Origin of the sequence: Zoogloea sp., from assembly GCF_044344315.1 — a bacterium.
Lineage (GTDB): Bacteria > Pseudomonadota > Gammaproteobacteria > Burkholderiales > Rhodocyclaceae > Zoogloea.
In genome coordinates, this window is record NZ_JBIJDC010000020.1 from 1 (window position 1) to 55,741 (window position 55,741).

Below are 55,741 nucleotides of genomic sequence, written 5' to 3' on the forward strand. Positions count from 1 at the left end.
AAAAAAGCGGAACCGAGGACGGGGACACAGTGAGTATCTATCTGCGAGATAGCGAAACCCCGATCTCGACGTACCCCCCCTATCTTGAGGAGCTTTGCGACTTCTTCGCTGCTTTGGAAAGTGCCCCCCAAAGCCAAAGATTCCCCGCATTTCATGACGAGGACGGAGAGTTGCTTCAGATAAATGCACGCGAGATCGTGTGGGCAACGGCCCCAACTCACTTGATCGACGAGGGCGTCATTAGCCCAATCGAGGGAGACATGGAACCCTTAGGTGGAAACCAATCGTGAAGCCAAAGCGTCTCCAGCCTCAGGGCTGCACATGACTACCACCGCGGATCGTTCGCCGCCACACCATCCAGCTTCGCGCACGCCCAGCGCCTGATCTGCAACAGCGCCTCCGCCCAGCTCCCGGGCGTGAGCAGCCGCCAAGCCGCCTCAGGATGAGGCCAGATCCGCCGCACACGAAACATCAGGATGTCGGGCTGCGACAGGTCCGCCGGGTTGGCCTCGTGGCCCACCTGGTACAGAACCACGTAGGCCGGCAGCCCGGAGCGCTGGGCGAGCCGTGCCGTCACCGTGCAGGCCTTGGTTTTCTGCCCCACGTCCCGGGCCGTCTCAATGAGCGCCAAGGGCTCTCGGTCCCGGTCGTCGTACTCGACGTACAGGGCACCGTCCAGATCGATCATGGAGAGCCTGGCGGCCTCCTCAATGCCGACATAGCGGCGGGTACTCTGTGCCCGATGCCAGGCGGAATACGCCTGATCCCGGGTTCCGTAGCGTTCGGTCTGCATGGCACCTCCAACGCGGCAAAAGGGGCAGCGAGCGTCGGCTGTGCGTCAGCCGACCTCTCGTGGTGGCGTGGATTACTCCACCGTTTGGGGAGCAGGCATGGTGAGGGCTCCAGGGTTCCGGAATAGATGGCTAGCCCACACCCGGCCTCTTGATGCTTATGAGTGAGCTCTACCGGTCAGCCATCAGGCCTTTCATGAAGTCCTGAAAGCCAAGATCCAGCTTGGCTGCACGGATGCCCCACACTCGAACATTGCAACGTCCATCCGCATTGCGGCCGACGCGGACTTCAGCGTGATTCCGGCACGAGCCTCGACGAGGGCCGGGAAACTCGCCCAACTTAACGGCTCCGCTGCCGATGAGCTCCTCCTCGGTGCCAATCATACGGATCTCGACTCCACGTAGAGTAGTCTTGTACGCGTCCGTAATCGGCAACGCAGCCCTAATAACGTGCTTCATCTTCAGTGTCTTCATAGCTCACCTCCTTCGCTCTCGGTGACGCTGGAGCCCAGGACGATGAGCAGGGACCGCGGCACACGCTCATGACCAAGACACAGCGGCGCCGGCTTGTCGTCCCAGGTGATGCAGGCCGAGCCATCGGGATAGACCTTCATCACGGTGCCGGTGCGGCCGGCATGGAGGGAACGCACGCGGTCACCAATGTCGAGCTGCTCGCGGAAAATCAGAGCCAGATGCCGGGCCGCAGGCAGCCCCACCCTGACGGGTGTCGAGATACGCTGAATCGTCATGATCAGCCCTCCAGCGCAGCGATTGCGATCTGAAAGGCGGAGGCCCTACCGTCGTGATAAGTCCGCATCTTGGCCGTGCGCGCCTGGCTGGCTTGCTTCTGGCTGTCGGCCAGAGCCTCGCGCAGGAAGGAAAGCGGGCTCTCTTCGGCCTTCGATTGAGCCGGGCTCAAGCCGCACTCAGCGGCATTGACCAGCCCCTGCGCCAGCTCGATCAGGTAGGCCGCGCCATGGGCTACATTGTCCTGGTGTTCATCCGCCACGCTCAGCACGGACGCACGGGCCGTGTCCAAGAGGCACGACGCATGAATGAGCGTGGCGGACAAATCAGCACCCTGGCGGACCTGGAGCAGGTTGCCGTCGATGGAGTGGAAAAAGTCGTGGGAAGCAGTGCCCCGCTTGGGTGCGGGCGAAACAAGGGCAAGGTGGGACATGGTGAGACTCCTAGATTGCGGTCAGTTTTTCCGCACTCCAGCCGCCAAGCTGGGGGGCGAAACCGTGCAGGTTGGCGGACCGGAATCTAGGAACCGGCAGGGTTTCCCCTCCCGCACGGCCCGCCCATAGGCGCTACCATGCTGCGGACGTAAAAAAACCGCTCAGGGCGGTTGTCCGCCTAGATTTTGTCCGGGCCGCCAAGCCCGGCCGCTGTTGTTTGCAGCGACGGGATCAGGATGCTCCGGGAGATACCCGGGTGTCAAGGGGAGCCATAAAATCTCCACATTGATGCGTCCAAATTACGCTTGATAGAGTCGGTACAGCACCCGCGACACAAGCATTTCACTATCGACCAAGACAGTAATCCGCCGCCTCTGCCGCGCGCCGCCTAGCATCATCGGCGCTGAGTCGGCGCGCAGGGTGCGCTTGTAGGGTCGTTGTCGGCCATCAGTTGATCCCTTGTGCGCGCCGGTACAGCGCGACAATGTTTTCTTCGGTGACGGGGCGCCCGGCACGGCTCAGGGCGGCGGTGATCTTCGCGCGCTCGCCGGCCGGGACCTTCACCTTGTCGCCAGCCTCCAGCATCACAGCGGGCTTCTCGCTGTCCCATAGCAGGCCGGACACGCCAACCTTCGTGAAGAGCTGGGCAGCCGTTTTCTGGACTTCCTCGGGCGTGAGCTTGCCTCCCTTGGCCTGCTCGCGCTCTCTCACTCTGGCCTCAAAAGCAGCCCAGATGCGCCCGACCTTCTCGGCGCCCGTCTTGTCGGTGTCCTTCGGCGTCGGGTCGATCCCGGCCTCGCGCATGTACTGGCTCAGCACGTCGCGCGTCGTGCGAACCTGGGTCAGATCCTTGCCGCTGCGCAGGTCTTCTTGCTGCCCGACGAGAGCCTTAAACTCCGTGTCCCCCAGCTTGTCGCGGAAGGCCATTAAGTTTGTCTTGGCGAGCAGATCCGGCTTTGTCTTCAGGTCGTAGTACAGAGCCCAATTGGTTTCAATCGGAGCCCCCTTTGAGATCCGGCCGGCAAAGCCCATCACCTCATCCACTTTTCCCGGCGGGATGGCGTTGCGAACGCTGGCAGGCAGGCCGGCATAGTTGCCGCCGTTGGCGACAAGCTGCCGCTGGGCCTCGGCCAGTGCGCCTTCGTCGCGCTGCTTGATCGCGTCCTCCTGCATCTTGAACTGCCGCGCCACTTCCTCGCGGGCCAGCTTGAGGCGGGCCGGGCTTCCGGCGATGGCCGGATTACTCTGCAGCTCCGTGTCGATGTCGGCCAGCGTTGGGCGCGGCGGCACTCCGCCGCCAGCGTTGAACGCAGCCATGTTCTTGGCGACGTACTGCTGGGTTTCCTTCGGCATCAGTGACAGCCAGGTCATCTGCCGAGGGGCGTTGGGGTCGGTGTTGGCATCGACCATCACCGGCTTGCCCGCGTTCTTCAGCGCGGCACCGACGCGGCCGGGCCCGGCGTTGTAGGCCGCATATGCGAGCGACAGATCACCGAATACCTGGAGCTGTTTGTTGAAGTACGCACGCCCCAGCGCCTTGTTGTACTCGGCGTCGGTGCGGTAACGATTTTCGTCCCACGGCAGGCCCGCGAGCTTGGCGGCCTCGGGCGCGGTGGCCGGCATCACCTGGGCAATGCCGATGGCGCCTTTGCGGCTGGTGAGTGGCCGCCCATTGTCGTCAAACTGCTTGCCGCCGCTCTCTGTGCCCAGCAGGATATTGAAAGCCCGATCCATGTCGGTCGGCGCCAGGCGAGGGGCTGCGTTCTTGATGGCCTGAGTTGCTGCGGTGGTAGCCTCCTTTGCATCCATCTGCTTAGTGATCAACCCTTGCGCTGCCAGGATGTGATCCGGTGTCATCTGGGCACGGTACTTGTTGAAATACCCTTCTGCATACTGGAGCTTGCCTGCCTGCACCGCAGCGGCAAACGCATCGTGGTGCGCCGCAGAAAGCTGGGTGATCGCCTCCTGCTCGGCCAGCTCTTGCGGAACCCCAAGCTGATGAGCCTTGGCGAAGACCGCCGCGCGGATCTCCTCCGTTGCGTCATCGATGCGGCTGCGCTTGGTCACTGGGTCGATCATGTCCTGGCCGTTGCCGCCCATCAGAGCGATGGCCCGCTGCTGGGATTTGATCGCGCCGTCGTAGGTACCCACTTGGTAAGTGGCCATCTCCTTCAAGAGATGGCGCTGCGCAGTTTCGTTAAGCTGTAGATGCATGTCCGCTGCGTCGCGCTTGAACAGCTCGCGCTGCCGATCATTTCCCAGCGTCGCCGTGATTTCATCCACAGTGCCCTTGAACCGTTCGGCGTACTCGTCCGGCAGCGCCTTCTTCGACGAGCGTTCGAGCGCGGCGATGCCCTTCTGCGCCAGCACGCCCTCGGACGAGTCATAGATCAGGGTGTTCAACTTCTCGCGCGCCCGATTGCGGGCATCGATGCGGCGCAGCTGGTTTGCTTCATCGACCATATCGGCGTGAATGCGGGCCGCCTCGGCGCCAGCCGTCTCTATCGCCTGCCCCATCTGCGCACCCTGCCGCGCGGCGAAGTTCTGAGCTTGCGGGGCGTCAAGGCGGATGGAGGGGCCGGGCGTGGCGCCGACCAGGGGGGCATCAACTCGGGGGACTGTCGGCATGAAATCCTCCTATCAGACGACCGTGAAGCCGCTCGCGCGCGCCAGGTTGCGCTGCACGCCAATGGTCACGCATGCGTCGAACTTGCCAGCGGTCAGCGGTGCTACGCCCACCCGATAAACCACCTGGGTGAAACGCCGCAGCCGCGTGGGGAACGGGATCTGCAGGAGCGCCGTGCCGGCAACAACGCCAGCCACCGGGAACACGGCGCCGCCGATCACGTCGGAGAAATTCACCCCATCCTCTGAATCTTGCAGAACAGCCCGCAAGGTCGCCGAACCGCTGGAGGTCGCGGCAGTGTTGCAGACGACGCACAGGAACACGTCATCAACCGCAAGGCCAATGTCCGAGGCCAAGGCGCTGCCGGTGTCGTAGATGTTGGTCGATGCAGTGTCGCCGGGGAGGAGGACTGCTTGGGCCCGGCTGTAGATCAGGTTTGCGTCACGAAATGCCATGTCAGCTCCACCGATTTTGAATAGAGTCGGGCCAGGGGGCCGCGTCCGGGGTTTCATCGAATGAGGTTTCTTGGCCGAAGGCCCGGCGGCACGCGATCAGCGTGTCACCCTCGCGGAGTGCGTCCTCAAGCGCCATTCCTTGGCTCTCAAGATGCAAAGCAAGGCGCGCCCTTGACTGCGCCTCACCCTGGGTAAGGGGCGGGACCCATTGTTCTTCGGTCATTTCAGCTTTCCTTGAATGCGTGCCTGCCGGGCCAGGCGGGCCACCATGAGCACAGTGTCGGGGTGATCGCCCAAGCCCTTGGCGTCGAGGAGCTTGGCGCGGCGGGGGTCTTGCGCGATGAAGGCGCGGGCGTCCCGGAATGCCTGGGCGGCGCTGTTGCCGTAGGTCTCATTCAGGCGGGTGACCGCCTGCTCACGCCAGGCGATGCGGTCGGCGTCGCTCGGCGCCTCGGGGATCTGCCGGGCGATGGACTGCAGGGCGCGCACGTCGTCGTGCGACATCGCCACATCGGCGGCCATCTCGCGCAGCTCGGCAAGGGCCGCACGCTGCACCGGCTCGGGGATGGCCTTGGCGGTCTCGTCGCCGGCCCACAGATCATCGGGCAGTACCGATGCGTAGCTCCCCTGCGGCGAATACAGCGCGCGGAGGCCGTCAGCCTCCCGCATGGCCTTGATGTTCTCGGGCACCTCGACGGCCGGCACCTCTTCCGGCTTGCCATAGAACGCCTCCTGGGCACGCTCATCCGACGTCCGTTCCACTTGGGGCTGTGGTGCCGGCGCGCTGGGAGGAGCGGCCTGGGTTTGCTGCGCGGGCCCCGTGGGGGCGTCATAGAGCGTTGAGAGCGGCGCAGAGCCTTGGGGAGCGGCCTGAGCCTCACTGGCCCTGGCCGCTACGGACGACGGAGCGTCGTAGAGCGTGTTCAAGTTGGTCATTGCAGCAGGCCCTCCTTCTTGGCGACCTCGCGCATGCGGGTCAGCAACACATTGCCCATGCACTGCGCCGCGTCCGTCGCCCGTTCTGGCTGGCCGGCGTGGTGACGCATGTAGCTGAACTGCAACGCGTGGTGGTCGTTCATGCCGTGCGTCGCGGTATCCAGCTCAGCGGCCATCGCGGCGCTGATCTCGCTTGCCGTCACGCTCAGGGAATAGTCGTGACCCCCTCGGCCATACACTGTGGTCTTGAAGAACGCGTGCGACTCGGTCCGCATCTCTGTGCAGAGGCTCTTCCAGTCGGCACAGGCAGCCTTCAGCGTGTCCAGGATCTCGTCGATCTTTGCGGCGGCCTGGATGCGCTCCACCTGCAGGCGCTCCGCGGCCTCTAGGTGGCCGACTGCCTTTGCACGGGCGGCGTCCTTCGCGTCGGCGTCGTCGGCGGCCTGGGCGGCAACGCGCGCCTTGCGGAGCATGTCGAGATCGGCCTCGGCTGCCGCGAGCTTCTGGGCCGCATCGCGAGCACCTTGCAGGGCGGCGGCGCTGGCCGGCGTCCGGGCCAGTTCGACGCCCGCAGCATGGTTGGCCTTGGCGGCTTCAGCCGCCGCGCGCTCGGCAAGCGCTATTTCCTGTTCAAGTTGGTCAAGCTTTGTGGTCATGGTGGGATTCACTCCGGGCGGGGGTTTTACGGAAGGCTCGCAGCCAGTCGTCAAGATCGGCCGCATCAACACGAAGCTGGCCGGTGGGGAAGGCGTACAGCACGCAAAACTCGCCCCGCTTCACGTAGCGGTCAATCGTTCGGCGGGATAGCTTCAGGCGCTCTGCGGCTTCGTCGAGGCTGATCAGGTCGGGCATGGTTGGCGGCATCGGTTGTCGTGCGATGACTTTATTTGTCGTCAAACGCGGCACGCGCACCCCCATTGAACAAAGTGAAAAACCCGGCACTGGGCCGGGTTTTCTACCGTTCAACCATCGAGTATCTGGCAGGCGTCTGACATCGCCGAGCCCCGCGGCAAATGTGGGCGACGGTGCTTTTCGGTATGCCGCAGGCCTGGGCGATTTGCGAATAGGTCAGCCCCTGGTCGCGCAGGGAGAGCAACAAAGAAACCTCCCCGTTGGAGTACTTCGCCTGCGGGTGCGTCTCGCCGATCCGCTGCCCTTTTTCATTCACTGCCACGATTTTCATGCCGCTCCTCCACTTTGAAGAACTGGGGATGCCGGAGGCGCGCGTGTGCAATGGCACCATCGATAGCGCAGCGGCGCTCCAGCGAGTCGGGCGCGCCCACCTGGGACGCCTCAATCAAGGCACGGCGGACGGCCTCTGGAAGGCGCCCGGCGATTTCAGGTTTTTTTAGGGTCATGGGCTCAGGCCTCCTATGACTGCCGGTTACGGGCCAAACGCGCGCGCAGCTTCTCGGACGCCCGCTTCATGTCGGCCTGATCTTTGGCGACACACCACGCCTCACGACGCGCAATGCGCTGTTCCAGCCGGTGCTGCTCGAGTTGGCGCAGCTTCTCGGCCCGCTCGGCCTGGCGCTCGGCTTTGCGCTCCGGTGACTCCCACCTAGCCGGGGGCGCCTCGGTAACGCGCAGTTCATCGAGGAGCTTTCCGGCCTCGGAAAAGCGTTTGCCCAGCACGCTAAGGATCTCCTCGATCATCGACCAGCGAGAGAAGCGGATGTGATCCTGGCTCACCAGCCAAAGCAGGTACGGTGACGGCAGTTCATCAATCGGCCTGCCTTTGTGAAGGCCCATCGGTATCAACATGGTTTCTTCCTTTCTTCGTATATCGCCCGCCCACATCGCGCGCGATGCGTCGGGCTGGGGTGTTGTTTTGTGCCCCCATGCGCCTGGAGCACATCCTGCATCTCAGGTTTTCTCAGGTAGGAGAGCCCGAAGTGCAGCTATCCAGACCTCAACATTTCCCAACAGCCCATCGCTTGCGCTGAGCCACATCTGTGCCCTCTCAATCACGCCTCAAACCCTTTCCGCTGGGCTGGTTTCTCCGGCCGAGCGGCAACCGGACAAGGGCCGTGGTAATCGGTGAAGCGCATGCGCGGGCCATCCAGGGCCAGCAGGCATTCACCGGTGGGGCCGTTGCGGTTCTTGCGGATCAAGAGCTGGGCGAGCCCTTCCCATTCCGGCGCCTCGCGGTGCATGGATTCGCGGTGGAGCATCGCGACGATGTCCGCGTCCTGTTCGATTTCGCCGGAGTCGCGCAGGTCAGCCAGGGTGGGCCGCCTGTCCAGTCGCCCCTCGCTGGCGCGGTTGAGCTGGGCCAGGGCGACCACTGGCACCTTCAGCTCCTTGGCCAAGGCCTTCAGTCCGCGGGAAATGGAGCCCACCTCCTGCGCCCGGTTGTCGCCGGTGCCGCGCATCAAGCCGAGGTAGTCGATCACCAGCAAACCAAGCCCGTGGGTGCGCTGGATGCGTCGTGCCTTCGCCCGGACGTAGGCGACGCTGACCGCTGGGCTGTCGTCAATGAAGAGCTTCCAGGACGCGGAGGAGGCCACCGCCGTGTTCATCTGGTCCCAGTCGTCCCTCTCCCTGGTGCCCGCGCGCATCTCCGAAACGGGCACGCCGGAGCGCGCGGCCAGGATGCGCGCGGCAATCTCGCGGCGGGTCATTTCGAGGGTGAAGAACAGCACCGGTGAGCCACCCGCTGCTACATGGGCAGCGATGTTGCAGCCGAGCACGGTCTTGCCCACAGAGGGCCTTGCAGCAACGATCACGAGCTGCCCGGGCTCAAGGCCTCCGGTCATATCGTCGAAGCCGACAAAGCCCGTAGGAAGGCCTGCAAGCCGCCCCCCACGCTCCATCCTCTCCTGCACGTCACCGAGCACATCGCAAAGCACATCCTGGAGGCGCGAGGGTTCCGTATCGGAATGATCGACGAGGGCCTGCATGCTGGCTTCAGCTTCCGCGGCGATGTCCGCAGGAGAGCGGCCGGCGGGCGTAGAGCAAGCGGCCAGGATGTCGGTGGCCGTCTGCTGCAGACCCCGTAGGGTGGCCCGCTCCCGGATCGTCAGGGCGTAGGCCTTCGCGTTGCTGGCGAGGAATCCGCCGTTGCCCAGCTCCCCCAGGTAGGCGATGCCGCCCACTCGTTCCACCTCGCCTCGGGCTTCCAGACTGTCGAAGACCGTGAGCAGATCCACCGCCTTGCCGGCGTCGTGCAGAGCCTTCGCCGCGGAGAAGATCGCTCGATGGTCTGCGCGGTAGAAGGCATCGGCGCTCACGAGCCCCTCGATACGGTCCAGGACTCGGGGGCCATCGGCCAGGATCGCGCCAAGGAGGCCTTGCTCAGCTTCCAGAGAATGCGGCGGCAGGCTGTGCAGGTCGGGGACGTTCATCAGACGCACCCCCGAAAGATCTGATCCTGCGGACGCACGATCGCTGCGGGTGGGCAGTCAGCCTCCCGGTGATACTTGTTCTCCAGCGTACGAGCGAAGCCGGACGGAGACGTGAGGAAGTCGATGTCGGCTAGGAACGGTGGCCGGCCATTGGTACCCTGCGTTCTCCCCGTCAAAAAGTCGCTGTCGGCGCAGATCTCGAAGAACTGCTTCCAGGCAGTGAGCCCTTCCTCGCGGCTGTTGTAGCCGAAGGGCTTGGACGTCAGCTTGGCTGCCTCCGTCCATCGGGCCTTGATTGCAGCCTTCCGTGACTTGCTGATGACCTTGCACCGGGGATTGTTCGGCAGGGCTTCGTGGTAGGCATTAACGATCTGCTCATAGGGGCAGGCGTCGGCAGCTTTGCTGCTGACAGAGGGCTGCTCCTCCACCACTTGACGTATCTCTGACGGTTCACTGACGGTTAGGGTGTCATGGGCGACACCCGTCTCCCGTCTTGGATGACACCCGTCCCCGTCTTCGGTGACACCCGTCTGACGCCGAGGGGTGTCACCCGCTACACCCGTAGGGGTGACATGGGAGACACCCGTCAGACGAGAGAGATTCAGGCGATAACGCCTGCTTGAACCTGGCGCCCCGCCCAGCTCGTTTCCCGTGACGTGTACAAAGCCGCCAGCGATGAGGCTATGCACAACACGTTGTGCTTGCCGCTCCTTAAGTCGAACCTTCTCGGCGATCTTTCGAACACTAGGGAAGCAATTGCCTTCGTCGTCGGACCAGTCCGCCAACGCGAGCAGCGTCAGCAGTTCAGAGCCGCCGCCAGGATAGCCATCCCAGACTTTTGAGAGGACGCGGACGCTCACAGGCCGGCCCTCCTAGCTGCACGGCGGCAGGCTTGCGCGTACTCGGCGGGACTGAGGCATTTATGGATGATGTTGGCCTTCAAGGTCTCATACCGCTGCGCAGCAGAATGGGACTTCAGACGAGGCTTCGGATTCCGATCACTTGCCTTGCCGTTGATCTTGGCGGCCATCACTCACCGCCTTTCGGTAATGCGCTGACGCCGGCCTTCAGCACCGGCACCAGCACGGACGCCAGGCCAGCGGCAGTAGCCCACACAGGGCCCCGCGCTTCTGCAAACGCAATAGTCAGGTGGTGCGCGATGACTTCAACGGCTTTAGCTTGGCTGTCGGCCTGAAGTAGCTCGTCGAGAAGATCCTGGGCTACACCCGCGGCACGCTGCTCTGCAGCTTGTGGAGAGATGTTTGGAATCGTGTTCACGCGGCGCCCCCTTCAAGAAAGCCAGGGGCGGGCCAGTGCGGGACGCCCAGGGAATAGCGGGCTACGCTGCGCCGGATGCGTCCGCGAAACTCGACTTGCGGCAGGATCGTGGTGAGGACGTTGAAGCCCCTGGCCCGCAGCTCATGCACGCGGGCGGCGGCTTCGGGGATGGCCAGCTCTGCGGTCAGACGGAAGGACAGAACACTGCCCTCAGTGCGCAGAAGCTCAAGAACTTCGGCACATTGCCCGGTGACAACGGGAGGCCTATGATTGTGGGTGAAATCGTCTTTGGGGCTGCTCTCGTTGGAGCGGCCCTTTTTGTTGTTGGTCATGGCGCCCCCTGTTAGCTAGGGGTGCCAGCGGTCAAGCGCTCAAAGGAATCCGCAGGCCATAGGAGACGCCCGTTCGGAAGCTTGATCGGCTTGATGCCGTTGAAGTGGCCGTTGCGCCAGACGGCCGTACGGATGCTGGCGGATTTGTAGCCCAAGCGTTGCGCGAAGGCTGCGGTTTGAATCGTTTGCTGCATGGCATCACCATTCGTCTATGAAGGTGATGCCACTCTGACTGCCGGCAGTTTTTTGAAGCCCTACCGCCGGTAGCGAAACCCAGCAATGACGCGGGTTTCGAGGCTAATTGCCGGTAACTTTGCCGGTAGTGAATGCCGGTAAGTCAGTCAAAGCTACCGGTGTAGGCCTCCCACTCATCCAGGTACTGAGGAAAGCTGCGGCAGATGATGGTTCCGAGAGCCTTGCGCCGCATGTGCCCCTTTTCAGCAAGGCACATGGCGAGCCTGGCGGGATTCCATCGGGATTGAATTCCCCTCCCTCCGGCATCGATCCGGGCCAGACTCATCCATTTCGGTGGATCGCCCAGCATCCTTTCCCATTGCTCGTCGGTTTGCCCTCTGCGCGGAGGGAAGCAAGCGACTATTTGGTCTTTGGTTACCCCAAGATCCACGTTTGAAACCTGCTTCACTTCGCGGTCTTGAGTAGCGCGGTCCTCGCTCAAAGACACACCGCCAAGCTCTGCCACGGTTGCGTGGTTGATCAACGTTAAAGCCGTCATCCCGATAGACTCTAGCCAAGCATTTATGCTGTTTGGCAGCACCCTTAAATAGCCTCGTGTCAGAGCATGCACGTCTGATTCAGACTCGCGCAACGACCTTTCTCGCCCTAAAAATGGATCGAAAATTTCGAGATCACCATTCCGCACTGCTTCTCGAATCTCCTCGAGAAGTCTCCTCGTTTTGCCTATGGCGAGGAGATAGTCGCCTGGAGCCTCTTGCCCTCCCCAAGCATCTGCAAAATCTTGAATGGTGATACCAGGGACGACGACGGTACTTTCCTGATCATGAGACATACTCTTGCGCTCCTTCAAGCGCCCTTCAATAGGACGCCGCGCCAGGCGGGTGAAGGTGTCCCGCTTTTCGGTTGGCCGACCTAGGCGCGGCGGTGGTGCTCGGTCAGGCGGCGAACAGCTCCGGCGCTCGCTTCACCACAGGCATGCCAGCCATGCGCGCTTTCCACAGGTCATAGGCGGCCTGCTGGGCGATCCACGCATCGGCGCTGCCGCCATTCTCCACACCCAGCCATCCTTCGAGACGCAGGGCCATTTCCGGTGAGATTGCAGCCCGGCCGTTGAGCACGCGGGACAACGCTGCACGAGTCACGCCAAGCTGCGCGGCGGCTTCGGTCACGGTCAGCCCCAGGGCCGGCAGCACATCTTCCCGTAGGGTTTCGCCCGGGTGTGGCGGGTTGTGCATCGTGGTCATCTCAAATCCTTCTCAGTGATAGTCCTGGTAATCCACCAGAACAGCGTCCTCACCCTCGAAGCGGAAGGTCAAACGCCAGTTTCCATTCACGGTCACGGCGAAATGCTCGGCCAGATTCCCCTCGAGGGGATGCAACCGCCAGCCGGGCATGTTCATGTCATCGGGCGCTCGGGAAGCGTGAAGTCTTGCCAACTGCCGTGCGAGCTTGGCGGCGTGGTGTGGCTGGATGCCTGCCTTGCTACCGGATTCAAAGAAGGCTTTCAGCCCCTTGTGCTCGAAGCTCTTAATCATGAGTCAGTGTATAGCGTAACGTTTCAGGTTTCAATACTCAGGCTTTCACCACCCGCAGTCCAGCCGCCTGCTCTTCGCTCGGCTGCGAAATGCCGGCCTGCTCCAGAATCCAGCCTTCAATCTTCACATGCCACATGCGCAGCAGGTCGATAGGCCGGCGGCGGTAGTGCTTCTCGGCCAAGGCAGACGGCTTGTGTCCTTGAATCTGAGCCACCACACCCACCGGACACTCAACCCACTCGGCCAGGGTGCCGAAGGAACGGCGCAGGTCGTGCAGGGTGAAGGGCGGCAGGCCGGCGGCCTCCATGGCGTTCTTGTGCGGCTTCAGGGGCTCCTGCAGGCGTCCCGACTCGGCGGAGGGACTGGAGAACACCCATTCGTTCCGGCGCGGCAGGCCGGCCAGCAACGCGGCAACGTAGGGCGTCAGGGGAATGATGCGCTGCCCCTCCACCTTGTCCTTGATGGTGACGGTCTTCCATTGAAAATCGACATCCTCCCAGCGCAGGGCTGTCAGCTCCTCGCGGCGCGGGCCGGTCAGCAGCAAGGTTTGCAGGTAGGCAGCATGCACGGGATTGCGCAGGGCCCGTACGTGCTTGAACCACAGGGGCAACTGCTCCCGCTGCAGGCTATCGCCTTTGGCCTTGACCGCCCTCACGTGGTCTTTCACCTCGGAGGTTCGGCAGGCATCGGGGCAGACGATCCCGGAATACTCGGGGCGCTCTGCGCACCAGTTCAGGAAGGCCCTGACCAGCCGGTAATTCTTTGCAGCCTCGGTAGGGCCGCGCTCGTTGTTCTCCTGCATCCATGCGGCGAGGCGCTCCGAGGTCAGATCCTTCAGAGGCTCGGCCAGCAGGGAATACACCATGCCGGGCAGGGAAAACTCCCCCTGCCCTTTCTTGCGGCCCCGGGTGATCCGCTCGCCGCCCGGCTGGATGGCCTTTTCATGGTCCCGCCTGGATGAATCACCCCACTTGTGGGAGCGGGCCGCAACATAGGCCGGCCAGGCATCGGCCACGGTCAAAGCCTGGCGGCGCTGCTCCACCTGTTGGGCATCTGCAACGGCCTGACGGGCGACCTCCTCGGCCTTGCGCGCCTCCACTTCCTGACGCAGCACGTCGCGGGGGTCTTTCCCTTCGTCGATCATCCGCTGGTAGCGGCGGGCTTCCTCGCGGGCGGCCTCGATTGTCCATGCATCGACGCTGCCGATGGTGATGCGAATGTCCCTGTAGCCGAGACCACTTTGGAAGATGAAGTTCTTCGAGCCAGAGGCACGGACACGAACCGCGAGTTGCGGCGCGTCCTCATCCCAGAGGAAGCCCTCTGACTTGGGTTTGAAGGCTGCGATGCGGGGAAGCGTAAGTCTTTGGCGGGGCATGGCGGCAACCCTGGGAAGGACTGGGGAAGGAATAAAATCGATTTTCGTCCATTCCTGTCTATGATGCAACTGGAGCACGAAGACCAAAAAACCCAGTATCTATGCCACCTCCAAGGGATCTTGTGGATTCTTATCTATACCTATCGAAACCCCGTTTTTGCCGACTCATAATCGCTTGGTCACAGGTTCAAGTCCTGTTGGGCCCACCATAGCACCAAGCACAAGGCCAATCCTTCGGGGTTGGCCTTGTGCTTTCCGTCCCGCGTCTCGCCATGGCGCAGCGGAATCTGTCAGGGAGAACGACGGACTGCCACCTTCAGAAATAGACCTGCAGCCCCACCACAAACTCCCGGATGTCGCCGAGCTGCTTCCACTCGGCGCGAAGGGCCAGATCGCGCTGCAAGGTGTAGTGCTGGCTAAGCGTCCAGCGGGTCTCGTCCGAACTCCCCCCCCAGCGATAGGCTGTCCGGGTGACGCGGGCAGCCACTTTCCACCCTGCTCTCGGTTCGGCAATCAGGCCGGCGCTGAAGCCCGGGCCGGCGCGCGCCGGTCGCCCCGCACCATCCTCAAACTCCAGGCCCGGCAGGGCAAACCACAGGATGCGCCACGGCCACCGGGTTTCGGTGGCCAGACCTGCCTGCGCCTGAGCCCGGAAGGCCAGGCAGCCGGGGCAGTCACGCCGCGGTGAGGGCGCCCATCCCGCCTGGGCACGCCAGGCCGGGCGGGGCAGCAGGGGGTTGAAGGGCGGCATCGACTCGATGGCGATCAGGGTCAGTTCGTTCAGACGTGTGCGGCCCGTTTCCGGGCTATGCCGGAAGGACGCCCCCAGAAGCTCGATTGCCGCCTCCGGTGCGTAACCGGCATCCGCTTCGAGCAGATCGTGAAAGCTCGCCCGTGCGCTCAGCTCGATGAAACCCTGGTCAGCCCGCTGCCCCAGCGCAAGACCGATGCGATGGGAGGCGTGCCCTGCCTCCGGGCGGCCGGCGTAGGGCGCGATCGCGAAGGACGATGCGGCTTGCCCGACTGCGCTGCGGGCAGCCAGCAGGCGATGCACGTCTTCATCAGCGCGGGGCGCAGCGGCTCCCTCCCCCTCCCCTTTCCCCTTCCCGGCGGCGCCTCCGCGCTGGCGCAGATCCAGCGCCAAGTCGAGGAGCAAGGCCTGGCGATCCGGAGCAAGCGCCTGAAACGCCGGGCTCTCCACCTGACCGACATCCGCCCGAATGGCCTGTGCCTGCACCCGCTCGGGGGCGTCCAGTGCGGCATAGCGTCGCCGGATGGCACTGCCACGTGCCGGGCGCGGTGTAACGCTGCCCACCAGCCCGGCTTCGGCGTTGATCAGGCGCAGCACATCGGGCGGCGCCACCCACAGGGCAAACCGATCAGACAGCACCCGTGATGGGTCCGCCACCTCCAGCAGGGTGAGCAACTGCCAGGCGCAGTTCTCGCTGAAGAAGTAATAGTCGAATCTGACCTCACGCAGCTCCCACAGATGGGCGACGAGCCGCGCCATCTGCCCCGGAGTGAGATTCAGCCGGTATTCCCAGATGTCCCGGTTCTCGATGTCGCTGTAAGTCCGCACCAGGCGGTCATAGGATTGCAGCTCGAAATAGCCGGTGAATCCGCCGGCGATGCCTTTGATTCCGTACATCAGCCCCGTGCTGCCGCTGTCGTCGGCCGCATAGCTGACCGCGTAGGCCAGGAGCTGCGTGCTGGCGGGTTCCCCGCGCCGGTCAAGGCGCAGCAGGGTGTGGCCGAAAAGCGACGCCGGATTGTTCAGGTAGGCGGAGGTGAATACAAAGGTCGCCGTCTCGGCATCCAGTTCGGCCTTCCAGCGCGAATACGCCTCGCAGCTGTGCTCGGGCAGGCGCCGGGGATCAAAGCCCAGTTCCTGCCGCAGCCAGGCGTAACGGGCGACGAAGGCGCACTGGGCAGGCTGGGGATGGGCGCCGACGGGCGCAGCGGAAAAAAATGCGGCCAGCGTGGCTGGCCAGTTCGGCAGCGGGATCGGTCTTGCCCTCCGGAGCAAGAAAGAAACGTGGGTCATCGGCATCACTGGTGAGGCCATCGCCCAGGGCATTGCTTCGGTAATGCAGCAGCACCTGCCAGTCCCGCCGTTCGGCGAGATTTGCCTCGGCAGCCCGCAACTGCAGATCGGCAAGATAGGCGGAATCCGCCCGGGCGCCCGGCGCCCACAGCATCAAGCCAAGAATCAGCAACGCGCCGGCGCGCACCCGGGCGGCCGGCGTAAAAAGCCCCCTCAGTTCAGGGCTACGCGCTGAGCAAAACGCGGATCAGCCCGCATTTCGCGATCAAGCGTCGTCAGCATGTCGGCGGCGCGGGTCTGGGCGCTGGGAAACAGCTTGGTGAAATTGCTTTGCGCAAAGGCAAAGAACGCAGGCCGCTGGGCGGATTCGATCTGCATCAGGCTGGCCAGCGACGACAGGTACTCACCCTGGCCGATGCTGATATCCCGCTTCAGGTGATCGAGATTGTTTTCGGTGAAACGGGCGATCCGCTGCTCACGGGTCATCAGCGAGGCACTCTTGGAGTCGCCACCGCTGCTGCTACTGCTGTGGCTGCTCGAGCTCGGGTCGATGACGGTACAGGCGCCTGCGCTGATGAGCAAAACAGAAACAAGCGCAATTTTGGGCAAGGTCTTCATGATCGAACAAACCAAGAGTTGAGAAATCGGGCTGAAAGTATCGCCGCCAACGCGTTACGGGGTCAATCAGCGGCCACAAGTCGCCTGGAGAAGGAAAACCATGGCACAGCTCGCCCGGGCGTCCCCACCGGACGGCGATACAATCTCCGGCCGGATTCAGGGCAAACAGAGGAAGCACGACCCACGATGAGAACCAACCTGCAGGTACCGTTTGCGGAAAAGGACCAGGCCAAGGAGCTGGGCGCCCGATGGGACGCCACAAAGCGCGTCTGGTACGTACAGAATGTGACCGACCTGACAGCCTTTGCACGCTGGCTGCCCCAGGGCGGCGATGCCCCGACACGCTCTGCCGGGGCTGGAGCAAGCAGGAAGACAGAAATCGCCGCGGTCGTGAAGACTGGCGCTCGCTATTTCGAACTGGACTGTGACTGCCTGCCCTGGGTAGGCTGCCGCCACTGCCAGGAGGCCCTTGTGGCTCGGGGATGGGCCGCACAGGCCTGATTGCTCGGCATCCACCGTCAACACGAGCACATATATTCCGTCGCCATTTTCCCTGAAAGAAGCTGCGAAATCGCTAAAGTTGGCTGAAGAACGGCCGTTTCCGCATTCAGCAATCTGAAATGCGGCCCCTGCCCCCGGCTGCCCGGACGTTGTCAGCTACCGTGCTTGCACCAGCCCGGCGGCAGACCTTATTGGCAAGCTCTTTCAGGAATGAATCAAATGACCATCTCCCAGCGACTGCGCCTCCTTGTCGCCGCGGCTCTCATGAGCCTGCTTGTGCTGACAGGCATCAACTACCAGCAAATGAATCAGGTCTTCGATGAGACGAACTACGTCAGCGTCAACGTCGTTCCGAGCATCGAACTCCTGAATAAGATTAGTGTGGAATTCGGTCGCTTGCGCGTCCGGATTTATCGTCATGCCTTGGCCACCAACGCCGAGGACATGGCTGAAATCGAGAAGACGATCATTGACAGCCAGACCAAGCTCAATCAGCACCTGAAGAATTACGGGAATTTTATCGCCAATCCCGAGGACCAACGGCTACTTGACGAAGAGATCAAGGCAGCCGAGGAACTGAACCAGCGAATTAGTGGAGCATTGGCCGTATCACGGACCAACCGGTTTGATGACGTAAGGGCAGAACTCGCAAAGATTGCCCCCTACTCCCAGAAGTTCATCGACCACATTGACGCACATATGAAGTTCAACGAAGAACTGGGTAAAGAGAGCGTTGAGCGTGCCATCCAGGTCAAGGACCGAGCCACCTGGATCGCCATCGGCATTCTCGTCGCAGCTGCCGTAGCCATGCTGGGATTGAGCTTCAGCACCACTCGCAGCATCAATGTGCGCCTCGCGGAAGCCAACCAGATCGCGGCACGCATTGCCGCTGGTGATCTGACCACCCAAGGGGTACAGAACAGCAGCGCAGACGAGATCGGCACCCTCCTCACCGCCCTCGATACCATGCGCAGCGAACTGGCCCGGACCATAGGAGAAGTCGTCGCCAACTCCAACAACGTGGCCCTGTCCGCCAGCCAGTTGTCGAGCGCGGCCCAACAGGTCTCGATCAGCAGCGAACAGCAATCCAGCTCCACCTCGGCCGCTGCCGCTGCGGTAGAGGAGCTCACCGTCAGCATCGATCACGTCGGCTCCAGTGCCGACGATGCCAGCGCACGCGCCAGCGAGGCCGGCAGCCAGGCTGTCTCGAGCGGCAAGGGTGTTGACGCTGCATCCGAACGGATCGGCCGGGTCGCCGAGCAGGTCGAGACCACTGCCGGGCAAATGCAGATCCTCTCCGATCAGGTTCAACAGATCGACAAGATCACCGTCGTGATCCGTGAAGTGGCTGATCAGACGAATCTCCTGGCCCTCAATGCCGCCATTGAAGCCGCCCGCGCCGGCGAACAGGGCCGCGGCTTCGCGGTGGTCGCCGACGAGGTACGCAAGCTGGCCGAACGCACTACCAGTTCGGTTCAGGAAATCAGCTCCGTAATCAGCACCATCCAGCAAGGCGCGGCTGGAGCCGTGAGCAGCATGCAATCGAGTCGCACACTGGTCAGCGAAGTGGTGCTGGCGGCAAGCAAGGCCAGCGAGTCGATGAGCGAGATCTGTCAGTCCGCTTCAACCATGCAAGGGGCCATCGACAGCATCTCCGATGCCCTGCGCGAGCAGCGTGGCGCCTCGACGGAATTGGCTCGCAACGTCGAAGCCATCGCCCAGATGTCAGAAGAGAACTCTGCTGCCGTCGGCTCGGTTGCCAGCACAGCCCACCGTCTGCTGACCGTAGCCGACAGCCTGAAGGGCAGCGTGTCGCGCTTCCGGATCTAAAACAGCACATTGATCTGCGACACTATGCCGCACCGTTCTGGTGCGCGATCTTGCCGCAGATCAAACCAGCTTATTTCAGCAAAATCTAATGTGGCGCTCTCTTGAAAACTCAGGGAGTCCACTGCAATGCACCATCCTGCGCCGCACCACCGCGCCCTTCTTCCCCTCGTTCTGCCCGTCGCGATTGCATGTGCTTTTCCGGCCTACGCTGACGACACCCTGCGTGAAGTCGTAATCACAGCGCCCGCCATGGCGGCGCCCCTCACCGTCACCACCGACCCCCGCGCCCCCCGCCAGCCGGTTCCCGCCCACGACGGCGCCGACTACCTGAAGAACATCCCCGGCTTCTCGGTGATCCGCAAGGGGGGCACCGACGGCGACCCGGTCTTCCGCGGCATGGCGGCTTCGCGCCTTGGCATTCTGCTGGACGGTGAAATGATCCTGGGTGGCTGCGGCATGCGCATGGACCCGCCCACCGCCTACGTTTTCCCCGAGGCCTTCGATCGCATCACCGTATTGAAAGGCCCGCAGACGGTCAAATACGGCCCGGGCAACAGCGCCGGGGTAGTGCTCTTTGAGCGCACGCCCAAAGTCCGCAAGGGCTTCTCCGCCTATGCCGAAGGCAGCCTGCTGGCCGGCAGCTTCGGACGCAATGACCAGGTGCTGGAAGCCGGCGTCGGCAATGAACGCTACTACGGTGAGATCACCGGCACCCACTCCCACAGCCAGGACTACAAGGACGGCTCCGGGCGCACAGTGCACTCCCGCTACGACCGCTGGAGCGTGAATGGCGCCGTCGGCCTGACCCCGGACGAGAACACCCGTATCGAACTCAGCTTTGCCAAGAGCGACGGCCATGCGGCCTATGCCGACCGCAGCATGGACGGCACCGCCTTCGACCGGACCAACGTGGGCCTGAAGTTCGAGAAGTCCCGCATCAGCCCACTGTTCGCCAAACTCGAGGGGCAGATCTACCGCAACTACGTAGACCATGTGATGGACAACTACAGCCTGCGCACCGCCACAGGCATGAAGATGGTCAGCAACCCCGACCGGGAGACCAAGGGCGGGCGCATCGCCGCGACACTCGACCTGAGCCCCCGCAGCACCCTGGAAACCGGCATCGACTTCCAGACCAATGACCACACCCTGCGCAAGGCCAGCGGCACTGCCGTGGCCAGCTACGACGGTCTGGTGCGCAGCCCCGACATGCGCTTCAACACCTGGGGCGTTTTTGGCGAGCTGACCCACGAACTCAACGCCGCCCATCGCCTGATTGGTGGCGCCCGCCTGGACTGGAGCGAGGCCGAAGACCAACGCAGCGGCAAGAGCACCTCTGGGCGCAGCGACAAGGACACCCTCAAGGCCGGCTTCCTGCGCTGGGAGAACGCCTTCACGCCCACCACCACCCTTTACGCCGGCCTCGGCCACAGCGAGCGGGCCGCCGACTACTGGGAGCGCACCAAGGCACCGGGCGCCACCTCGACCATGATGACCGGCACGGCCAGTACCTTCTTCCTGAAGCCCGAAAAGACCACCCAGCTGGACACCGGCGTGATCTACGCTGCCGGCCCCCTGCGCACCTCGGCCTCCCTGTTCTACGCCAGGCACAAGGATTTCATCCAGATCCGCCAGATCAACGCCTTCGCCACGGACGCGCTCAACATCGACGCCACCACCTACGGACTTGAAGGCGATATCAGCTATGCCCTGGGGCGGTTCTGGAAGGCCTGGGGTACCCTGGCGTGGGTCCACGGTGAGAACGACAGCAATGACAAACCCCTGTCCCAGATCCCGCCCCTGGAAGGCCGCATCGGTGCCGGTTATGACAACAAGACCTGGAGTGCGGGCGCCCTGTTGCGCATGGTGCAGGGCCAAAAGCGCTACGACACCGGCTACGGCAACATCGTGGGTCAGGACATTGGCGCCTCGGCCGGCTTTGCCATCGTCTCCCTGAACGCCGGCTACCGGCCCTCCAAGGGTTTCCTGGTCACTGCCGGGGTGGACAACCTGTTCGACCGCAGCTACGCGGAATTCATCAGCCGCAGCGGCGCCATGGTAGGCGGGTTCACCCAGACCACCCGGGTGAACGAGCCCGGCCGGACCCTATGGCTGAAGGCCAACATTGCGCTTAACTAGGGACGGCAGGCACGGGGACGGCCCGGACTGGGGCTCGGACTACCCGCAGAGGGTGTGCGCGAGATGCTTCAGATCGAGCACGCTCAGCATGCGCTCCGCCGTGCCTGACCCCACCATGGCCGGTGACCAACGGGCGCCGTTCCCCTCCGGCAGAGCCGGCAGAGGGGTGCGACCCACGCCCGGTGCGTCCGGGCGGTTCAGCGGGGCTTCGTCGATGGTCATCAGGCGGGCCACGTTGAAGCCCACGCAGCCTGTCTCCGTTTCCACCACCAGCACACTCGCCGTCGGCGAACGCTCGGCGCCGCTCAGTCCCATCAGCGCACTCAGACAAAAGGTCGGAATCGCACGCCCACGGCTCACCACCAGCCCGGCCGCACGGGAGCCTGGCCCGAACACGATGCCGCTCTCCTCTGCCTGGGGCAGTATCTCGGCAATCTGGTCGATGGGCGTGGCTACTTCAAAGCCCAGGTCGTAGGTGAGCACCTGGCAGCGCTCGGCCAGCAGGCGTGGATCACCGCCGGAGTGCTGGCGAGACACATCCCCGCGGCCCTCCACCGGCGTGTTCATGCGGCCCAGCCCGGACAGGTCCCGGTGTCTGGTCAAACGCCCGGCATCAAGCATCAGAAAGTAGCCAGCCTGCAGATCGTCGCCTGCGGCCACACCGGGCAGGGAGTCCATGGGCAGGGCACCGGAAAAAAGGGCATCGCCAGGCAAGGTTCCGGGTGGAATCGGGACAAGACCCTGGGCATCCGCCCTTACCACATCCATGATCTGATCCACCATGAAGGCCACCAGCCCCTGGGGATACTGGATCAGGAAGGCCTGGGTCAGCCACGGATTGGCAATCTCGCCAAGGCCACACAAGGCCAGCAGATCCACGGCCGGCACCTTGATGCCCGCATGTTCGATGATGCCCAGACACCAGCCGCCGGTCAGCGGCGAATTGAGGATCTCGGGATGCAGGATTGTGGTGTGAACCGACTCCGACGCCAGCGCCATCGGTACCGAACCGGTACGCACCAGCATCAGGTAGGAGTCGGCAATCAATTCGTCCCCCTGCTCCCCGCGCACGGCCGCCTGCGACAGATCGCGGCCGGAGTTTTCGACCATGGGTACGTCCCGGAGCCCGGCCAGACCGACCGGTGAAAGCACGCTGACCATGGTCCCGTCGTCAGGGCGACGGAATCCGCCGCCAAAGATGACGCCCTCAGCATTGCGGCTGACCATCGGGCTCCAGCCACCGCCCGGACACTCGAACACGCCCACCACCCCGCTGGCCAGCAGCCCGAGCAGACGCCCCTCGAAGATCATGATGACAACGCTGCTGGGCTCACTGCCAGTGGCCGGCAGACCAATTACCACGCGCAGATCGACTACGGGCACGAGCACCCCGCGCAGGTCGATCCCGCCGATCACGCAAGAGGCCGCACAGGGCAGCACCGACAGGGCCGACAACGGCACTACTTCGCGTAGCGCCTCCAGGGGCAGCGCAAGCTGCAGCGTGGCCAGGCTGAATACGCCAAAGCGTCGGTCGCTGGCGTGCGGATCCATCATCCGCTCACTGCGCTGGCAAGCTGTTCGATGAGCCCTGACACCTGGCCCGCCATGCCGCGCTGCTGTTCGGTGGCGCTGGCAATCTCGGTGGCACTGTCTACCGTGCGCTCCACGGCGGTGAGGATGCCCTCGAAGCTGCGGGCGGCGGAACGGCTCACCTCGGCCCCCTGCTGCACATTGAGGGTCGACTCGTCGATCAGCCGGGCGATCTCCTGCGCGGCGGTTGAGCTGCGCTCGGCGAGCTTGCGCACCTCGGCAGCCACCACCGAGAAGCCCACCCCCTGCTGACCTGCCCGTGCCGCCTCGATGGCCGCATTGAAGGCCAGCAGGTTGGTCTGATTGGCGATCTCGCTGATCACCCGCACGATCTCCGAGACGCGGCTCGAACTGCTCTGGATGCGGTCGATGGCGGCGATCGACTGCTGTACCGCCTCAAAACCGGCCTTGGCCGCCGTGGAGGTTTCCATGGCCATGCTTGAGGCCACACTCGAATTCTCGGCGATGTTGCGGATGCTCTCCACCAGGCTGCGCACGCTGCCCGACATCTCCGTCGCCTTCGCGGTGATGCGCTGCTCGAGTTGCACTTCCTTGGTCACATCGTAGGCGTACTTGACCACCTTCATGACCTGCCCGTTGAGATCAAGAATGGGGTTGTAGCTGGCCTGGATCCACACGTCCCGGTTGTACTTGCCGACGCGGTGGAAGCGCCCGCTGATGTGCTGCCCTTCACCAAGGCGCAGCCAGAAATCCCGGTACTCTTCGCTCTGGGTGTAGTCCCCGGTACAGAAGAGGCTGTGATGCTGGCCCTGGATCTCGCGCAGGGTGTAGCCCATGGCAGCCAGAAAATTGCGGTTGGCGGTCAGGATGCGGCCTTCCAGGTCGAACTCGATCACCGCCTGGCCCAGGCCGATGGCTGCCACCTTGGCCTCGAATTCGGCGCTGTGGAGCTTGGTGTCGGTGATGTCATTGGCAAACTTGACCACTTTGACCGGCTTGCCACGCGGATCGAAGATCGGGTTGTAGGTAGCGTGGATCCACACCTCCCTCCCGTCCCTGCCGATACGCTTGTACTCGCCGGTGCAGTACTCGCCGCGGGAGAGGTGCTCCCAGAAGTTCTGGTACTCCGTGCTCGCGGCGTACTCCCTTTCCACGAAAAGGCGATGGTGATGGCCGACGACTTCCTCCAGGCGATAGCCCATCAGGTTGAGGAAGTTGGCGTTGGCGTTGAGCACATTACCCTTGAGGTCGAACTCGATGACCGCCTGGGCCCGGTCAATGGCGCCCAGCTTGCCCGCGGCATCCAGCCGGGAGAGCTTGGCTTCCGTGATGTCCTGGGCGATCACGATCACCTTGCTCAGACTACCGTCGATGCCCAGCACCGGGCTGAGGGTCGAGGCAAACCACAGCTCACGCCCATCCGCCCCCTTGCGCCGCCGCTCGATGCTGGTCGAATGCCCTTCCCGCAACTCACCCCACAGGGCGCGGTACTGGCCGCTCGCCATGTCATCGTCGAAGATCAGCTCGGTTTCGTTCCGGCCGATGAGCTCACCATGGCCATAGCCCAGCGCACGCTCCATGCGCTCATTGCACTGCAGAATGGTGCCATCACGGGCGAGATCCATCATGCAACTGCTGGCGCACACAGCCTGCAGGCGTGCCACATTCTCCATGGCGCTCAGCTTGCGCTCGGTGATGTCGGAGGCAAACTTGATCACCTTCACCGGCTTTCCGTCCTGATCGAGCACCGGGTTGTAGGAAGCATGGATCCACACCTGGCGGCCGTTTTTGGCGATGCGCAGGTACTCCCCCGAATCGAACTCTCCCTTGCCCAGCCTCTGCCAGAAGACGCGGTAGGCGCCGCCCAGAGCCTCTTCCTTATCAAGGAAGAGACGATGGTGCTGGCCCTTGATCTCGTCCAGGGTGTAGCCCATCAGCCGCAGGAAGTTGTCGTTGGCATCCAGCACGATGCCGTCCAGCCCGAACTCGATGACCGCCTGGCTGCGGTTGATGGCCGCCATATAGCCGGCAAGGTCGCTCGTGGCGAGCTCGACGGACCCTGCTTCGGCCGGAGCGGCGCTGCCACGGGCAGGTTTCTCTGAAGCCCCCATCTGTATCCCCTTTGCTCATTGACCGTCGAGCCTGCAGCCCTGCTGGGCCGGCCCGGCGCACTGGGCTGATTACGGTTGAATGGGGAACATCTTTAGACGCAGGCCTCAGCCCAGTAGCGCCACCGATTTGATCTGAGCTACTACATCCATACCCTCGACCAAGCCAAGCTCGTCCCGGGACAAGCGCGTGATCCGTGCCAGCACGGGTGTGCCGCTCACGTCCAGCCGCACCAGGCACTGGGCCGGATGGGCCGCCTCGCCGAAGCCGACGATGCGCGCCGGCAGACGATTGACGATACTCGAACGGTTGTCGCCGGTAAGGGCAATGCTGACGTCCCGCGCCTGGATCTTGATGCGCGCCGGCGCCCCCACGGCCAGGTCCTTGCGGGTCACCTGGATGCGCCCACCGGCAAAGCCCAGGCAAGTCAGCTGGTAGGCATCGTCATGGGACAGCACCTGGGCATCCACGCGCACGGCGGCCTCCTCGTCGCGGGCCAGGGGAAGGTCGAGGCGGGTCAGCACATCGCTGGTGGGGCCACTGGCCAACACCCGCCCCTGCTCCAGCAGGACCAGGTGATCGGCCAGGCGGGCCACCTCATCCGGCGAGTGGCTGACGTACAGAACCGGAATCGCCAGCTCGTCGTGCAGGCGCTCCAGGTAGGGCAGGATCTCCTGCTTGCGCTTCGCGTCGAGGGCGGCCAGGGGCTCGTCCATCAGCAGCAGGCGCGGGCTGGTGAGCAGGGCCCGGGCAATCGCCACGCGCTGGCGTTCGCCTCCGGACAGGGCTTGCGTGCCCCGCTCCAGCAGGTGGCCAATGCCCAGCAATTCAAGCGCTGCATCCCACCCCACCTTGCGCTCCGCGGCGGGGATGCGCTTCAGGCCGAACTCCAGGTTGGCCCGCACCGACAGGTGGGCAAACAGGCTGGCCTCCTGGAAGACATAGCCGAGGGCACGCTGATGGGTCGGCAGAAATATCCGGCGGGCATCGTCCTGCCAGCATTCGCCATTGATCTCCACCCGCCCCGCAGCCCGGGCTAGGCCGGCCACACAGCGCAGCAGGGTGGTCTTGCCCGAGCCGGACGGACCAAACAGCGCCGTCACCCCCCGCCCGGGCAGCGCCAGATCCGCCTCCAGCACAAAATCCGCCAGGGGCAGGCGGCAGTTCAGCAAGATGCCACTCATCGCCCGGCCCCCAGGGTGTTGCGGGCACCGCCCACGGTGTACAGCGCCAGCAGCACCAGGAAAGAGAAACCCAGCAGCAGCGCGGCCAGCCCATGGGCCTGAGCATACTCCATGGCCTCGACGTGATTGTAGATCTGCATGGAGATCACACGGGTCTTGTCCGGAATGTTGCCGCCAATCATCAACACCACGCCAAACTCTCCCACCGTGTGGGCAAAGCCCAGGATGGCGGCGGTGATGAAGCCCGGCCGGGCAAGGGGCAGGGCGACGGTGAAGAAGGTCCGCAGGGGTGACGCCCGCAAGGTTGCCGCAACCTCCAGCGGACGCTCCCCCATGGCCATGAAGGCGTTCTGCACCGGCTGCACCACGAAAGGCAGGGAATACAGGATGGACGCCACCACCAGGCCAGGGAAGGTGAAGGGCAGGCGGCCCAGCCCCAGGGCTTCCGTGAAGCGCCCGACCGCCCCTTCCGGCCCCATCAGCACCAGCAGGTAAAAGCCCAGCACGGTGGGCGGCAGCACGATGGGAAGGGAAACGATGGCACCGACCACGCCGCGCAGCCTGGACCGGCTGCGCGCCAGCCACCAGGCGATCGGCGTGCCGATGATCAACAGCAGCACCGTGACGATGCTGGCCAGCTCCAGGGTCAGGCGGATCGCCGACCAGTCATCCGCGCTCAGGTGCATTGTTCAGAGATCGTAGCCGTAGGATTTGATGATGTCGGCCGCGATCTTCGACTTGAGAAAGCCAGCCAGAGCGTCCACCGCCGCATTGCCCTTGCCCCTGGCCAGCACCACGGCATCCTGGCGGATCGGGCTGTGGTACTTCGCCGGCACCAGCCAGTGGGAGCCCTCGATCAGCTTGCCATCCTTATGGATCTGGGAAAAGGCGATGAAGCCCAGCTCGGCGCTGCCGGACGTCACGAACTGCTGGGCCTGGGAGATGCTCTCGCCCATGACGATCCTCGGCTGCAGGCTGTCGGCAAGCCCCAGCGCCTTCAGCGTCTCGGTGGCCGCCAGGCCGTAGGGCGCCAGCTTGGGATTGGCGATGGACAGATGTTCGAACTTGCCCGACTTGAGCACCTCGCCCTTGTCGTCCACGAAGCCCGGCTTCGGTGACCACAGCACCAGCTTGCCGATGGCGTAGGTGAACTGGCTGCCGGCCACCCCATCGCCCTCTCTCACCAGCCGGGCTGGCGTCTCATCGTCGGCCGCCAGCAACAGCTGGAAAGGCGCGCCCGACTTGACCTGGGCGTAGAACTTGCCGGTGGACCCGAAGACCAGCTGGGCCTTGTGCCCGGTGGCCTTCTCAAACTCGGCGGCGATCTTCTGCATCGGTGCGGTGAAGTTGGCGGCCACGGCCACCGAGATCTCCTCGGCGCGGGCTGTCAGGGCCGCGCCGGCCAGGAGGGCAAACAGGGCAATGCGACGAAAGACGGGCTTCATGGTACGACTCCGGGAGGGTTGGAATTCAATCAAAGACGGCGAGGATCACCGAGGTGGCCTGGAACACCGCGCAGGCCACGCTGCCCACTTGGAGATCCAGGTTGCCGATGCTGTCGTGGGTCACCACTGAGGTGATGTTGCGGCCGCTGGGCAGGGTGATTGTCACTTCGGAACTCACCGGCCCCTCGTGAATGGCGGTGACCTCGCCCCACAGGTGATTGCGGGCAGTGGTGCGGGTGTGGGGGTCGGTGATGATCAGCACCGACGGCGCCTTCACGAAGGCGTGCACCTCACTGCCGATGCCCAGTTCCAGGTTCTCGGCGCTGGCCCGGGTGATCACGGCCACCACCTCGTTGGCGTCATCCAGGCGCACGCGGACCTCGAAGCTGACTTCGCCCTCGCGGAGGCCGGACACGGTGCCGACGAACTGGTTGCGCGCACTGGTACGCATGGCCATGCGGCGCAGCAGGGTCTGGAACTGGCGCACATTGGTCTCGCCGCCCTCGCCGAGGCGCGAGGACAAGCGGTCGATGGCCTGCTGGTATTCCTGCTCCACCGCCCGATACATGGCGATCACCCGGCGGCCATAGTCGGTGAGGCGGGTGCCACCCCCGTGCTTGCCGCCCACCGAGCGCTCGACCAAAGGCGCCTCCGCCAGGTTGTTCATCGCATCCACGGCATCCCACGCCGCCTTGTAGGACAGGGGAACGGCCTTCGCCGCCTGGGAGATGGAGCCATAGCGGTCGATAGCCTCAAGCAGGCGAATCCGGGTATCGCCCAGGAAAGTACCGAACTCGGTATCGACTGTCAGCTTTCCGACAAGCTTGTGCTGCACGGGACGTCGGGTAGTCATCAATTGTCCTATATAGAGCAATACACAACGGTTCGTACTGTACTTGAGCAAATAGCGGGCCACAAATGCTGCACTGCGCTATGGTTGCAGGTAGTGGATGCCCCTGCGTAGAGTGCAGGCAGCCCCCTACCAAACCAGGAGTCCCTGCGATGAAAATCAGTGCCCGCAATGTCTTTGACGGCAGCATCGAAACCGTCAAACCCGGCGCCATCAATTCCGAAGTCAATGTCGCCCTGCCCGGTGGTCTCCAGATCGTCGCCACCGTCACCAACGATAGCGTCGCCGAACTCGGACTGGTCGTCGGCAAGGCCGTCAAGGCCCTGGTGAAAGCCTCGTCCGTGCTGGTTCTGACCGATGGCGCCGGCGTCAAGTTGTCGGCCCGCAACCGTCTCGAAGGCACGGTAAGCGCCCTCACCGAAGGCCCGGTCAGCACCGAGGTCGCCATCAGCCTTCCCAACGGCCTGACCGTGTTCGCCACCATCACCCGCGACGGCGCCACGGCCCTCGGCCTGAAGGTCGGCATCCCCGCTGCCGCCGTGTTCAAGGCCCCATCGGTGATCATCGGCGTCGCTGCCTGAGCACTGGCAACCGCGTCCATCCGTCATGCTGACCCTGGCGGACTGAGGCGCAGCGAGGGAGGTATCACGGCCACCCTCGCCATTTTATATGCACAACTATATAGCGAAACGCACCACTTTGACGCACAGGACGAGCTGATCGGCGCATTCACAGGCTTTCGACGAAGGCCAGCAGGGCACTCCGCTCGACCCGACCCATGCGCTCGAAACGCAGCCGGGCGCGGCGCGCCTCCCCGTCGTGCCAAAGGATCGCCTCAGTCAGGTTGCGGGCCCGGCCGTCGTGGAGATAGCGCTCCACTTCGGTCACCGTCCGGGTCAGCCCGATACCCCACAGGGGCGGCGTACGCCACTCCCGCCCGGAGGCCTGAAAGTCCGCACGCCCATCCGCCAGCCCCAGCCCCATGTCGTGGATCAGGAGGTCGGAGTACGGTGCGATGGCGAGCCCCGCCAGACGCGGAAAGCGGGGGTGCGCCGCGGTGTGGAGCTGCGGCCGGTGACAGTTTCCGCAGCCCGCCGCCGCAAACAGCGCCTCTCCCCGGCGCACAGCCGGCGCATCAGGGTTGCGACGCGCCGGCGCTGCCAGATGGGCAAGATAGAACTCCACGTCGTCCAGCTCCGACTCTCCCAGCTCGGGGCGGCCGCCATCCGGCGCGTTCCGGCAGGCCACCTGGACGGGCTGGCAGTTCTCCTGCGGATGCAGCGGCGAGGTGATCCCGAGATCCCCCAGAAAGGCCCCGGCGATCTGCGCCCGCAGATCCGGCATGTTGGCCTTGTGACCGAAGCGACCGGGCAGGCCCCCTGCCAGTCGATTGAGGCGCCCCTTGACGCCGTCCGGGCGGACCTCGGCAGCGAGGGCCTCCAGGCTTGTCACCGGCACGGCGTCGAGCAGCCCCATGCCCACCACCTGCTGCCCCACCCGGGGCGACACCCGCACCCGACCCAAGGGGCCATAGCCCAGTTCCTGGAAGGTGATCCGTGGCCGGCGCAGGCGGACGACGGAGCCATCCGCCAGACGTCGGCGGGACTCGACCCAGCGCAGCACGGCACGGCCCTCGGGCCTCACACCCGGAATGCCCTCCTCGTTGAACTGCTCGCCATAGGCCGGATGGGGGCGCACTCCCCCCTCCCCTGCCCGGCCCGGCACCGAAAGCCGAAGCAGCATGGACTGCATGCGTTCGCCGGGTGACTCCGGCGGCAGCCCACGCCCATTGCGGGCATGGCAGGAGACGCAGGCGAGACGGTTGTAGAGGGGCCCCAGGCCGTCCACCCGCTCATCCCTGGCCGGCGCCACCACCCAGCTCTGGTTGAACAGGGAGCGCCCGCGAAAGAAGCGCTCCCGCTCCACCTCGTCGAGGCCGCCGACCGGCTGCAGGAAGGCATCCCGCCCGGCATCGCCCCCCGGCGGATCTGCGGCGACGCCCCGTGCCACCGGGAAGAGGCAGATGAGGAGCAGCCCCACGGCGATTCGCCGGATCATGCGCCCCCCAGCAAAGCTGCCGCCTTCTCATGGCGAGCCTGGGCAGCGGCGGCCCAGCCCGCCTCCAGTGCGGCGGCCCGGGCCTCCGCTGCCGGATCGTCGCGACGAGTGAAGAAAGCCTGCTGCACGGCCGGGTCGTCTACCTCGGACTCCTTGCACGGAGCGGCGGACAGCAGCGGCCAGACCTTCGCCCAGGTCCCACCATCCGCCGCACGCAGGCGCTGCCACAAGGCCGCAAGCCGGGCATGCGGACGCACCAGGGCCTGCCCGAAGGCCGCGGCCGCCGGCGCAGCGCGCCCCCTGCCCAGCGCGTTGTCGTAGCGGTACCCGCCCTGCGCGGCCGTGGCGAAGGGGTCGTGATAGCCCGCCGGCAGATTGGCATAGACGGACGGGCGCACCGGCAGCTTGCGGATGTCCGGATGGGTCAGGATGCGCTGCCCGGCTTCCGAGAGCACAAGGCCGACGAAGGCCTTGGCCCCGTCGGGATTGGGGCTGCCGGCGGTCACCGCCACATGGGCAGGATTGACGCCCCCCTGGCGGGGATAGACGAAGCGCAGCGGTGCGCCATTGGCGATGGCCGATGCGACAAAGAAGTCGATGGACAGGCCCACCCCCTGACGCCCCGCCCCCAGCTCGTCGGAGACAAAGCTGCCACCCCGCCCGACAAAGCGCGCATTGGCGGCGATGGCGCTCCACAAGGCCCAGCCGGTGTCCCATCCATAAGCCTGCAGGGGGATGTCCACCAGCACCGGCGCGAACCCCACCTCCACCGGGTCCGGCACCAGTACGTGGCCCGCGTAAGCGGGCTGCGCCAGGTCGCTCCAGTCTGCCGGCGCGGGCAGGCCGTGGCGGGCCAGGTAGCCGGGATTAACGGCAAAGCCGTAGCCCGCCACTTCCGATGCGGCGAAGTAGCCGTCCGGATCGTCGATCAGGCTGCCGCCCACCCGCCCGGGCAGGCCGATCAGGCTGACCGGCAGCTTGCGCAGGGCCTGCTCGGCCTTGAGCTGGGCGAAGGTCCGGGGCGAGGCACTCCAGTACACATCTACCCCGCCCTGCCCGGGCTGGCGCAGGTAAGGCAGGGCATCGTGGGGCATGCGCCACACCACTCGCAGGCGGTAGCGGGGCCAGGCCTTCTCGAAGGCCGCCTCGAAGCGCGACACCACGGCGTCGGGATAGGCCGTGAGCACTACCACGTCGCGACGCGCAGCCGCCTCCAGGGGCGCCGTGACGCCCGCCGCCGCCAGGGCGCCGGCGCCGCGGATGAAGGCCCTCCGCGAAGGCTTGAAGAAGTCCGGCATGACAGCCTCCTCAGAACGTGTAACGGGCATTTGCAAACCACATCCGGCCGGGCATGGGGTAGCCGTCGGCCAGGGCGTAGTTGGCATCCAGGATGTTGCTGGCGCCACCTTCGACGGCCACGCTGGATAGCGGTTTGTAGACCACCTTCAGGTTGGCCAGGGCGTAGCCGGAGAGCTTTACGTAGCTCGCCGCATTGCCACTGCCGTAGGCCACCATCCGACCGTTCTCGGCTTCGGCGGAACCAAGCAGCTCCCAGCGATCGGCCGGCTTCCAACTGGCGTAGGCGAAGATCCGGTTGCGCGGCGTATCGGTGAGCGGCTTGTCGGAACTGTGGTTCTCTCTGTCGAGGTAGGTGTAGTTGCCACCCACCTGCCAGCCATGCCCGAGATCCTGATCAATCGACAGCTCGATACCGGCGTGACGGGCCTCGGCGATGTTCTGTAGCTGCGAGCACGACGTGGCCGCAGACAGGCCGGGCTGGTTGCACAAGGACACTGGAACGATGTTCATGGACTGCATCAGGTTGTCGATACGGCTGTAAAAGATCGCCGCATGCCCACGGGCGCCGGACCAGGGTCGCCCCTTCAGGCCGACCTCGAGATTGAGGGAGGATTCCGGCTTCAGGTCGGGGTTGGGCAGGGCGCCCCCGAGGCGGGCCGAGTAACGATCCTTGATGGTCGGGAAGCGGGTCTTGCGGGCCGCGCTGGCGTAGGCCTCATGACCCCCGTCCAGGCTGCGGGCCACCTCGACCAGCCAGTTGCTGCCCGAGGTGGAGCCGACCGGCCAGTAGTACACCTCGCGAGCGTCGCGCTTGTCGTGGCTGAAGCCCAGGCGCATGCGCCAGCGCTCCGACAGCTGGACGCTGTCCTCGACGGCCAGCGAAGTGGTCACATCCCGGTAATTCTTGGTAGCGCTCAGGCCGTTGTCGGCGTGCTTGTCCTCCTTGTAATGGGCGGCCACTGCCAGCTCATGCCCCTTGAAGGCAAAGCTCGCCAGCTCCACCGAGGCGCCGGTGGTCGTGTCGGCGTACCAGCTCGGAAAGTTGGTGGTGTTCGAGATCTGAGTGGTGTAACGCCCGTTGGTGTAGGCGAGGATCTTGTTGTCGTAGTTGTCCTGGTACACCCGCGCCTTGAGCATGTGCTCGCGCCCCAGGGCGATGTTGCCGATGAAGTAGGTGCTCTCCAGATTCCAGTAGGGCCAGCGCCAGAAGCGGCTGTTGGCGCCACCGCCAATGTTCAGGTACTGGCCGGGCGCACTCCCGGCATAGGGCGGATTGCCCTTGCTGCCCTCCTGGCGCACATAGCCCACGGCGTATTCATCGGTGGCGTTCGGCGTCAGTCCGAGCTTGAAGGAAAGACGCGAATCGGAGGAATGGGAATTCTCCCGGTGTCCACCGTTCTCCAGCAGGTTGCGGGCCGGGTTGGAGGCACTGGTCGGAATGCTGCGCGGCCGGTAATCGCTGGAGAGGGGGTACCACTTGCGATCGGAATACGTGGCGCCTAGCTGGAAATACCACAGCCCCTGGTTGCTGCCCACATTGACGGCGTAGGTCTGCAGCCCGCCACCGCCGACGCCGGCCTTGAGGTCGCCCTCAAGCGAGTTCTTCGGCTTGCGGCTCACCAGGTTGATCGCCCCGCCCAGGGTGTTGGGCCCGTAAAGCAAGGACGCCGCGCCCTTGGCGACACGGATCTCGGCCAGATCGAAGGTGGTGAAACGGCCAAAATCCACGTAACCATCATAGGGCACGTAGGCCGGAATCCCGTCGATGAACAAGGGCACCTGGCGCACATCGAATCCACGCAGATAGACGATGTCCTCATTGCGGCTATTGCGGGATAGATTCATCCCCGGCGTAAGGACCACCGCAGCGCCAAGCGTATCCCGGTTGAAACGCCGCAGGTCCTCCACCTTGACCACCGACTCGGCCGGATCGGGAGAGGGCAGCGGGCTGCCCACAACCTCCACGGTACCCAACTCAAACACCCCCTGCGCCGCCCCGGCGCCACCGGCCACCAGCACCGACACCCCGCCCAGCACCCACTTATGAATCTGTCGCTTCATCACATCCTCCTGGCACCAGGCAGCGCCTGTATTAATTGCTACATATCGAAAGCCTTCTCGAAAAGGGATTAGCAACCCCCATGCCCACCCCCGAAGACCTGCGGCCACACCGCCCCCGAGCCGCCCCGGCACCCCCTTAAGCTATATACACAACTACATATCGATGTTCGAAACCTCACAAAATGGCGCTTTTGATACATATTTTCGCTGGACACAACGCCGAGCCTGACGCCCCCTTTGAGAAGCCAAAGCCCGTCGGGACATGATCACGGGGCGATATGGCCGGGCAGGCACGCCCCGTGCTTATTTCGATATATAAACATTTATACATCGAAACACAAAAGGGGGCACCACCATGTTGCACGAAGGGCACTACACGCATCAGTACTTCGACATCAAGCCGGGTCATGTCCGGCGCCCCGAGGCAGCCATCCGCTGGAGTGAAGGCCTACCCTCGGAATGGAGAGAACAGGTGATCGCGCCGCTGTACTTCGACCATTACAAGGAATACCTGGTCAAGGCGGCACGCATCCTTGGCCGGGACGAGGACGACCAGGCCTGCTACTGCGCTTTTTGCTATGTGCTAGAGGAGGAGCCCGACCCGACCCACCCGGACCGCTGCAGGGAACTTGCTTATGCCGAGACCGTGCGCGCCTGGCGGCTGCGCGACGGACGCTGGCTGATCCACCGCATCATCATTCACCACGGGGAGCAGGCCAGGGCGAGAGGCTTCTTCTCCCTCAGCCCCTTCATGCCCCGCTGACGACACCGGAAGCCCTCTCCCCAAGAGGAGGCAAATAAGTCAGCACAATCGCCGCCAACCCCGTACAATCCGCGCACCGTGCGCCTGCCAATCAGCGTACCGGCACCCTCTTTCATCAGTTTCGACAGATCCCAGCGATCGCGAAATCTCGTTGCGCCCGCCCCGATTGGTGCCGCTCCCCGTGAGCGTTCAGGCCGTCGCAGGAGCACATATACCCATGACTCAAGCCCAATCCGGCGCCCAGGCGCCGGTTGCGATCACGTTTGCCGATCTCGCCCTGAGCGAGCCCATCCAGCGCGCCATTGCCGACACCGGCTACACCGTGCCAACCCCCATCCAGGCCCAAGCCATTCCCCAGGTACTCGCTGGTGGCGACCTGATGGCTGCCGCCCAGACCGGCACCGGCAAGACCGCCGGCTTTACGCTACCGATCCTGCACATCCTCTCCGAGGAACACGCTCATAACATCAAGCCAGGCCGCCCGCGCTGCCTGATCCTGACGCCGACGCGCGAACTCGCCGCCCAGGTCGAAGAGTCGGTCCAGACTTACGGCAAGCACCTGCCCCTGACTTCCATGGTCATGTTCGGCGGTGTCGCCATCAACCCGCAGATTGCCAAGCTCAAGAAAAAGGTGGACATCCTCGTCTCCACCCCGGGCCGCCTGCTCGACCATTGCAACCAGAAGACCATCGACCTGTCCGGCGTGGAGATCCTGGTGCTGGACGAGGCCGATCGCATGCTCGACATGGGCTTCATCCGCGACATCAAGAAGATCCTCGCGATGCTGCCGAAGAAGCGCCAGAACCTGCTGTTCTCGGCCACCTTCTCCGACGAGATCAAGGCCCTGGCCGACGGCCTGCTGCACGAACCGGGTTTTGTCGAGGTTGCCCGCCGCAACACGGCCTCCGAGCTGGTCACCCAGTCGGTGCACCTGTGCCCGCAGAAGGTGAAGCGCGAGCTGCTGGCCTTCCTTATCAAGAAGCACCAGTGGTTCCAGGTGCTGGTGTTCACCCGCACGAAGCATGGCGCCAACAAGCTGGCTGAATACCTCGCCAAGCACGACATCCCCTCGGCAGCCATCCACGGCAACAAGAGCCAGTCAGCCCGCACCCGTGCCCTCGCCGATTTCAAGGACGCCAAGCTGCAGGTGTTGGTGGCCACCGACATCGCCGCCCGCGGCCTGGACATCGACCAGCTGCCCCAGGTGGTCAACTTCGAGCTGCCCAACGTCTCGGAAGACTATGTGCACCGGATCGGCCGCACCGGCCGTGCCGGCTCCTCCGGCGCCGCCGTCTCCCTGGTGGATCGGGAAGAGCTGCCCCTGCTGAAGGACATCGAGCGCCTGATGAAGCGTCTCATCGACAAGGTCGAAGTGCCCGATTTCGTACCCTCGGCCGCCCCCCCCGACACCGACGAGCGTCCGCCCCGCGAACCGCGCGGCGCCCACAACGGCGGCCGTGCCCGCCAGGGCCAGGGTGGCGCTCAGGGTCAAGGCCCGAAGCAGGGCCAAGGGCAGGGACAACGCCAGGGCAAGCCCAAAGGCCAGGGTGGCGCTCAGGGTCAAGGCAAGACACAAGGGCAGGCAGCCCGCGCCGAAGGCAGCCAGGCCCAGCCCGCCCGCCCGGCCAAGCTGCAGCAGCCCAGCCAGGGGCCCAAGCCCCAGCGTCCCGCCCGCCAGGCTGATGGCCAGCCGGTGGATGACGATTTCGGCAACCGGGTGGACTACCAGCCGCGCGCCCGCAACAACTACCGGGATCCGGAAGCCAGCCCCGGCGGTCACCGCCACGGCAACGGGGGTGGTTTCGACAAGCCCAACCGGGGCTTCGGTGGCGGCAAGCCGGCCGGCCAGGGTCCGCGTGGTGGCGGCCAGGGCCAGAACACCGGCGGAGCCAAGGGCGGCAACCCCAACCGCGGCACCCCGGCCGCACTGGACGAAGCCAAGCGTCCGGTCGTCACCCTCACCGGCCGCAAGCCGGGCGACGTGAAGCCTGCGGCGCTGTTCACCCCACGGGGTAACGGCGGCAACGGCAATCGCGGCTGAGCCCAAGACACGCCACGCACGTCAAGACGCCCCCTCCGGGGCGTTTTTTCATTTATGGTGCAGGCTGGACTTTTGGCCCCTTATCGGGGATCCATGCGAATGCGACCACTACCGCTCACCCGCCGCCTGGCCTCATGCCTGATCGCCATCACGGCAAGCCTGACCACCCCATCCGCCATCGGGCAACAACCCGACCCCGGTGAGACAACTTACCGTGAGATCTGTGCCGCCTGCCATGGCGCGGGCGTGGCCAAGGCCCCGCAACTGGGAAACCGCCGACATTGGGCACCCCTGATCCGCGAGGGACAGGCCGTACTGACCTCCCACGCCTGGGTCGGGGTGCGCGGCATGCCGGCACGAGGCGGGCGTAACGACCTTAGTCTCGATGCATTTTCCGGAGCCGTGGCCTACATGGCCCGCTCGGCGGGTGCCGACTGGCAAGCCCCGGATGCGGCAATGCTGCGTCGAATCGAGGCGGAGGTGCGCAAACGCGAGGCGGCCCACAAGGGCCGCAAACCGGGTTGACCCAAGAAACAACGGCACCCGAGGGTGCCGTTGTTTCTTGGGGGCCAAGCGCTTGCCTGTCAGCTCCTGCGCCGACGCAGGGCCAGCAAGCCCAGCAGGCCACCACCAGCCAGCACAGCGCTGGTCGGCTCCGAAACCCGCCCGTATTCCCCGGTCACGCCGGCAATCTTGATGAAGTCCTTGTTGGAATCCGCGCTCGGGAAGGACTGCACCAGGGTGTTCAAGGCCCCGACAAGCCAATACCGGGAGCTGATGTTCAGGTCATTCACGCTCAGGGGCTTGTAACCCGCGGTGTTGGCGGACTGGGATACACCGCCATTGGCAGCGTTGGTGTAATGGGCAGAGTTCGATGCCTTGACCACGCTCCAGCCATTCGACAGCAGCGTCGAATAGCCCACGTCGCCGGACAGGAAGGTAGGCGTGCCGCTCCCCGTATAGGCCAGCACGGTCAGGTCAGAGTCGGTCTTCCACCAGCCGACCGTCACCGTCTTGAGGGTCACCGACGACCCCGCTCCGAAGTCGAACAGCATCGAGTCGTAGCGCGCGTTGTTGTCCATCGTATGCCCGGGGGAGGTCGAGTTCTGGATGGTCCCCTCATTGGTGTCGCCTGCAGTTCCGGCATCCCGGTTGGTCACCCCGAGGCCACCACTGTAAGTGCCGAGGTAGGCACTCTCAATGTAGGCGTTCTGGGTGCCACCGCTACTGTTCTTGGTGTCCGACCAGGCCGAGAGGGTAAGGCTGCCCCCATCCCCGTCGCCGGTGTAGGTACGCGTGTTGCCAAAGGCGCCGCTACCGGACTGGTTGCCACCGTTGGTGAAACTCCAGCTGGAGGCCGCGTGAGCAGTGCCGATCCCGATCAGGGCAAGGAAGGTCGCCACCATGGAACGAGAAAATCGAGTGGTCATATTTTTCCTTGATGAAATTGGTGTTCTTAAGCGTTTATTAAGGTTTACATGCAAGATATAAACCAATTTTATAAATTTCTGTTAATTAACAGTTTTTTTATTCAAAGAGTGCCGTCTGCAGTTCGGGTGTAAAGCAGGCCGACACCCCCGGCTCAGACGCCCAGTTCACGCCGCAAGGCCTCAGCGTCGGCCTGACTTTCGAACTCGCCCCGGGCCCTGAGGGCCGCAGCCAGTTCGTTACGGGCCTCGTCCCGTTTGCCACTGCGATGGAGTGCCCATGCCAGGTGGTATCGCACCTCGCGGGAGTCCGGCGCCCTCAGGCGTGCCGCGCGCAGGGTCTTGAGGCCGATATCCAGCGCACCACTACGCGCTTGCAACCAGCCCAGGGTATCCAGGGCGTTGGCATCGGCCGGAGCCAGTCGTGCCGCCTTCTCGGCCATGGCCAGCGCGCCGGCATCGTTCAGGCGCATCAGCACCTGGGCCAGATTGTTGGCAGCGGCAGCGTTCTGCGGGTCGCGGGCGAGCAGGGCCTCGTAGGTGCTGCGCGCAGGCTCCAGCCGCCCCAGGCGCAGATAGCCTTCGGCCAGCGCCGCCTGTATCTGAAGTGCGTCGGGCTGCCGACGCAACCAGCCCTCCAGCAAGGCCACGCCACGCACCCCGTCGCCCGCCTGGAAAGCCGCGGAGAAACTGCGCAGGGCCAGCGCCGTCGACGGTGACTTGTCGAAGGCCACCCGGTAAAGACGGGCCGCCTCACCCGCCTGCTGGCGGGCCAGGGCGATGTCGCCCGCCAGGCGCAAGGCATCGACCCCACTGGCACTGCGCGCGGCCAGCTGACGCAGCAGGGCTTCGGCACGGGGCAGGTTGCCAGCCAGGATCTCCGCCTCCACCTGCAGGACCTGAGCCGGCAGGTAACCGGGCTTCGCGGCCAGCGCCTTTTCAGCGCTGGCCCCGGCGTCGTTGGCAGCCCCCGCCGACAGCTGGAGCTGACCGACCCGCACCAAATACTGGGGGTCCGGGCCGGCCATGCGGGCGAGGCTGGCAAACGCCGCACGTGCCTGCGTCCCGTCACCGACAGCCAGGTGGGCGCGCCCGAGGGCCTCAAGGACGACCGGATCATCCGGGCGCACCAGCACCAGCTTTTGCGCCAGGGCGAGCGCGGCACCCGGCTGGCCCAGGCGCTGGTGGACCGCCAGCAGCTCAAGCCCGGAAGTCACCTCCCCGGGTATCAGCGCCTGGGCCTTCTCCAGCAGGGGGAGCGCAGCGGCCGGACGACCGGCGTAGCTTTCGAGGCGAGCCATCTCCGTAAGAGCCTGCGCGTTGCCGGGCGCGTCCTTGAGAAGTGCCGCGAGGCGCTGGCGAGCCTCATCAAGGCGCCCCTCGGCGACATCGAGACGGGCCAGGTTGAGGCGGGCCGGCACCAGACCGGGCTGCAGAGCCAGGGCCTTGAGATAGGCAGCCCGTGCGTCGGCCGGGCGGCGGGCGGCAGCCTTAACAGCGCCTGCGAGATTATGGGCGGCGGCATCGTCGGGCAGGCGACGCAGCAGGGCGTCAGCCACCGTCGTGGCGTTGCGCACGTCGTTGCGGCGCAGGTAGAGCGTCACCAGGGCAGCGGCCACCTTGAACTGTGCCGGCTCCTTGTCGAAGGCGCTGCGCAGGGCCGCCAGCCCCAGGTCGCCCTGTTGGCCGGCCAGGCGGGCAAAGCCCATCTGGGCCGTGATGCCCGGATCACCGCCGGTCAGCCGGGCGGCCCGCTCCAGCGCATCGGCGGCGTCCCGGTAGCGGCGCTGCTGCATGCGCAGGGCGGCCAGGGTGGTGAGCACCTGAGGATCGGCATCGCCCGAGCGCAGCAGGGGTTCAAGCAGGTCGGCCACCCGCGCTGTGTCGCCACTGGACAGGTAGATGCCGGCGAGCAGCTTGCGGCCGGCAGGGTCGTCGGGCATGCGCAGTACGTACAGCTCCAGCAGTGCCCGGGCCCGTTCAAGGCGTCCGGTGGCCTGGCTGGCCAGCCCGCCGAGCATCAGCAACGGCGGCTGGCTGGCAAGGAAGGTGTCGGGCAGGGCATCCACCAGGCGGGTCACCTCCTCGAGCTGGGCCCGGGACGCCCGGCTGTCGCCGCGGGCGGCAAAGACCAGGCTCTTCAGGTAGGCCACGCGGGGCTCACGCTGGCTGAGGGCCGCAGCCCGCTCCAGGTCGGGCAGGGCTTCGTCAGGGCGTTGCAGGTCGATCAACAGGGAGGCGCGGGCCACCATGCTGTCGAGCAGGCGCGGGTCGGCCTTGAGGGCCTGGGCGAAATAGTCCAGCGCGGCAGCAGGCTTGCCGGCACTCTGCTGCAGCACGCCCTGCAGGTGCAGGAGCTGCGCATCGCGGGGGGCCATGGCGGCGGCGGCCTCCAGGGCCTGGCGGGCCCGAGGCGTATCGCGGGTGCGCAGCGCCAGGTCGATCTCGGCGCGCAGGGGCGCCAGGGAGCGGGGATCGGCCGCCTTTGCCTCCTCTACGGCACGCCAGGCCGCCTTGGTGTCGCCCTGATCGGCATGGGCCGTGGCCCGCATGGCCAGCACTTCGGCCCGGGCCGAAGGCGCCAGGCCATCAGGTTTGATGCGGGCGAGGAGCTTCTCGCTGTTGCCGAACATCATCAGCGCCGTACCGTAAGGCTGGGCCACCTCGGCCATGCTGGCGCCCAGACGCAGGGCGATCTCGAACTCGGCTTCGGCGGCGGCCGCCTGACCGTCCCGCAGCAGGGCCTTGCCCAGCAGCAGGTGGGCCGCCAGTAGGCTGCTGTCCTTCTGCACGGCATTGCGGGCCTGGATGATGGCACCGGGAAGATCATTGCGGGCCAGACGGGCCACGGCATCCTCGTGGTAACGGGCCGCCTGGCTGCTGTCACCACGGGCGGCATGCGCCCCCTGAAAGGACAGTACGGCACCCAGCACGAGGCCGGCAAGAAGGGGTCTGCAGGAACGGGAGGAAGAGGCGCGGCCGAAGGCGGGCATGGGTCGCAACACGAGAAAGGAATATGACTTTGGTTATAGAGCCCGCCCCTTCGGCCACCTGTGACAAAGGCCACACCCGCCACCGCCACCCCCGGAAGGATTTAACGCTTCGCAACAAAGCGTCGATTTCACCCCCGATTCTTGAAGCCCGTCGATGTGCCCCCACATGCGAGGTTGGCGTGTGCCCTTCCCTCCCGGATCATGGAAAAGAAAACGCAATTCAGCCTGTGGTACTTCGTGTTCGCCGTGTTTGCGATCTTTACGCTCCACGATCTGTGGGTGCAGGTCCGCACGGTGGAACCTCTCCCTTACAGCGAGTTCCAGCGCCTGCTCAAAGCCGGTGAGGTGACGGAGATCTCCATCGCCGACAACACCATCCAGGGCAGCCTCAAGCAGCCCCTGCAGGACGGACGCCAGAAGTTCGTCACCACCCGGGTCGATCCGTCCCTGGCGAAGGATCTGGCCCAGTACGACGTGAAATTCACCGGCGTGGTGGAGAACACCTTTTTCAAGGATCTGCTCGGCTGGGTGCTGCCGGCGGTGATCTTTGTCGGCATCTGGATCTTTGCCATGAAGAAGTTCGCCGGCAAGCAGGGGCTGGGCGGTGGCTTCATGAACCTGGGCAAGAGCAAGGCCAAGGTGTACGTGGAAGCCAATACCGGGGTGAGCTTCGAGGATGTGGCCGGCGTGGACGAGGCCAAGGATGAGCTCAAGGAGGTGGTCGGTTTTCTGAAGGACCCGAAGGCTTCCGGGCGGCTGGGCGGACGGGTGCCCAAGGGAGTATTGTTGGTCGGCCCGCCGGGTACCGGCAAGACCCTGTTGGCCAAGGCGGTGGCCGGCGAGGCCGGGGTACCCTTCTTCTCGATTTCGGGCTCCGAGTTCGTCGAGATGTTCGTCGGTGTCGGTGCGGCACGGGTGCGCGACCTCTTCGAGCAGGCCCGGGCCAAGGCACCGGCCATCATCTTCATCGACGAACTGGACGCCATGGGCCGGGCTCGCGGAGCCTTCGGCGGCATGGGCGGCGGCCATGACGAAAAGGAGCAGACCCTCAACCAGTTGCTGGTTGAGCTGGACGGCTTCGATTCGTCATCGGGCCTTGTACTGCTGGCCGCCACCAACCGGCCCGAAGTCCTCGACCCGGCCCTGCTGCGCGCCGGGCGCTTCGACCGCCAGGTGCTGGTGGACCGCCCCGACAAGAAGGGCCGCATCGCGATCCTCGATGTGCACATGAAGAAGATCACCCTGGCCGCCAACACCGATGCGGAGAAAGTCGCTGCCCTGACCCCCGGCTTCACCGGCGCCGAGCTGGCCAACCTGGTCAACGAGGCGGCCCTGGTGGCCACCCGCCGCAACGGCGAGTCGGTGACGGTGGAGGACTTCACCGTGGCAGTGGAGCGCATCGTCGCCGGCCTGGAGAAGAAGAACCGGGTGCTCAATGAACATGAGCGCACCGTCGTCGCCTATCACGAGATGGGCCACGCCCTGGTGGCCATGGGCCTTCCGGGCACCGATCCGGTGCACAAGATCAGCATCATCCCGCGGGGCGTGGGCGCCCTTGGCTACACCATCCAGCGACCCACCGAAGACCGCTTCCTGATGACCCGTGCCGAACTGGAAAACAAGATGGCCGTGCTGCTGGGTGGCCGGGCCGCTGAACAGCTGGTGTTCGGGGAGGTTTCCACCGGCGCCGCCGACGATCTGCAGAAGGTCACCTCCATCGCCCGCTCCATCGTGATGCGCTTCGGCATGGACGCCAAGCTGGGCAACGTGGCCTATGAGAGCGAACGCAGCAACTTTCTCGGCCAGACTGCCCCGCCCCAGGAGCGCAGCTACTCCGAGGAGACTGCCCGCGAGATCGACTGCGCCGTGCGCGCCATCGTGGCGCAGGCCTTCGAGCGCAGCAGCGCCATCCTGACCCAGCGGCGCGACATCCTGGAAGAAACCGCCCGGGATCTGCTGCTTCGGGAAACCCTTGATGAAAGCGACCTGAGAGCAATCCACGAGCGGGTGACGGGGGCATAATCCGGGCTTGCCCAACAGGAGCCTGTCGTGCGCCCTTTCCTTGCCCTGAGCCTCATTCTCACCGCCACCCCCACTCTGGGAGCCGGCCCCAACCCGTCCGGCCCCATCGACGGGATCTACATCCACTTTGCCGACGCCGGCCTGCTCACCGACTGCCGCAGCGGCAAGCGCGTGGCGGTAGCGACGGAAGCCGACAACGCCGCGCTTGAGCGAGCCTACCTGGCGAGCGCCACCCAGCCTGGCGCCCCCCTGTGGGTCAGCCTGCTCGGGCACGTGGAGAATCGCCCCCGCCTGGAAGGCGGTGGCCGGGAAGACGTGCTGGTCGTGGATCGCTTTGCCCGGGTCGAACAGGGCCGGGGGTGTGCCCGCCACGCTGAACTCCATACAGCCCGCTGGAAGCTGGTGCGCCTCGATGGGCGGCCAGTGGCGACCGAGGGAACACCGCCCTTCCTGCAATTCAACCCCGCTCAGGGGCGCCTGACGGGTTCAAGCGGCTGCAATCGCCTGAGTGGGGAGTATCGCAGCTGGGGGCCGAACGGCTTCACCGTGCTGCCCCTGGCCACCACCCGTATGGCCTGCCCGGGCACGCTTGCCGAACAGGAAACACGCTTCGTCGGCGCCTTGTCCCGTGCCACCCACCGCATCCAGGCCGGCACCAGCCTCGAGCTACTGGCCGACGGCCTCCCCGTGGCCCGCTTTGAGGCCGAATACCTGCGCTGAGCCTGAGCGCAGCGCCCGCAAGCTGGGGCTACAATGGCCCTGCTTGCATCCAAGGCCCTGCCCCGGGCGGCCCAGTCCGCACCCGCGATCATTCGCCCTTCCCTGGAGGAATTGCCCATGTCCTGTATCCGTACCCCTGCCCTCACTGTCCTGGCACTGTGCGCCAGCCTCGTCCAGCCGGCCCTGGCCCAGGAATCTGCCACCCTGGCCAAGATCAAGAGCAGCGGCACCATTGCCCTGGGCCATCGGGAGTCCTCCATCCCCTTCTCCTACTACGACGACAAGCAGCAGGTCGTCGGCTACTCCCAGGAGCTCATGCTCAAGGTCGTCGACGCCGTCAAGGCCGAGCTCAAGCTCCCCGCCCTCGCCCTCAAGCTCACCCCCGTCACCTCCCAGAACCGCATCCCCCTCATCCAGAACGGCACCGTCGACATCGAGTGCGGCTCCACCACCAACAACACCGAACGCGCCCGCCAGGTCGCCTTCTCCAACACCATCTTCATCATCGGCACCCGCCTGATGACCAAGAAGGAATCCGGCGTGAAGGACTTCCCCGACCTCGCCGGCAAAAACGTGGTCACCACCGCCGGCACCACCTCCGAGCGACTCATCCGCAAGATGAACGAGGAGAAGAAGCTCGGCATGAACATCATCTCCGCCAAGGACCACGGCGAGTCCTTCCTCACCCTCGAAACCGGCCGCGCCGTCGCCTTCATGATGGATGACGCCCTCCTCTACGGCGAGCTGGCCAAGGCCAAGCGCCCTGCCGACTGGACCATCACCGGCACGCCCCAGAGCTTCGAGGCCTACGGCTGCATGATGCGCAAGGACGACCCGGGCTTCAAAAAGCTCGTCGATGCCGCCCTCGCCAAGGCCATGACTTCCGGCGAGGCCGAGGCCATCTACAAGAAGTGGTTCACCCAGCCCATCCCCCCCAAGGGCCTGAACCTCAACTTCCCGCCCTCCGACGCCATGCTCAAGCTCTACAAGGCACCCAACGACAAGCCTTTTGAATGAGTCTGATCCGCCCGGGGGCATGACACCATGAGCTACAACTGGAACTGGGGCATCTTCGGCAGCCCCGTGCCCACGGGCGACACGACCTATCTGGGCTGGATGCTGTCCGGCCTGCAGACCACCATCCTGCTGTCCCTGTCGGCCTGGGTCATCGCCCTGGCCCTGGGCAGCCTGATGGGCGTGCTGCGCACCGTGCCGCACAAGGGCCTGTCAGGCATCGCCGCGGCCTACGTCGAGGTCTTCCGCAATATCCCGCTGCTGGTGCAGCTCTTCATCTGGTACTTCGTGCTGCCGGAGGTGCTGCCATTCGGCCTGGGCGACCGCTTCAAGCAGGATCTCAACCCGCTCACCCAGCAGTTCGTGTCGGCCATGGTATGCCTGGGCTTCTTCACCTCTGCCCGGGTCTGCGAGCAGGTCCGCTCAGGCATCAACAGCCTGCCCCGCGGCCAGAAGAACGCGGGCCTCGCCCTGGGCTTCACCTTGCCGCAGACCTATCGGCATGTGCTGCTGCCCATGGCCTTCCGCCTGGTCATTCCGCCCCTCACCTCCGAGTTCCTCAACATCTTCAAGAACTCCGCGGTGTGCTCGACCATCGGCCTGCTCGAGCTCGCCGCCCAGGGCCGCCAGCTGGTGGATTACACCGCCCAGCCCTACGAGTCCTTCATCGCCGTGACCCTGCTCTATCTGCTCATCAACGTGGTGGTGATGCTGCTGATGCGGGTCATCGAGACCCGCAGCCGCGTGCCCGGCTACATCGGCGGAAAGTGAGGGAGCTGCGATGAACTACGAATTCGACTGGTCCTCCATCCCCGGCGCCCTGCCCTTCCTGTGGGAGGGCATGAAGGTGTCCCTGGAGATCACCGCCATCGCCGTGATCTTCGGCATCGTCTGGGGCACCCTGCTGGCCATGATGCGGCTGTCCCCGGTCAAGCCCTTGTCCTGGTTTGCGGCGGGCTACGTCAACCTCTTCCGGGCCATCCCGCTGGTGATGGTGCTGCTGTGGTTCTTCCTGATCGTGCCCCAAGTGCTGCGCGGCGCCTTCAACCTCGACCCCAACACCGACGTGCGCCTCACCTCGGCCATGATCGGCTTCGCCCTGTTCGAGTCGGCCTACTACTCCGAGATCATCCGCGCCGGCATCCAGTCGGTACCCAAGGGGCAGGTCTCCGCCGCCTCGGCCCTGGGCATGACCTACGCCCAGGCCATGCGCCTGGTGGTGCTGCCCCAGGCCTTCCGCAACATGGTTCCGCTGCTCCTCACCCAGGCCATCGTGCTCTTCCAGGACACCTCCCTGGTCTATGTCTCGGCCCTCGCCGACTTCTTCGGCGCCGCCTACAAGGTGGGCGACCGGGACGGACGCCTCGTCGAGTTGCTGCTCTTTGCGGGCGCGGTGTATTTCGTGCTGTGCTTCAGCCTGTCTCAGGTGGTTCGCCGTCTGCAGAAACGGATGGCAACGCTCTAAGGATTCAAGATGATCACGATCGACAAGGTTTCCAAGCACTACGGCAGCTTCCAGGTCCTCACCGACTGCACCACCCAGGTGAAGAAGGGAGAGGTGGTGGTGGTGTGCGGCCCGTCGGGCAGCGGCAAGTCCACCCTGATCAAATGCGTCAATGGCCTGGAGCCATTTCAGGCCGGCGCCATCACGGTAGATGGCATTTCGGTCGGCGATCCGAAAACCAATCTGTCGAAACTGCGCAGCCGGGTCGGGATGGTCTTCCAGCACTTCGAGCTGTTTCCCCACATGAGCATCACCGACAACCTGAGCATTGCCCAGGTGAAGGTGCTCGGGCGCTCGAAGGACGAAGCCCGCGACAAGGGCCTCAAGCTCCTCGACCGGGTCGGCCTCAAGGCCCACGCCGCCAAGTTCCCCGGCCAGCTCTCCGGCGGTCAGCAGCAGCGCGTGGCCATCGCCCGCGCCCTGGCCATGGACCCCATCTGCATGCTCTTCGACGAGCCCACCTCGGCCCTCGACCCGGAGATGATCAACGAGGTGCTGGACGTGATGGTGGAGCTGGCCCAGGAAGGCATGACCATGATGTGCGTCACCCATGAGATGGGCTTCGCCCGCAAGGTCGCCAACCGGGTGATCTTCATGGACCAAGGCCGCATCGTCGAAGATGATGCCAAGGATGCTTTCTTCGGCGCCCCCCGCTCCGAGCGCGCCCGCCAGTTCCTGGCCAAGATCCTGCAGCACTGAAGTGGCACTGCCGCACATCCGCATCCTGGCGACCGGCGGCACCATCGCCGGTGAGGCCGACCCGGCCGGCGACGGCGCCCGTTACCGGGCAGGCGTACGCCCGGTAGCCGCCCTGCTCGCGGCGGTGCCCGGCCTCGACGGGGTCGCCAGCCTCGACGCCGAACAGATCCTCGCCCTCGACAGCAAAGACATGACGCCGGACGGATGGCTGAGCATGCTGTCAGCCGCCCGCCAGGCGCTGGCCGATCCGTCGGTTGACGGGGTGGTGATCCTCCACGGCACCGACACCCTTGAGGAGAGCGCCTACTTTCTGCACCTCGCCCTGCCCCCCGGCAAGCCGACGGTCCTCACGGGAGCGATGCGCCCCGCCGATCATCCAGAGGCCGACGGCCCGGCCAACCTGCTCACCTCCGTCCGGCTCGCCGCATCGCCTGAGGCCGCCGACAAGGGCGTGCTGGTGGTGATGAACGGCACGCCTTACGGCGCCCGCCATTTACGCAAGGCTCGGACGACGGGGCTGGATGCTTTTGAAGCCGACCAGACCTGGACTGCGGCCGAACCTGACGGACGCTTCGCCAGCCTGACGCCGACCGCCCTGCCCCGCGTGGACATCCTGCCCGGCTATGCCGGCGCCCCCGCCATGCTGATCGATGCCAGCGTGGCAGACGGTGCCCGGGGCCTGGTGCTGGCCCTGACCGGCCACGGCAGCGTGCCGTCGGCGTGGGAGCCAGCCCTGCAGCGGGCCCGGGACCAGGGTGTCGCCATCCTCAGGGCCAGCCGCTGCGCCGGCCCGGTGATACACAATGGGAATGCCGATGATGACGGCGCCGGCTGGCTCACCGCCGGAGATCTGCCGCCGCCGAAGGCCCGGGTGGCCCTGATGCTGGCCCTCGCCGCCGGCTGGGAAGCCCGCACGCTGAAGACACGCCTGCCCGGCTTCTGACTCAGCCGCCGCGCCCCTTGCGGGTGAAGGCCACACGGGCCTCCTCCAGCACCTGGGCCAGCTCCTCGCGGGCTTCGAGGGAAGACTGGATGAGCTTGCTCTCATCGTGGGAAATGGCCTGCTGGCGGGCCAGCACTTCCGCATCATGACGGGCGAACCGATTGACCAGTTGCTCTGCCAGGGCAGGTGGCTCGTGCAGCAGCTCCAGGGTCCAGCGAGCCATCTCCAGACTCGAGGGCAAGGTCTCACGGATCTGCCGCTCGATACCCAGATCCATCAGACGGCTGGCGTGAAAGCGATTACGCGCCCGGGCCACGATCTGCACATGGGGAAAATGCTTGCGCACCAGCTCGGCGGTTCTCAACGAGGCCTCCACGTCATCGATGGCCAGCACGAAGACCTTGGCCTTGTCGAGCTGGGCAGCGTGCAGCAGATCCAGATGGGCTGCATCCCCATAGAACACTTTCAGGCCAAAACGCCGCACTGTATCCACCTGCCCGGCATCGGCATCCAGGGCGGTGAAGCTGACACCCCGCGCCAGCAGCAAGCGACCGACGATCTGCCCGACCCGCCCGAAGCCGGCGATGACCACTTCGCTCGAATGCACCGGCAGATCATCGTAGGCGCGCACGGGCCCTTTGCCCCGGGTCGCCTCGGCAATCCGGTCGCCGAGCAGAAGGAGCAGAGGTGAAACCGCCATGGACAGGGCCACTACCAGGGTCAGCCGATCGGCTTGAACCTCACCCAGCACCCGGAAGGACTGGGCCGCATCGAAGAGCACGAAGGCAAACTCGCCCCCCTGGGCCAGGGTCAGGGCCAGCGACCTGGCCTCCGGCGCCGGCCCACCGACAAGCCTGCGCAGCACGAAGAGCACGATGAACTTGATGAAGATGAGGCCCACAGTCAGACCGAGAATCTGCAGGGGCTGATCCACCAGCAGACGCAGGTTGGTGGACATCCCCACGGCCATAAAGAACAGACCCAGGAGCAGGCCCTGGAACGGCGCGATGGAGGCCTCAAGCTCATGCCTGAACTCGGAATCCGCAAGGAGCACGCCGGCGACGAAGGCCCCGAGGGACATGGACAGGCCACCCGCCTGCATCAACAGGGCAAGGCCGAGCACGGTCACCAGGGCCGCGGCGGTAAACATCTCGCGGCTGTTCACCCTTGCCACGTGGCGGAACAAAGCATCAAGCAGGGGACGCCCCACAAAGGCCACCACCACCAGCAGGCCAAGACCAACCCCGGGATGGGTCAACGCCGTCGGCTTTCCCGTACCGAAAAGGGGAATCAAAGCCAACAGGGGAATCACCGACAGATCCTGGAACAGCAGGATGGCAAAGGCTTCCCGGCCATGACGTGTAGACAGCTCACGCCGTTCGGCCAGAGTGGGCAGCACGAAGGCGGTGGACGACAAGGCCAGGATGATACCCACCACCACCGCCGCCGACACCGATAGCCCCAGGTAGCGCCCGGCGCCTGCCAGGGCCGCCGCCACACCAAACAGCTGCAGCGCACCCAGACCGAACACCGAGCGGCGCAAGGCCCACAGGCGTGATGGCTTGAGCTCCAGCCCGATGACGAAGAGCAACATGATCACGCCCAGTTCGGCGGTATGCAGGAGGTTGTCCGGATCGCGCACCAGCTTCACGCCGGATGGCCCGATCAGCATTCCGACCGCCAGATAGCCCAGCACCGTCCCCAACCCGGCCCGCTTGAAAAGAGGGACGAACAGAACGGACGCCAGCAACAGGGCGGCAAAGGTGGTCAGGGATTGCATGGACGGAAGAAAGTGACGGGCAACTCGATATCCCACAAGTCTCTCATAGTCCGGCAACGCATTTCGTGACCGAAGAATCTGGAAACACTATTGCTGTCTCCGCTGGCACCAACCGCCCTCCGCAGAGATGGCCGCCGCGATCCGGCCGGGCTACCTACAGCCCCGGATCCTGGCCGCCACCGGCCAGGGCTGCATCTACCACCCTACGGGTCAGATGGGGGGCGAAGTACTCGATGAAGGCATACACATAGCCTCTCAGCCACGCATTGCGACGCAAGCCGATGCGCGTCGTGCTGGAGGCGAACAGATGCGCGGCATCCACCATCCCGAGCTCCTTGTCCACCGCCGGGTCGAAGGCCATCTTTGCGACGATGCCTACCCCCAGGCCCATGGCCACGTAGGTCTTGATCACGTCCGAGTCGATGGCGGTCAGCACCACATTCGGCTTGAGCCCGCGCCCCATGAAGGCTTCGTTGATCTTGTTGCGCCCGGTGAAGGCGAAGTCGTAGGTGACAATGGGGTAGCGGGCAATGGCCTCCAGGGTCAGGGGCTGGGTGCTCAGGATGGGGTGCCGTACCGGGGCGATGATGCAGCGGTTCCACTGGTAGCAGGGCAGCATCACGATGTCCTCGTGTTCGGCGATGGCCTCCGTGGCAATGGCAATGTCGGCCACGCCGGACAGCACGTACTCGCACACCTGGTGGGGGTTGCCCTGGTGAAAGGACAGGCGCACGTTGGGGTAGCGGGCCATGAAGCTGCGCACCACCGGCGGCAGGGCATAGCGGGCCTGGGTATGGGTGAAGGCGATGGACAGGCTGCCCGTCGCCTCGTTGCTGAATTCCGCGCCGACTTCCCGAAGGTTGTCCACTTCCTGCAAAATGCGCGCCGCGATCGCCAGAACCTGCTTGCCGGGTTCGGTAATGTCCACAAGTCGCTTGCCGTGACGGACGAAGATCTCCACCGCCAACTCCTCTTCCAGCTGGCGGATCTGCTTGGACACGCCCGGCTGGGAAGTAAACAAGGCCTCTGCCGCTTCGGACACGTTGAGACGATGCCGGGCCACCTCGAAAACATAGCGCAGTTGCTGGATATTCACCTTGCTCTCCCTTGTCCCCGAACCGACGCCTTGGCGCACGCCAATAGAACTTTTACTTCTATCAGTCTAACCAAAAACCCCTTCTTGGATCTAACAACTCCCTCTACGATGCGCTGCACAAAGATTTTGGGTTTATCATGAGCATCGCGTACACCATTGCCGGCTTTTCCGTAGGCGCCATCGTCGGTCTCACCGGTGTTGGCGGCGGGTCTTTGATGACACCGCTGCTGGTGCTGATATTCGGAATCAACCCGTCCGTGGCGGTCGGCACCGACCTGTTGTATGCCGCCATCACCAAGGCGGGAGGTACACTTGCCCACGGGCTGAAGGGCACTGTGGACTGGACGATCACCCGTCGCCTTGCCATGGGTAGCATTCCCGCCGCAGCCTTGACGCTGTTGCTCGTGGGCCATTTTGCCCCCGGCGGCATTGACGGTGCGGCTGCGCTGATCAAGACCTCCCTGGGTTTTGCCCTGCTGCTGACCGCCGTGGCCATCATCTTCCGTAAGCAGATCCAGGCTTACGCCCTGCGCCACTCCGACGGGCAGGAGCGACCGCAACGCACGGCCGTACTCACCGTGCTGACCGGCATCGTGCTGGGCGTGCTCGTTTCCATCTCATCGGTGGGTGCTGGCGCCCTGGGTGTCAGTGCCCTGTTTTTCCTGTATCCCCGCCTGCCCACTCTGCGCATCGTCGGCAGCGACATCGCCCACGCAGTGCCCCTGACCCTGGTGGCCGGCATCGGCCACTGGTTCCTGGGCAGTGTCGACTGGTCCTTGCTGGGCAGCCTGTTGATCGGTTCCCTGCCGGGCATCTGGCTGGGCAGCCATATTTCCACCCGCGTCCCCGACCGGGTGCTGCGTCCGATTCTGGCAACCATGCTGGTCTTGGTAGGCAGCAAGCTGATTGCGGCCTGACCGGCCCCTGAGAATAACCAGGAAGAAACCATGTACCGTTACGACCCCTACGACCAGAAGATTGTCGACGAACGCGTCGCCCAGTTTCGCGATCAGACCCGCCGCTACCTGGCCGGTGAACTGACCGACGACGAGTTCCGCCCCCTGCGCCTGCAGAACGGCCTGTACATCCAGCGCCATGCCCCGATGCTGCGGGTCGCGGTGCCCTACGGCCTGCTGTCCACCACGCAGATCCGCAAACTGGCCCACATCGCCCGCACCCACGACAAGGGCTACGCCCACGTCACCACGCGCCAGAACTTCCAGTTCAACTGGCCCGAGCTGAAGGTGGTGCCGGAGATCCTGGCCGAGCTGGCCACCGTCGAGATGCACGCCATCCAGACCTCCGGCGCGTGCATCCGCAACATCACCTCCGACCCCTTTGCGGGCGTCGCCGGCGATGAGTACATCGACCCGCGGCCCTGGTGCGAAGTGCTGCGCCAGTGGAGCACCTTCCACCCGGAATTCGCCTTCCTGCCGCGCAAGTTCAAGATTGCCGTGAATGGCGCCGAGCAGGACCGGGCAGTCATCCAGTGCCACGACATCGGCCTGGAGCTCAAGCGCGATGCCGCCGGTGAAATCGGCTTCCGGGTGCTGGTTGGCGGTGGCATGGGCCGCACCCCGATCATCGGCGCCGAGATCAGTGACTTCGTGCCCTGGCAGCACATCATCACCTACTGCGAAGCCATCCTGCGTGTGTACAACCGCTATGGCCGCCGCGACAACCTGTACAAGGCGCGCATCAAGATCCTCGTCAAGGCCCTCGGCATCGCCGAGTTCAAGCGCCAGGTGGAAGAGGAATGGGCCTTCGGCAAGAACGGCCCGAACACCCTCACCGAGGCCGAAGTGGCCCGCGTGGCCACCCACTTCACCACGCCGGCCTACGCCAGCCTGCCGGCCGAGGACGCGGATTACGCGGCCCAGCGTAGCGCCAACCCAGCCTTTGCCGCCTGGACCCGCCGCAACGTGCTGGCCCACAAGGTGCCCGGCTACGCCGTGGTGGTGCTGTCCCTGAAGGATCCCCAGCGCGCCCCCGGCGACATCACCGATGCGCAGCTCGAACTCGTGGCCGATCTGGGCGATGCCTACAGCTTTGGCGAAGTGCGCGCCACCCACGAACAGAACCTGGTGCTGGCCGACGTCCGCCAGTCCGATCTGTTCGCCGTCTGGGAGAAGGCCCGCGCTGGCGGCCTGGCCACGCCGACCTTCGGCCTGCTGACCGACATGATCTGCTGCCCGGGGGGCGATTTCTGCGCCCTGGCCAATGCCAAGTCCATCCCCATCGCCAACGCCATCCAGGCCCGCTTCGACGATCTGGACTACCTCTACGACATCGGCGACATCGAGCTCAACATCTCGGGCTGCATGAACTCCTGCGGCCACCACCACGTGGGCCACATAGGCATCCTCGGCGTCGACAAGAACGGTTCCGAGTGGTATCAGGTCAGCCTCGGCGGCAGCCAGGGCAACAACACCAGCATCGGCAAGGTCATCGGCCGCGCCTTCGCCGCCGCCGAAATGCCCGACGTGATCAGCAAGGTCATCGACGTGTACCGGGCCCAGCGCCTCGACGGCGAGCGTTTCATCGAAACCGTCCGCCGCATCGGCCTCGACCCGTTCAAGATCGGCGTGTATGGCGACGCCGCCATCATCGAAAGGAAGCAGAATGCCTAAGCTCATCAGGAACGGCCGCGTGGTCGACGACAGCGCAGAGATCCTGGTCCTGGACGAAACCCAGGCCCCCGAAGCCCTGACCCTGCCCGAAGGGCAGGTATTCGTGCCCCTGGCCGTGTGGCAGGCCCACAAGGGCATGCTCTCGGGTCGTGCCGGCGTGGGCGTGTGGCTCGACAGCCACGAGAGCGTGGAGGATCTGGCCGAAGATCTGGAAAGCCTGTCGGCCGTCGCCCTCAACTTCCCCAAATTCACCGACGGCCGCGCCTACTCGGGTGCCGCGCTGCTGCGCAGCCGCTACGCCTTCAAGGGCGAAGTCCGCGCCATCGGCGATGTGCTGCGCGACCAGTTCTTCTTCATGCAGCGCTGCGGTTTCGACACTCTCCAACCCAAGGCCGGCAAGTATTCCGATGCCCAGCTTGAAGAGGCGGTCGCCAGCCTGAAGGATTTCTCCAGCCCCTACCAGGCGGCCATCGACCAGCCGGAACCCCTGTTCCGCCGTGCCCAGCGCGTCGCCTGAGCATCAGGAGCCGATCACATGCATCCTAACCAGAACCCCAAGCTCGACGACCCCACCCTGCTGGCCGGCCTGGAAGCCAAGGTCGCCGCCCTCAAGGTCGACCTGGCTGCCTGGGCCACCGAGCTGCCCGCCATCACCATGGCCAACAGCCTGGGCGCCGAGGATATGGTCCTCACCGACGTGATCTGCAGCAGCGGCCTGCCCATCGAGATCTTCTCCCTCGACACCGGCCGCCTGCCCCTGGAGACCTATGACCTGATGGCCAAGGTGCAGCAGCACTATGGCCTGAAGCTCAAGTTCTTCTACCCGAACCACGACGCCATCGAAACCTTCACCCGCGAGCACGGCATCAACGCCTTCTACGACAGCGTAGAGCTGCGCAAGGCTTGTTGCCACGCCCGCAAGGTCGAACCCCTGGGCCGCGCCCTGGCCGGCAAACAGGCCTGGATCACCGGCCTGCGCGCCGAGCAATCCACCACCCGCACCGACCTGCCCAAGCGCCAGTTCGACGAGGGCAACGGACTGATCAAGTTCAACCCCCTGTCCGACTGGACCGAGAAGGAAGTCTGGGCCTACATCCGCCTCAACAAGGTTCCGTACAACGCCTTGCACGACAAGTTCTACCCGAGCATCGGCTGCGCCCCCTGTACGCGCCCGGTGTCGATCGGAGAAGACGTTCGCGCCGGGCGCTGGTGGTGGGAAAATCCGGAAACCAAGGAATGCGGCCTGCACGTCAAGAAGTGACGCGCACCGAAGAACCCTCACACGAGTAAAGCAATGTCGACGCTCACCAAACAAACCCTGAGCCACCTGGACTGGCTCGAATCCGAAGCCATCCACATCATGCGTGAAGTGGCCGGCCAGTGCAGCAACCCGGTGCTGCTGTTCTCCGGCGGCAAGGACTCCATCTGCATGCTGCGGCTCGCCGAAAAGGCTTTCCGCCCGGGCAAGTTCCCCTTTCCGCTGATGCATATCGACACCGGCCACAACTACCAGGAAGTCGTTGTCTTTCGCGACAAGCGTGCTGCCGAGCTGGGCGAGCGTCTGATCGTCCGTTCGGTTGAAGACTCCATGGCGCGGGGCACGGTGGTCCTCAAGCATGAGAACGAATCCCGCAACAAGCACCAGTCCGTGACGCTCCTCGAGGCCATCGAGGAGTTCGGCTTTGACGCCTGTATCGGCGGTGCCCGTCGTGACGAAGAGAAGGCCCGCGCCAAGGAGCGGATCATGAGCTTCCGCGACGAATTCGGCCAATGGGACCCGAAGAACCAGCGCCCCGAGCTGTGGAACCTCTACAACGCCCGCAGCCACAAGGGTGAGAACATCCGCGCCTTCCCGATCAGCAACTGGACCGAGATGGACGTGTGGCAGTACATCGAGCGCGAAGGCCTCGAACTGCCCTCCATCTACTTTGCCCACACCCGCCCGGTGGTGATGCGCCAGGGCGCCATCGTGCCCGTCAACGTCCCCCTGACCAACGGCGAGCTCACCAACCTGCCCAAGGCCGGTGAAGAGATCATCGACCTGCAGGTGCGCTTCCGTACCGTCGGTGACATCTCCTGCACCGCCCCCGTCGAGTCGGACGCCGACACCGTCGAGAAGATCGTGCTGGAGACCGCCACCACTACCATCACCGAGCGCGGCGCCACCCGTCTGGACGACCAGACCAGCGACGCCTCCATGGAACAACGCAAGAAAGAGGGTTACTTCTAAATGAGCGCCCATCAAGTAGAAGACCGGGGCCTGCTGCGCTTCCTCACCTGCGGCTCCGTGGATGACGGCAAGAGCACCCTGATCGGCCGCCTGCTGTTCGACACCAAGACCATCCTCGCCGACACCCTGACGGCGATCG

General features: G+C 64.9%; 57 protein-coding genes and 1 pseudogene. 21 read left to right on the plus strand and 37 right to left on the minus strand.

What is annotated here, in order from left to right; genetic code table 11:
- Positions 1-290, plus strand: a 290-nt coding sequence (locus ACIQ09_RS06385) for a hypothetical protein (protein WP_398307359.1), incomplete at its 5' end; no start/stop codon positions are given.
- Between the two features lie 35 nt (positions 291-325).
- Here the strand turns inward: ACIQ09_RS06385 and ACIQ09_RS06390 are convergent.
- The 24 genes from ACIQ09_RS06390 to ACIQ09_RS06505 form a co-directional block, all read right to left on the minus strand.
- A complete protein-coding gene (locus ACIQ09_RS06390; protein ID WP_398307361.1) occupies positions 326-793 on the minus strand; it encodes a hypothetical protein in 468 nt (155 codons plus the stop codon).
- Between the two features lie 169 nt (positions 794-962).
- Positions 963-1,265: a hypothetical protein gene (locus ACIQ09_RS06395; RefSeq protein ID WP_398307363.1), complete on the minus strand. Its 303-nt coding sequence runs from the start codon at positions 1,263-1,265 to the stop codon at positions 963-965.
- Positions 1,262-1,540, minus strand: coding sequence for a hypothetical protein (locus ACIQ09_RS06400; RefSeq protein WP_398307365.1), 279 nt, complete (start codon positions 1,538-1,540; stop codon positions 1,262-1,264). Before ACIQ09_RS06400 ends, ACIQ09_RS06395 begins: the two co-directional genes overlap by 4 nt.
- 2 nt (positions 1,541-1,542) lie before the next feature.
- Positions 1,543-1,971, minus strand: a complete 429-nt coding sequence (locus ACIQ09_RS06405; protein ID WP_398307367.1) for a DUF3077 domain-containing protein — start codon at positions 1,969-1,971, stop codon at positions 1,543-1,545.
- Between the two features lie 448 nt (positions 1,972-2,419).
- Positions 2,420-4,600: a transglycosylase SLT domain-containing protein gene (locus tag ACIQ09_RS06410; RefSeq protein ID WP_398307369.1), complete on the minus strand. Its 2,181-nt coding sequence runs from the start codon at positions 4,598-4,600 to the stop codon at positions 2,420-2,422.
- A 12-nt stretch (positions 4,601-4,612) separates the two neighbouring features.
- The gene (locus ACIQ09_RS06415; protein WP_398307371.1) at positions 4,613-5,053 is read right to left on the minus strand and encodes a Bbp16 family capsid cement protein; all 441 of its coding nucleotides are present in this window, start codon (positions 5,051-5,053) and stop codon (positions 4,613-4,615) included.
- A 1-nt stretch (position 5,054) separates the two neighbouring features.
- The gene (locus tag ACIQ09_RS06420) at positions 5,055-5,276 is read right to left on the minus strand and encodes a hypothetical protein (protein WP_398307373.1); all 222 of its coding nucleotides are present in this window, start codon (positions 5,274-5,276) and stop codon (positions 5,055-5,057) included.
- On the minus strand, positions 5,273-5,815 hold the full coding sequence (locus ACIQ09_RS06425; RefSeq protein WP_398307375.1) for a hypothetical protein: 543 nt from the start codon (positions 5,813-5,815) through the stop codon (positions 5,273-5,275). Before ACIQ09_RS06425 ends, ACIQ09_RS06420 begins: the two co-directional genes overlap by 4 nt.
- A 170-nt stretch (positions 5,816-5,985) precedes the next feature.
- Positions 5,986-6,645 carry a hypothetical protein gene (locus ACIQ09_RS06430; protein ID WP_299881240.1) on the minus strand — a complete coding sequence of 220 codons (660 nt, stop codon included), beginning with the start codon at positions 6,643-6,645 and terminating at the stop codon, positions 5,986-5,988.
- A complete protein-coding gene (locus ACIQ09_RS06435) occupies positions 6,629-6,841 on the minus strand; it encodes a helix-turn-helix transcriptional regulator (protein WP_398307378.1) in 213 nt (70 codons plus the stop codon). The genes ACIQ09_RS06430 and ACIQ09_RS06435 overlap by 17 nt, the downstream gene beginning before the upstream one ends.
- A gap of 103 nt (positions 6,842-6,944) precedes the next feature.
- Positions 6,945-7,172: a helix-turn-helix domain-containing protein gene (locus ACIQ09_RS06440; RefSeq protein ID WP_398307380.1), complete on the minus strand. Its 228-nt coding sequence runs from the start codon at positions 7,170-7,172 to the stop codon at positions 6,945-6,947.
- Positions 7,150-7,347, minus strand: coding sequence for a hypothetical protein (locus ACIQ09_RS06445; RefSeq protein WP_398307382.1), 198 nt, complete (start codon positions 7,345-7,347; stop codon positions 7,150-7,152). The genes ACIQ09_RS06440 and ACIQ09_RS06445 overlap by 23 nt, the downstream gene beginning before the upstream one ends.
- Positions 7,348-7,360: 13 nt before the next feature.
- Positions 7,361-7,753 (minus strand): hypothetical protein, encoded by a 393-nt coding sequence (locus tag ACIQ09_RS06450; protein ID WP_398307384.1) that lies wholly within the window; start codon positions 7,751-7,753, stop codon positions 7,361-7,363.
- Between the two features lie 203 nt (positions 7,754-7,956).
- Complete coding sequence (gene dnaB / locus ACIQ09_RS06455; RefSeq protein ID WP_398307386.1) at positions 7,957-9,336, minus strand: replicative DNA helicase; 1,380 nt, start codon at positions 9,334-9,336, stop codon at positions 7,957-7,959.
- Positions 9,336-10,196, minus strand: a complete 861-nt coding sequence (locus tag ACIQ09_RS06460; RefSeq protein ID WP_398307388.1) for a helix-turn-helix domain-containing protein — start codon at positions 10,194-10,196, stop codon at positions 9,336-9,338. Before ACIQ09_RS06460 ends, dnaB begins: the two co-directional genes overlap by 1 nt.
- Positions 10,193-10,366 carry a hypothetical protein gene (locus ACIQ09_RS06465; protein ID WP_398307390.1) on the minus strand — a complete coding sequence of 58 codons (174 nt, stop codon included), beginning with the start codon at positions 10,364-10,366 and terminating at the stop codon, positions 10,193-10,195. Before ACIQ09_RS06465 ends, ACIQ09_RS06460 begins: the two co-directional genes overlap by 4 nt.
- Positions 10,366-10,614: a hypothetical protein gene (locus tag ACIQ09_RS06470; protein WP_398307392.1), complete on the minus strand. Its 249-nt coding sequence runs from the start codon at positions 10,612-10,614 to the stop codon at positions 10,366-10,368. The genes ACIQ09_RS06465 and ACIQ09_RS06470 overlap by 1 nt, the downstream gene beginning before the upstream one ends.
- The gene (locus ACIQ09_RS06475; protein ID WP_398307394.1) at positions 10,611-10,946 is read right to left on the minus strand and encodes a helix-turn-helix domain-containing protein; all 336 of its coding nucleotides are present in this window, start codon (positions 10,944-10,946) and stop codon (positions 10,611-10,613) included. Before ACIQ09_RS06475 ends, ACIQ09_RS06470 begins: the two co-directional genes overlap by 4 nt.
- A gap of 337 nt (positions 10,947-11,283) precedes the next feature.
- A complete protein-coding gene (locus ACIQ09_RS06480; RefSeq protein ID WP_398307396.1) occupies positions 11,284-11,991 on the minus strand; it encodes a hypothetical protein in 708 nt (235 codons plus the stop codon).
- Between the two features lie 85 nt (positions 11,992-12,076).
- The gene (locus ACIQ09_RS06485) at positions 12,077-12,385 is read right to left on the minus strand and encodes a HigA family addiction module antitoxin (protein ID WP_398307398.1); all 309 of its coding nucleotides are present in this window, start codon (positions 12,383-12,385) and stop codon (positions 12,077-12,079) included.
- A 12-nt stretch (positions 12,386-12,397) separates the two neighbouring features.
- Positions 12,398-12,676 (minus strand): type II toxin-antitoxin system RelE/ParE family toxin, encoded by a 279-nt coding sequence (locus ACIQ09_RS06490; RefSeq protein WP_398307400.1) that lies wholly within the window; start codon positions 12,674-12,676, stop codon positions 12,398-12,400.
- Between the two features lie 37 nt (positions 12,677-12,713).
- The gene (locus ACIQ09_RS06495) at positions 12,714-14,051 is read right to left on the minus strand and encodes a tyrosine-type recombinase/integrase (protein ID WP_398307402.1); all 1,338 of its coding nucleotides are present in this window, start codon (positions 14,049-14,051) and stop codon (positions 12,714-12,716) included.
- A gap of 316 nt (positions 14,052-14,367) precedes the next feature.
- A complete protein-coding gene (locus ACIQ09_RS06500) occupies positions 14,368-16,095 on the minus strand; it encodes a DUF4105 domain-containing protein (protein WP_398307404.1) in 1,728 nt (575 codons plus the stop codon).
- Positions 16,096-16,308: 213 nt separating this feature from the next.
- Complete coding sequence (locus tag ACIQ09_RS06505; protein ID WP_398307406.1) at positions 16,309-16,713, minus strand: DUF3015 family protein; 405 nt, start codon at positions 16,711-16,713, stop codon at positions 16,309-16,311.
- 186 nt (positions 16,714-16,899) lie between these two features.
- Here ACIQ09_RS06505 and ACIQ09_RS06510 point away from each other — a divergent pair, with 186 nt between their 5' ends.
- The 3 genes from ACIQ09_RS06510 (at position 16,900) to ACIQ09_RS06520 (ending at position 21,183) form a co-directional block, all read left to right on the plus strand.
- Positions 16,900-17,214 (plus strand): DUF5710 domain-containing protein, encoded by a 315-nt coding sequence (locus ACIQ09_RS06510; RefSeq protein WP_398307408.1) that lies wholly within the window; start codon positions 16,900-16,902, stop codon positions 17,212-17,214.
- A gap of 219 nt (positions 17,215-17,433) precedes the next feature.
- Complete coding sequence (locus tag ACIQ09_RS06515) at positions 17,434-19,044, plus strand: methyl-accepting chemotaxis protein (protein ID WP_398307410.1); 1,611 nt, start codon at positions 17,434-17,436, stop codon at positions 19,042-19,044.
- Positions 19,045-19,170: 126 nt separating this feature from the next.
- Complete coding sequence (locus tag ACIQ09_RS06520; RefSeq protein ID WP_398307412.1) at positions 19,171-21,183, plus strand: TonB-dependent copper receptor; 2,013 nt, start codon at positions 19,171-19,173, stop codon at positions 21,181-21,183.
- A 39-nt stretch (positions 21,184-21,222) separates the two neighbouring features.
- On the opposite strand, the gene ACIQ09_RS06525 is transcribed toward ACIQ09_RS06520, so the two are convergent.
- The 6 genes from ACIQ09_RS06525 to ACIQ09_RS06550 form a co-directional block, all read right to left on the minus strand.
- Positions 21,223-22,737, minus strand: a complete 1,515-nt coding sequence (locus ACIQ09_RS06525) for a chemotaxis protein CheW (RefSeq protein WP_398307414.1) — start codon at positions 22,735-22,737, stop codon at positions 21,223-21,225.
- The gene (locus tag ACIQ09_RS06530; protein WP_398307416.1) at positions 22,734-24,845 is read right to left on the minus strand and encodes a PAS domain S-box protein; all 2,112 of its coding nucleotides are present in this window, start codon (positions 24,843-24,845) and stop codon (positions 22,734-22,736) included. Before ACIQ09_RS06530 ends, ACIQ09_RS06525 begins: the two co-directional genes overlap by 4 nt.
- Before the next feature lie 105 nt (positions 24,846-24,950).
- Positions 24,951-26,027, minus strand: coding sequence for a molybdenum ABC transporter ATP-binding protein (gene modC, locus ACIQ09_RS06535; protein ID WP_398307418.1), 1,077 nt, complete (start codon positions 26,025-26,027; stop codon positions 24,951-24,953).
- Positions 26,024-26,713: a molybdate ABC transporter permease subunit gene (gene modB, locus ACIQ09_RS06540; protein WP_398307420.1), complete on the minus strand. Its 690-nt coding sequence runs from the start codon at positions 26,711-26,713 to the stop codon at positions 26,024-26,026. Before modB ends, modC begins: the two co-directional genes overlap by 4 nt.
- A gap of 3 nt (positions 26,714-26,716) precedes the next feature.
- Positions 26,717-27,472 carry a molybdate ABC transporter substrate-binding protein gene (gene modA, locus ACIQ09_RS06545; RefSeq protein WP_398307422.1) on the minus strand — a complete coding sequence of 252 codons (756 nt, stop codon included), beginning with the start codon at positions 27,470-27,472 and terminating at the stop codon, positions 26,717-26,719.
- A gap of 25 nt (positions 27,473-27,497) precedes the next feature.
- A complete protein-coding gene (locus ACIQ09_RS06550; RefSeq protein ID WP_398307424.1) occupies positions 27,498-28,325 on the minus strand; it encodes a TOBE domain-containing protein in 828 nt (275 codons plus the stop codon).
- Positions 28,326-28,474: 149 nt separating this feature from the next.
- Here ACIQ09_RS06550 and ACIQ09_RS06555 point away from each other — a divergent pair, with 149 nt between their 5' ends.
- On the plus strand, positions 28,475-28,903 hold the full coding sequence (locus tag ACIQ09_RS06555) for a molybdopterin-binding protein (RefSeq protein WP_398307426.1): 429 nt from the start codon (positions 28,475-28,477) through the stop codon (positions 28,901-28,903).
- A 148-nt stretch (positions 28,904-29,051) separates the two neighbouring features.
- On the opposite strand, the gene ACIQ09_RS06560 is transcribed toward ACIQ09_RS06555, so the two are convergent.
- Genes ACIQ09_RS06560 through ACIQ09_RS06570 form a run of 3 tightly spaced genes read right to left on the minus strand, consistent with a single transcriptional unit; the run spans position 29,052 to position 33,740 of the window.
- Complete coding sequence (locus tag ACIQ09_RS06560; protein WP_398307428.1) at positions 29,052-30,380, minus strand: di-heme oxidoredictase family protein; 1,329 nt, start codon at positions 30,378-30,380, stop codon at positions 29,052-29,054.
- Positions 30,377-31,678, minus strand: a complete 1,302-nt coding sequence (locus ACIQ09_RS06565; RefSeq protein ID WP_398307430.1) for an ABC transporter substrate-binding protein — start codon at positions 31,676-31,678, stop codon at positions 30,377-30,379. Before ACIQ09_RS06565 ends, ACIQ09_RS06560 begins: the two co-directional genes overlap by 4 nt.
- A gap of 10 nt (positions 31,679-31,688) precedes the next feature.
- Positions 31,689-33,740, minus strand: coding sequence for a TonB-dependent receptor plug domain-containing protein (locus ACIQ09_RS06570; RefSeq protein WP_398307432.1), 2,052 nt, complete (start codon positions 33,738-33,740; stop codon positions 31,689-31,691).
- A 355-nt stretch (positions 33,741-34,095) separates the two neighbouring features.
- Here ACIQ09_RS06570 and ACIQ09_RS06575 point away from each other — a divergent pair, with 355 nt between their 5' ends.
- From ACIQ09_RS06575 to ACIQ09_RS06585, 3 genes are all read left to right on the plus strand, one after another.
- Positions 34,096-34,503 (plus strand): hypothetical protein, encoded by a 408-nt coding sequence (locus ACIQ09_RS06575; RefSeq protein WP_324461103.1) that lies wholly within the window; start codon positions 34,096-34,098, stop codon positions 34,501-34,503.
- Between the two features lie 217 nt (positions 34,504-34,720).
- Entirely contained in the window at positions 34,721-36,544 is a 1,824-nt protein-coding gene (locus tag ACIQ09_RS06580) for a DEAD/DEAH box helicase (RefSeq protein ID WP_398307435.1), read from the plus strand.
- 99 nt (positions 36,545-36,643) lie between these two features.
- Positions 36,644-37,069 carry a c-type cytochrome gene (locus ACIQ09_RS06585; protein WP_398307437.1) on the plus strand — a complete coding sequence of 142 codons (426 nt, stop codon included), beginning with the start codon at positions 36,644-36,646 and terminating at the stop codon, positions 37,067-37,069.
- Positions 37,070-37,128: 59 nt separating this feature from the next.
- On the opposite strand, the gene xdp1 is transcribed toward ACIQ09_RS06585, so the two are convergent.
- Together xdp1 and prsT are read right to left on the minus strand one after the other, a co-directional pair.
- Positions 37,129-37,974 carry an exosortase-dependent surface protein XDP1 gene (gene xdp1, locus ACIQ09_RS06590; RefSeq protein WP_398307439.1) on the minus strand — a complete coding sequence of 282 codons (846 nt, stop codon included), beginning with the start codon at positions 37,972-37,974 and terminating at the stop codon, positions 37,129-37,131.
- A 152-nt stretch (positions 37,975-38,126) separates the two neighbouring features.
- Positions 38,127-40,964 carry an XrtA/PEP-CTERM system TPR-repeat protein PrsT gene (prsT, locus tag ACIQ09_RS06595; protein ID WP_398307441.1) on the minus strand — a complete coding sequence of 946 codons (2,838 nt, stop codon included), beginning with the start codon at positions 40,962-40,964 and terminating at the stop codon, positions 38,127-38,129.
- 201 nt (positions 40,965-41,165) lie between these two features.
- Here prsT and ftsH point away from each other — a divergent pair, with 201 nt between their 5' ends.
- From ftsH to ACIQ09_RS06630, 7 genes are all read left to right on the plus strand, one after another.
- A complete protein-coding gene (gene ftsH / locus ACIQ09_RS06600; RefSeq protein ID WP_398307444.1) occupies positions 41,166-42,986 on the plus strand; it encodes an ATP-dependent zinc metalloprotease FtsH in 1,821 nt (606 codons plus the stop codon).
- A gap of 27 nt (positions 42,987-43,013) precedes the next feature.
- A complete protein-coding gene (locus tag ACIQ09_RS06605) occupies positions 43,014-43,706 on the plus strand; it encodes an META domain-containing protein (protein WP_398307446.1) in 693 nt (230 codons plus the stop codon).
- Positions 43,707-43,823: 117 nt separating this feature from the next.
- Positions 43,824-44,723, plus strand: a complete 900-nt coding sequence (locus ACIQ09_RS06610; protein ID WP_398307448.1) for a glutamate/aspartate ABC transporter substrate-binding protein — start codon at positions 43,824-43,826, stop codon at positions 44,721-44,723.
- A gap of 27 nt (positions 44,724-44,750) precedes the next feature.
- On the plus strand, positions 44,751-45,491 hold the full coding sequence (locus tag ACIQ09_RS06615; protein WP_398307450.1) for an amino acid ABC transporter permease: 741 nt from the start codon (positions 44,751-44,753) through the stop codon (positions 45,489-45,491).
- Between the two features lie 10 nt (positions 45,492-45,501).
- Positions 45,502-46,185 carry a glutamate/aspartate ABC transporter permease GltK gene (gene gltK / locus ACIQ09_RS06620; RefSeq protein WP_398307453.1) on the plus strand — a complete coding sequence of 228 codons (684 nt, stop codon included), beginning with the start codon at positions 45,502-45,504 and terminating at the stop codon, positions 46,183-46,185.
- 9 nt (positions 46,186-46,194) lie between these two features.
- On the plus strand, positions 46,195-46,923 hold the full coding sequence (locus ACIQ09_RS06625; protein ID WP_398307455.1) for an amino acid ABC transporter ATP-binding protein: 729 nt from the start codon (positions 46,195-46,197) through the stop codon (positions 46,921-46,923).
- Between the two features lies 1 nt (position 46,924).
- A complete protein-coding gene (locus tag ACIQ09_RS06630; protein ID WP_398307457.1) occupies positions 46,925-47,866 on the plus strand; it encodes an asparaginase in 942 nt (313 codons plus the stop codon).
- Between the two features lies 1 nt (position 47,867).
- On the opposite strand, the gene ACIQ09_RS06635 is transcribed toward ACIQ09_RS06630, so the two are convergent.
- Both ACIQ09_RS06635 and cysB read right to left on the minus strand, forming a co-directional pair.
- Positions 47,868-49,682, minus strand: coding sequence for a monovalent cation:proton antiporter-2 (CPA2) family protein (locus ACIQ09_RS06635; protein WP_398307459.1), 1,815 nt, complete (start codon positions 49,680-49,682; stop codon positions 47,868-47,870).
- Between the two features lie 118 nt (positions 49,683-49,800).
- Positions 49,801-50,742, minus strand: a complete 942-nt coding sequence (gene cysB, locus ACIQ09_RS06640; protein WP_398307461.1) for an HTH-type transcriptional regulator CysB — start codon at positions 50,740-50,742, stop codon at positions 49,801-49,803.
- 137 nt (positions 50,743-50,879) lie between these two features.
- Here cysB and ACIQ09_RS06645 point away from each other — a divergent pair, with 137 nt between their 5' ends.
- The 6 genes and pseudogenes from ACIQ09_RS06645 to ACIQ09_RS06670 all read left to right on the plus strand — a co-directional run.
- Positions 50,880-51,659, plus strand: coding sequence for a sulfite exporter TauE/SafE family protein (locus tag ACIQ09_RS06645; protein WP_398307463.1), 780 nt, complete (start codon positions 50,880-50,882; stop codon positions 51,657-51,659).
- 30 nt (positions 51,660-51,689) lie between these two features.
- On the plus strand, positions 51,690-53,372 hold the full coding sequence (locus tag ACIQ09_RS06650) for a nitrite/sulfite reductase (protein WP_398307465.1): 1,683 nt from the start codon (positions 51,690-51,692) through the stop codon (positions 53,370-53,372).
- Complete coding sequence (locus tag ACIQ09_RS06655; protein WP_374500225.1) at positions 53,365-53,889, plus strand: DUF934 domain-containing protein; 525 nt, start codon at positions 53,365-53,367, stop codon at positions 53,887-53,889. Before ACIQ09_RS06650 ends, ACIQ09_RS06655 begins: the two co-directional genes overlap by 8 nt.
- A gap of 18 nt (positions 53,890-53,907) precedes the next feature.
- Positions 53,908-54,633: a phosphoadenylyl-sulfate reductase gene (locus ACIQ09_RS06660; protein WP_398307468.1), complete on the plus strand. Its 726-nt coding sequence runs from the start codon at positions 53,908-53,910 to the stop codon at positions 54,631-54,633.
- A 33-nt stretch (positions 54,634-54,666) separates the two neighbouring features.
- Positions 54,667-55,602 carry a sulfate adenylyltransferase subunit CysD gene (gene cysD, locus ACIQ09_RS06665; RefSeq protein ID WP_398307470.1) on the plus strand — a complete coding sequence of 312 codons (936 nt, stop codon included), beginning with the start codon at positions 54,667-54,669 and terminating at the stop codon, positions 55,600-55,602.
- A pseudogene (locus tag ACIQ09_RS06670) lies at positions 55,603-55,741 on the plus strand (sulfate adenylyltransferase); the annotation flags it as partial.

Coding starts and splice junctions, on each gene's coding strand:
- ACIQ09_RS06650 (WP_398307465.1), top strand. CDS start 51,690: ATGTACCGTTACGACCCCTACGACCAGAAGATTGTCGACGAACGCGTC.
- ACIQ09_RS06390 (WP_398307361.1), bottom strand. CDS start 793: ATGCAGACCGAACGCTACGGAACCCGGGATCAGGCGTATTCCGCCTGG.
- ACIQ09_RS06495 (WP_398307402.1), bottom strand. CDS start 14,051: ATGCCCCGCCAAAGACTTACGCTTCCCCGCATCGCAGCCTTCAAACCC.
- ACIQ09_RS06655 (WP_374500225.1), top strand. CDS start 53,365: ATGCCTAAGCTCATCAGGAACGGCCGCGTGGTCGACGACAGCGCAGAG.
- ftsH (WP_398307444.1), top strand. CDS start 41,166: ATGGAAAAGAAAACGCAATTCAGCCTGTGGTACTTCGTGTTCGCCGTG.
- ACIQ09_RS06485 (WP_398307398.1), bottom strand. CDS start 12,385: ATGACCACGATGCACAACCCGCCACACCCGGGCGAAACCCTACGGGAA.
- ACIQ09_RS06530 (WP_398307416.1), bottom strand. CDS start 24,845: ATGGGGGCTTCAGAGAAACCTGCCCGTGGCAGCGCCGCTCCGGCCGAA.
- ACIQ09_RS06610 (WP_398307448.1), top strand. CDS start 43,824: ATGTCCTGTATCCGTACCCCTGCCCTCACTGTCCTGGCACTGTGCGCC.
- ACIQ09_RS06520 (WP_398307412.1), top strand. CDS start 19,171: ATGCACCATCCTGCGCCGCACCACCGCGCCCTTCTTCCCCTCGTTCTG.
- ACIQ09_RS06625 (WP_398307455.1), top strand. CDS start 46,195: ATGATCACGATCGACAAGGTTTCCAAGCACTACGGCAGCTTCCAGGTC.
- ACIQ09_RS06580 (WP_398307435.1), top strand. CDS start 34,721: ATGACTCAAGCCCAATCCGGCGCCCAGGCGCCGGTTGCGATCACGTTT.
- ACIQ09_RS06400 (WP_398307365.1), bottom strand. CDS start 1,540: ATGACGATTCAGCGTATCTCGACACCCGTCAGGGTGGGGCTGCCTGCG.
- ACIQ09_RS06475 (WP_398307394.1), bottom strand. CDS start 10,946: ATGACCAACAACAAAAAGGGCCGCTCCAACGAGAGCAGCCCCAAAGAC.
- modB (WP_398307420.1), bottom strand. CDS start 26,713: ATGCACCTGAGCGCGGATGACTGGTCGGCGATCCGCCTGACCCTGGAG.
- ACIQ09_RS06565 (WP_398307430.1), bottom strand. CDS start 31,678: ATGCCGGACTTCTTCAAGCCTTCGCGGAGGGCCTTCATCCGCGGCGCC.
- ACIQ09_RS06570 (WP_398307432.1), bottom strand. CDS start 33,740: ATGAAGCGACAGATTCATAAGTGGGTGCTGGGCGGGGTGTCGGTGCTG.
- ACIQ09_RS06435 (WP_398307378.1), bottom strand. CDS start 6,841: ATGCCCGACCTGATCAGCCTCGACGAAGCCGCAGAGCGCCTGAAGCTA.
- dnaB (WP_398307386.1), bottom strand. CDS start 9,336: ATGAACGTCCCCGACCTGCACAGCCTGCCGCCGCATTCTCTGGAAGCT.
- ACIQ09_RS06405 (WP_398307367.1), bottom strand. CDS start 1,971: ATGTCCCACCTTGCCCTTGTTTCGCCCGCACCCAAGCGGGGCACTGCT.
- ACIQ09_RS06560 (WP_398307428.1), bottom strand. CDS start 30,380: ATGATCCGGCGAATCGCCGTGGGGCTGCTCCTCATCTGCCTCTTCCCG.
- ACIQ09_RS06430 (WP_299881240.1), bottom strand. CDS start 6,645: ATGACCACAAAGCTTGACCAACTTGAACAGGAAATAGCGCTTGCCGAG.
- ACIQ09_RS06505 (WP_398307406.1), bottom strand. CDS start 16,713: ATGAAGACCTTGCCCAAAATTGCGCTTGTTTCTGTTTTGCTCATCAGC.
- xdp1 (WP_398307439.1), bottom strand. CDS start 37,974: ATGACCACTCGATTTTCTCGTTCCATGGTGGCGACCTTCCTTGCCCTG.
- ACIQ09_RS06395 (WP_398307363.1), bottom strand. CDS start 1,265: ATGAAGACACTGAAGATGAAGCACGTTATTAGGGCTGCGTTGCCGATT.
- ACIQ09_RS06585 (WP_398307437.1), top strand. CDS start 36,644: ATGCGACCACTACCGCTCACCCGCCGCCTGGCCTCATGCCTGATCGCC.
- cysD (WP_398307470.1), top strand. CDS start 54,667: ATGTCGACGCTCACCAAACAAACCCTGAGCCACCTGGACTGGCTCGAA.
- ACIQ09_RS06515 (WP_398307410.1), top strand. CDS start 17,434: ATGACCATCTCCCAGCGACTGCGCCTCCTTGTCGCCGCGGCTCTCATG.
- ACIQ09_RS06465 (WP_398307390.1), bottom strand. CDS start 10,366: ATGGCCGCCAAGATCAACGGCAAGGCAAGTGATCGGAATCCGAAGCCT.
- ACIQ09_RS06450 (WP_398307384.1), bottom strand. CDS start 7,753: ATGTTGATACCGATGGGCCTTCACAAAGGCAGGCCGATTGATGAACTG.
- ACIQ09_RS06440 (WP_398307380.1), bottom strand. CDS start 7,172: ATGAAAATCGTGGCAGTGAATGAAAAAGGGCAGCGGATCGGCGAGACG.
- ACIQ09_RS06445 (WP_398307382.1), bottom strand. CDS start 7,347: ATGACCCTAAAAAAACCTGAAATCGCCGGGCGCCTTCCAGAGGCCGTC.
- ACIQ09_RS06660 (WP_398307468.1), top strand. CDS start 53,908: ATGCATCCTAACCAGAACCCCAAGCTCGACGACCCCACCCTGCTGGCC.
- ACIQ09_RS06490 (WP_398307400.1), bottom strand. CDS start 12,676: ATGATTAAGAGCTTCGAGCACAAGGGGCTGAAAGCCTTCTTTGAATCC.
- ACIQ09_RS06410 (WP_398307369.1), bottom strand. CDS start 4,600: ATGCCGACAGTCCCCCGAGTTGATGCCCCCCTGGTCGGCGCCACGCCC.
- ACIQ09_RS06575 (WP_324461103.1), top strand. CDS start 34,096: ATGTTGCACGAAGGGCACTACACGCATCAGTACTTCGACATCAAGCCG.
- gltK (WP_398307453.1), top strand. CDS start 45,502: ATGAACTACGAATTCGACTGGTCCTCCATCCCCGGCGCCCTGCCCTTC.
- ACIQ09_RS06615 (WP_398307450.1), top strand. CDS start 44,751: ATGAGCTACAACTGGAACTGGGGCATCTTCGGCAGCCCCGTGCCCACG.
- ACIQ09_RS06415 (WP_398307371.1), bottom strand. CDS start 5,053: ATGGCATTTCGTGACGCAAACCTGATCTACAGCCGGGCCCAAGCAGTC.
- ACIQ09_RS06500 (WP_398307404.1), bottom strand. CDS start 16,095: ATGACCCACGTTTCTTTCTTGCTCCGGAGGGCAAGACCGATCCCGCTG.
- ACIQ09_RS06550 (WP_398307424.1), bottom strand. CDS start 28,325: ATGACTACCCGACGTCCCGTGCAGCACAAGCTTGTCGGAAAGCTGACA.
- modA (WP_398307422.1), bottom strand. CDS start 27,472: ATGAAGCCCGTCTTTCGTCGCATTGCCCTGTTTGCCCTCCTGGCCGGC.
- modC (WP_398307418.1), bottom strand. CDS start 26,027: ATGAGTGGCATCTTGCTGAACTGCCGCCTGCCCCTGGCGGATTTTGTG.
- ACIQ09_RS06555 (WP_398307426.1), top strand. CDS start 28,475: ATGAAAATCAGTGCCCGCAATGTCTTTGACGGCAGCATCGAAACCGTC.
- ACIQ09_RS06420 (WP_398307373.1), bottom strand. CDS start 5,276: ATGACCGAAGAACAATGGGTCCCGCCCCTTACCCAGGGTGAGGCGCAG.
- prsT (WP_398307441.1), bottom strand. CDS start 40,964: ATGCCCGCCTTCGGCCGCGCCTCTTCCTCCCGTTCCTGCAGACCCCTT.
- ACIQ09_RS06645 (WP_398307463.1), top strand. CDS start 50,880: ATGAGCATCGCGTACACCATTGCCGGCTTTTCCGTAGGCGCCATCGTC.
- ACIQ09_RS06525 (WP_398307414.1), bottom strand. CDS start 22,737: ATGATGGATCCGCACGCCAGCGACCGACGCTTTGGCGTATTCAGCCTG.
- ACIQ09_RS06510 (WP_398307408.1), top strand. CDS start 16,900: ATGAGAACCAACCTGCAGGTACCGTTTGCGGAAAAGGACCAGGCCAAG.